This window comes from Streptomyces sp. NPDC002144 (assembly GCF_053593695.1).
In genome coordinates, this window is record NZ_JBSFDB010000030.1 from 56,220 (window position 1) to 113,890 (window position 57,671).

General features: G+C 70.1%; 43 protein-coding genes and 1 pseudogene (1 of these 44 only partly in view). 27 read left to right on the forward strand and 17 right to left on the reverse strand.

Features of this window, described 5'->3' with window-relative positions; translation table 11 throughout:
- Window positions 1-100: 100 nt before the first annotated feature.
- Entirely contained in the window at window positions 101-1,324 is a 1,224-nt protein-coding gene (locus ACWCQ1_RS35680) for an arginine deiminase (RefSeq protein ID WP_133046081.1), read from the forward strand.
- An 80-nt stretch (window positions 1,325-1,404) separates the two neighbouring features.
- Entirely contained in the window at window positions 1,405-2,412 is a 1,008-nt protein-coding gene (gene argF / locus ACWCQ1_RS35685) for an ornithine carbamoyltransferase (protein ID WP_358598750.1), read from the forward strand.
- A gap of 6 nt (window positions 2,413-2,418) precedes the next feature.
- Here argF and ACWCQ1_RS35690 read toward each other — a convergent pair whose 3' ends face one another.
- Window positions 2,419-2,874: an ATP-binding protein gene (locus ACWCQ1_RS35690; protein ID WP_133046079.1), complete on the reverse strand. Its 456-nt coding sequence runs from the start codon at window positions 2,872-2,874 to the stop codon at window positions 2,419-2,421.
- Between the two features lie 266 nt (window positions 2,875-3,140).
- On the opposite strand from ACWCQ1_RS35690, the gene ACWCQ1_RS35695 reads away from it, so the two are divergent.
- Both ACWCQ1_RS35695 and ACWCQ1_RS35700 read left to right on the forward strand, forming a co-directional pair.
- Window positions 3,141-3,968 carry an enoyl-CoA hydratase family protein gene (locus ACWCQ1_RS35695; protein ID WP_358598747.1) on the forward strand — a complete coding sequence of 276 codons (828 nt, stop codon included), beginning with the start codon at window positions 3,141-3,143 and terminating at the stop codon, window positions 3,966-3,968.
- A 7-nt stretch (window positions 3,969-3,975) separates the two neighbouring features.
- Window positions 3,976-6,243: a bifunctional salicylyl-CoA 5-hydroxylase/oxidoreductase gene (locus ACWCQ1_RS35700; protein WP_451028229.1), complete on the forward strand. Its 2,268-nt coding sequence runs from the start codon at window positions 3,976-3,978 to the stop codon at window positions 6,241-6,243.
- A gap of 10 nt (window positions 6,244-6,253) precedes the next feature.
- Here ACWCQ1_RS35700 and ACWCQ1_RS35705 read toward each other — a convergent pair whose 3' ends face one another.
- Together ACWCQ1_RS35705 and ACWCQ1_RS35710 are read right to left on the reverse strand one after the other, a co-directional pair.
- Window positions 6,254-7,075 (reverse strand): PaaX family transcriptional regulator, encoded by an 822-nt coding sequence (locus ACWCQ1_RS35705; RefSeq protein WP_358598741.1) that lies wholly within the window; start codon window positions 7,073-7,075, stop codon window positions 6,254-6,256.
- 15 nt (window positions 7,076-7,090) lie between these two features.
- Window positions 7,091-8,770, reverse strand: coding sequence for an AMP-binding protein (locus tag ACWCQ1_RS35710; protein WP_451028248.1), 1,680 nt, complete (start codon window positions 8,768-8,770; stop codon window positions 7,091-7,093).
- A gap of 51 nt (window positions 8,771-8,821) precedes the next feature.
- On the opposite strand from ACWCQ1_RS35710, the gene ACWCQ1_RS35715 reads away from it, so the two are divergent.
- Both ACWCQ1_RS35715 and ACWCQ1_RS35720 read left to right on the forward strand, forming a co-directional pair.
- Window positions 8,822-9,973, forward strand: coding sequence for an acyl-CoA dehydrogenase family protein (locus ACWCQ1_RS35715; RefSeq protein ID WP_358598737.1), 1,152 nt, complete (start codon window positions 8,822-8,824; stop codon window positions 9,971-9,973).
- Window positions 9,970-10,368 carry a RidA family protein gene (locus ACWCQ1_RS35720; RefSeq protein WP_358598733.1) on the forward strand — a complete coding sequence of 133 codons (399 nt, stop codon included), beginning with the start codon at window positions 9,970-9,972 and terminating at the stop codon, window positions 10,366-10,368. Before ACWCQ1_RS35715 ends, ACWCQ1_RS35720 begins: the two co-directional genes overlap by 4 nt.
- Before the next feature lie 10 nt (window positions 10,369-10,378).
- Here ACWCQ1_RS35720 and ACWCQ1_RS35725 read toward each other — a convergent pair whose 3' ends face one another.
- Window positions 10,379-10,573 carry a DUF5999 family protein gene (locus tag ACWCQ1_RS35725; RefSeq protein WP_133046072.1) on the reverse strand — a complete coding sequence of 65 codons (195 nt, stop codon included), beginning with the start codon at window positions 10,571-10,573 and terminating at the stop codon, window positions 10,379-10,381.
- 229 nt (window positions 10,574-10,802) lie between these two features.
- Here ACWCQ1_RS35725 and ACWCQ1_RS35730 point away from each other — a divergent pair, with 229 nt between their 5' ends.
- From ACWCQ1_RS35730 to ACWCQ1_RS35740, 3 genes are all read left to right on the forward strand, one after another.
- The gene (locus tag ACWCQ1_RS35730) at window positions 10,803-11,243 is read left to right on the forward strand and encodes a DUF6299 family protein (protein ID WP_358598730.1); all 441 of its coding nucleotides are present in this window, start codon (window positions 10,803-10,805) and stop codon (window positions 11,241-11,243) included.
- Window positions 11,244-11,374: 131 nt separating this feature from the next.
- Window positions 11,375-12,220 carry a PaaX family transcriptional regulator gene (locus tag ACWCQ1_RS35735; protein WP_451028230.1) on the forward strand — a complete coding sequence of 282 codons (846 nt, stop codon included), beginning with the start codon at window positions 11,375-11,377 and terminating at the stop codon, window positions 12,218-12,220.
- Window positions 12,221-12,427: 207 nt separating this feature from the next.
- Window positions 12,428-12,958, forward strand: coding sequence for an alpha/beta hydrolase family protein (locus tag ACWCQ1_RS35740; protein WP_451028231.1), 531 nt, complete (start codon window positions 12,428-12,430; stop codon window positions 12,956-12,958).
- Here the strand turns inward: ACWCQ1_RS35740 and ACWCQ1_RS35745 are convergent.
- The 6 genes from ACWCQ1_RS35745 to ACWCQ1_RS35770 form a co-directional block, all read right to left on the reverse strand.
- Window positions 12,849-14,372, reverse strand: coding sequence for a benzoate-CoA ligase family protein (locus tag ACWCQ1_RS35745; RefSeq protein ID WP_451028232.1), 1,524 nt, complete (start codon window positions 14,370-14,372; stop codon window positions 12,849-12,851). The genes ACWCQ1_RS35740 and ACWCQ1_RS35745 overlap by 110 nt on opposite strands.
- Window positions 14,373-14,382: 10 nt before the next feature.
- Window positions 14,383-15,804 carry a benzoyl-CoA 2,3-epoxidase subunit BoxB gene (gene boxB / locus ACWCQ1_RS35750; RefSeq protein ID WP_451028233.1) on the reverse strand — a complete coding sequence of 474 codons (1,422 nt, stop codon included), beginning with the start codon at window positions 15,802-15,804 and terminating at the stop codon, window positions 14,383-14,385.
- Window positions 15,805-15,808: 4 nt separating this feature from the next.
- A complete protein-coding gene (boxC, locus tag ACWCQ1_RS35755) occupies window positions 15,809-17,443 on the reverse strand; it encodes a 2,3-epoxybenzoyl-CoA dihydrolase (RefSeq protein WP_358598714.1) in 1,635 nt (544 codons plus the stop codon).
- A 209-nt stretch (window positions 17,444-17,652) separates the two neighbouring features.
- Window positions 17,653-18,273 (reverse strand): lamin tail domain-containing protein, encoded by a 621-nt coding sequence (locus ACWCQ1_RS35760; protein ID WP_358598711.1) that lies wholly within the window; start codon window positions 18,271-18,273, stop codon window positions 17,653-17,655.
- 371 nt (window positions 18,274-18,644) lie between these two features.
- Window positions 18,645-20,174, reverse strand: a complete 1,530-nt coding sequence (locus ACWCQ1_RS35765) for a helix-turn-helix domain-containing protein (protein WP_133046063.1) — start codon at window positions 20,172-20,174, stop codon at window positions 18,645-18,647.
- A gap of 64 nt (window positions 20,175-20,238) precedes the next feature.
- Entirely contained in the window at window positions 20,239-20,436 is a 198-nt protein-coding gene (locus ACWCQ1_RS35770) for a DUF4236 domain-containing protein (RefSeq protein ID WP_133046062.1), read from the reverse strand.
- Window positions 20,437-20,639: 203 nt separating this feature from the next.
- Between ACWCQ1_RS35770 and ACWCQ1_RS35775 the strand changes: the two genes are divergently transcribed.
- Window positions 20,640-22,991, forward strand: a complete 2,352-nt coding sequence (locus ACWCQ1_RS35775; protein ID WP_358598707.1) for an excinuclease ABC subunit UvrA — start codon at window positions 20,640-20,642, stop codon at window positions 22,989-22,991.
- Between the two features lie 125 nt (window positions 22,992-23,116).
- Here ACWCQ1_RS35775 and ACWCQ1_RS35780 read toward each other — a convergent pair whose 3' ends face one another.
- Window positions 23,117-24,019, reverse strand: coding sequence for a class I SAM-dependent methyltransferase (locus tag ACWCQ1_RS35780; RefSeq protein WP_358598704.1), 903 nt, complete (start codon window positions 24,017-24,019; stop codon window positions 23,117-23,119).
- Between the two features lie 206 nt (window positions 24,020-24,225).
- Between ACWCQ1_RS35780 and acnA the strand changes: the two genes are divergently transcribed.
- From acnA to ACWCQ1_RS35810, 6 genes are all read left to right on the forward strand, one after another.
- Entirely contained in the window at window positions 24,226-26,943 is a 2,718-nt protein-coding gene (gene acnA / locus ACWCQ1_RS35785; RefSeq protein ID WP_358598701.1) for an aconitate hydratase AcnA, read from the forward strand.
- A 145-nt stretch (window positions 26,944-27,088) separates the two neighbouring features.
- Window positions 27,089-27,247: a hypothetical protein gene (locus ACWCQ1_RS35790; protein WP_451028234.1), complete on the forward strand. Its 159-nt coding sequence runs from the start codon at window positions 27,089-27,091 to the stop codon at window positions 27,245-27,247.
- On the forward strand, window positions 27,244-28,797 hold the full coding sequence (locus tag ACWCQ1_RS35795) for a sensor histidine kinase (protein WP_451028235.1): 1,554 nt from the start codon (window positions 27,244-27,246) through the stop codon (window positions 28,795-28,797). Before ACWCQ1_RS35790 ends, ACWCQ1_RS35795 begins: the two co-directional genes overlap by 4 nt.
- Window positions 28,794-29,396 carry an HD domain-containing protein gene (locus ACWCQ1_RS35800; RefSeq protein WP_451028236.1) on the forward strand — a complete coding sequence of 201 codons (603 nt, stop codon included), beginning with the start codon at window positions 28,794-28,796 and terminating at the stop codon, window positions 29,394-29,396. Before ACWCQ1_RS35795 ends, ACWCQ1_RS35800 begins: the two co-directional genes overlap by 4 nt.
- A gap of 263 nt (window positions 29,397-29,659) precedes the next feature.
- Window positions 29,660-30,751, forward strand: coding sequence for a lytic polysaccharide monooxygenase (locus tag ACWCQ1_RS35805; protein ID WP_451028237.1), 1,092 nt, complete (start codon window positions 29,660-29,662; stop codon window positions 30,749-30,751).
- 364 nt (window positions 30,752-31,115) lie between these two features.
- Window positions 31,116-34,388 carry a GH92 family glycosyl hydrolase gene (locus ACWCQ1_RS35810; RefSeq protein WP_451028238.1) on the forward strand — a complete coding sequence of 1,091 codons (3,273 nt, stop codon included), beginning with the start codon at window positions 31,116-31,118 and terminating at the stop codon, window positions 34,386-34,388.
- A gap of 81 nt (window positions 34,389-34,469) precedes the next feature.
- Here the strand turns inward: ACWCQ1_RS35810 and ACWCQ1_RS35815 are convergent, their stop codons facing one another.
- Window positions 34,470-38,270: a GH92 family glycosyl hydrolase gene (locus ACWCQ1_RS35815; RefSeq protein WP_451028239.1), complete on the reverse strand. Its 3,801-nt coding sequence runs from the start codon at window positions 38,268-38,270 to the stop codon at window positions 34,470-34,472.
- Between the two features lie 370 nt (window positions 38,271-38,640).
- Between ACWCQ1_RS35815 and ngcE the strand changes: the two genes are divergently transcribed.
- The 9 genes from ngcE to ACWCQ1_RS35860 all read left to right on the forward strand — a co-directional run bounded on the left by ngcE (window position 38,641) and on the right by ACWCQ1_RS35860 (window position 50,693).
- Window positions 38,641-40,086, forward strand: coding sequence for an N-acetylglucosamine/diacetylchitobiose ABC transporter substrate-binding protein (gene ngcE, locus ACWCQ1_RS35820; protein ID WP_133046054.1), 1,446 nt, complete (start codon window positions 38,641-38,643; stop codon window positions 40,084-40,086).
- 96 nt (window positions 40,087-40,182) lie between these two features.
- Complete coding sequence (locus ACWCQ1_RS35825; protein ID WP_133046053.1) at window positions 40,183-41,118, forward strand: carbohydrate ABC transporter permease; 936 nt, start codon at window positions 40,183-40,185, stop codon at window positions 41,116-41,118.
- 15 nt (window positions 41,119-41,133) lie between these two features.
- The gene (locus ACWCQ1_RS35830; protein ID WP_133046052.1) at window positions 41,134-42,057 is read left to right on the forward strand and encodes a carbohydrate ABC transporter permease; all 924 of its coding nucleotides are present in this window, start codon (window positions 41,134-41,136) and stop codon (window positions 42,055-42,057) included.
- Between the two features lie 198 nt (window positions 42,058-42,255).
- Window positions 42,256-43,455, forward strand: coding sequence for an ROK family transcriptional regulator (locus ACWCQ1_RS35835; protein ID WP_208780941.1), 1,200 nt, complete (start codon window positions 42,256-42,258; stop codon window positions 43,453-43,455).
- A 133-nt stretch (window positions 43,456-43,588) separates the two neighbouring features.
- Window positions 43,589-44,692, forward strand: coding sequence for a sugar ABC transporter substrate-binding protein (locus ACWCQ1_RS35840; protein WP_165954970.1), 1,104 nt, complete (start codon window positions 43,589-43,591; stop codon window positions 44,690-44,692).
- Window positions 44,693-44,875: 183 nt separating this feature from the next.
- Window positions 44,876-45,667 carry an ATP-binding cassette domain-containing protein gene (locus ACWCQ1_RS35845; protein WP_165954963.1) on the forward strand — a complete coding sequence of 264 codons (792 nt, stop codon included), beginning with the start codon at window positions 44,876-44,878 and terminating at the stop codon, window positions 45,665-45,667.
- Window positions 45,664-46,956, forward strand: coding sequence for a sugar ABC transporter permease (locus tag ACWCQ1_RS35850; protein WP_133046048.1), 1,293 nt, complete (start codon window positions 45,664-45,666; stop codon window positions 46,954-46,956). The genes ACWCQ1_RS35845 and ACWCQ1_RS35850 overlap by 4 nt, the downstream gene beginning before the upstream one ends.
- 177 nt (window positions 46,957-47,133) lie before the next feature.
- Window positions 47,134-49,053, forward strand: coding sequence for a 1-deoxy-D-xylulose-5-phosphate synthase (gene dxs / locus ACWCQ1_RS35855; RefSeq protein WP_133046047.1), 1,920 nt, complete (start codon window positions 47,134-47,136; stop codon window positions 49,051-49,053).
- 146 nt (window positions 49,054-49,199) lie between these two features.
- Window positions 49,200-50,693, forward strand: a complete 1,494-nt coding sequence (locus ACWCQ1_RS35860; RefSeq protein ID WP_358598676.1) for an amino acid permease — start codon at window positions 49,200-49,202, stop codon at window positions 50,691-50,693.
- Between the two features lie 41 nt (window positions 50,694-50,734).
- Here the strand turns inward: ACWCQ1_RS35860 and ACWCQ1_RS35865 are convergent, their stop codons facing one another.
- Both ACWCQ1_RS35865 and ACWCQ1_RS35870 read right to left on the reverse strand, forming a co-directional pair.
- Entirely contained in the window at window positions 50,735-51,109 is a 375-nt protein-coding gene (locus ACWCQ1_RS35865) for a PIN domain-containing protein (protein WP_133046045.1), read from the reverse strand.
- A gap of 49 nt (window positions 51,110-51,158) precedes the next feature.
- Window positions 51,159-52,106, reverse strand: a complete 948-nt coding sequence (locus ACWCQ1_RS35870; RefSeq protein ID WP_358598840.1) for an NAD(P)-dependent oxidoreductase — start codon at window positions 52,104-52,106, stop codon at window positions 51,159-51,161.
- 92 nt (window positions 52,107-52,198) lie between these two features.
- Between ACWCQ1_RS35870 and ACWCQ1_RS35875 the strand changes: the two genes are divergently transcribed.
- Window positions 52,199-53,218, forward strand: a complete 1,020-nt coding sequence (locus ACWCQ1_RS35875; protein ID WP_358598673.1) for a hypothetical protein — start codon at window positions 52,199-52,201, stop codon at window positions 53,216-53,218.
- Window positions 53,219-53,312: 94 nt separating this feature from the next.
- Here the strand turns inward: ACWCQ1_RS35875 and ACWCQ1_RS35880 are convergent, their stop codons facing one another.
- Entirely contained in the window at window positions 53,313-55,442 is a 2,130-nt protein-coding gene (locus ACWCQ1_RS35880) for a 3-hydroxyacyl-CoA dehydrogenase NAD-binding domain-containing protein (RefSeq protein WP_358598670.1), read from the reverse strand.
- Window positions 55,439-56,656 (reverse strand): acetyl-CoA C-acyltransferase, encoded by a 1,218-nt coding sequence (locus ACWCQ1_RS35885; protein ID WP_133046041.1) that lies wholly within the window; start codon window positions 56,654-56,656, stop codon window positions 55,439-55,441. Before ACWCQ1_RS35885 ends, ACWCQ1_RS35880 begins: the two co-directional genes overlap by 4 nt.
- Before the next feature lie 208 nt (window positions 56,657-56,864).
- Between ACWCQ1_RS35885 and ACWCQ1_RS35890 the strand changes: the two are divergent.
- Window positions 56,865-56,975, forward strand: a pseudogene (locus ACWCQ1_RS35890) (carbohydrate ABC transporter permease); the annotation flags it as partial.
- Between the two features lie 15 nt (window positions 56,976-56,990).
- Here ACWCQ1_RS35890 and ACWCQ1_RS35895 read toward each other — a convergent pair.
- Window positions 56,991-57,671 carry the 3' portion of a ribonuclease D gene (locus tag ACWCQ1_RS35895; RefSeq protein ID WP_358598664.1) on the reverse strand. Its footprint extends 606 nt past the window's final position, so 681 of the gene's 1,287 nt are visible here — the last part of the coding sequence; the start codon falls outside the window, past its right edge — the gene reads right to left on this strand; its stop codon occupies window positions 56,991-56,993.

The following is a 57,671-nucleotide window of genomic DNA, read 5'->3' on the forward strand; positions in this document are numbered from 1 at the left end:
TAATCCGGAGAGCCGATTATCGTCAAGAGGACGAGAACAAGTAACCGAAGAAACCGCCGAGCCACGGGTCAAGAGGCCGCTCGATGGTCAGGATGGAGGCATGGGATTCCACGTCGACTCCGAGGCCGGGCGGCTGCGCCGCGTCATCCTGCACCGGCCGGATCTGGAGCTCAAAAGGCTCACCCCCAGCAACAAGGACGCCCTCCTCTTCGACGACGTGCTGTGGGTGCGCCGGGCGCGCGCCGAACACGACGGCTTCGCCGACGTGCTGCGCGACCGCGGGGTCACCGTCCATCTCTTCGGCGACCTGCTCACCGAGGCCCTTGAGGTCCCGGCGGCCCGCACCCTCGTCCTGGACCGGGTCTTCGACGAGAAGGAGTACGGCGTCCTCGCCACCGACCACCTCAGGGCCGCCTTCGAGACCCTCCCCGCGCCCGAGCTGGCCGAGGCGCTGGTCGGCGGTATGACCAAGCGCGAGTTCCTGGACGCGCACCCGGAGCCGACCTCGGTCCGTTTCCACGTCATGGACCTCGACGAGTTCCTGCTGGCGCCGCTGCCCAACCACCTCTTCACCCGCGACACCTCCGCGTGGATCTACGACGGCGTCGCCGTCAACGCCATGCGCTGGCCCGCCCGGCAGCGGGAGACCGTCCACTTCGAGGCGATCTACCGCCACCACCCCCTGTTCTGCGACGAGACGTTCCGCGTCTGGTCCGAGGGGCAGGCCGACTACCCGTCCACCATCGAGGGCGGGGACGTCCTGGTGATCGGCAACGGCGCCGTCCTGATCGGCATGAGCGAGCGGACCACCCCGCAGGCCGTGGAGATGCTCGCGCACAAGCTGTTCGCGGCCGGCTCCGCGCAGACGATCGTGGCCCTCGACATGCCGAAGCGGCGCGCCTTCATGCATCTCGACACCGTGATGACGATGGTCGACGGCGACACCTTCACCCAGTACGCGGGCCTCGGCATGCTCCGCTCGTACACCATCGAGCCGGGCGTCGGCGAGAAGGAGCTCAAGGTCACCGACCATCCGCCGGAGCACATGCACCGCGCGATCGCCGCCGCCCTGGGCCTCAGCGAGATCCGCGTGCTGACCGCCACCCAGGACGTGCACGCCGCCGAGCGCGAGCAGTGGGACGACGGCTGCAACGTCCTCGCCGTCGAGCCCGGTGTCGTCGTCGCCTACGAGCGCAACGCCACCACCAACACCCATCTGCGCAAGCAGGGCATCGAGGTCATCGAGATCCCCGGCAGCGAACTCGGCCGGGGCCGGGGCGGGCCGCGCTGTATGAGCTGTCCGGTCGAACGGGCGGCCGTATGAGCACACACCCGTGTGCATAGAAATGCTAAAGCTCGTATAGACTTCCAGGGTCCGTTGTTCCCGTATCTCTGGAGCGCCCCATGGCGACCGTCCCGACCGCCCTCGCCGGGCGCCACTTCCTCAAGGAGCTCGACTTCACGAGGGAGGAGTTCCTCGGCCTGATCGAGCTGGCCGCCGAGCTGAAGGCCGCGAAGAAGGCCGGGACCGAGCAGCGGTATCTGAGCGGCAGGAACATCGCGCTGATCTTCGAGAAGACCTCGACGCGCACCCGCTGCGCGTTCGAGGTCGCCGCCGCCGATCAGGGCGCCTCGACCACCTACCTCGACCCTTCCGGCTCGCAGATCGGGCACAAGGAGTCGGTCAAGGACACCGCGCGCGTGCTCGGCCGGATGTACGACGGGATCGAGTACCGCGGCGACAGCCAGCAGAAGGTCGAGGAACTCGCCGCCCACGCCGGTGTCCCCGTCTTCAACGGCCTCACCGACGACTGGCACCCCACCCAGATGCTGGCCGACGTGCTGACCATGACCGAGCACACCGCCAAACCGGTCGAGCGGATCTCCTTCGCCTACCTCGGCGACGCCCGCTTCAACATGGGCAATTCATACCTGGTCACCGGCGCCCTGCTCGGCATGGACGTCCGGATCGTGGCCCCGAAGGCGTACTGGCCGGCCCCGGAGATCGTCGACCGCGCGCACGAGCTGGCCGGGGTGAGCGGGGCACGGATCACCCTCACCGAGTCCGTGAGCGAGGGCGTGCTGGGCGCCGACTTCGTCGCCACCGACGTCTGGGTATCCATGGGCGAGCCCAAGGAGGTCTGGGACGAGCGGATCACCACCCTCGGCCCCTACGCGGTGACCATGGACGTCCTGCGCGCCACCGGCAATCCGGACGTCCGCTTCCTGCACTGCCTCCCGGCCTTCCACGACCTGGGCACCAAGGTCGGCCGGGAGATACACGAGACCCACGGCCTCGATTCGCTGGAGGTCACGGACGAGGTGTTCGAGTCCCCCTACTCGGTCGTCTTCGACGAGGCGGAGAACCGTCTGCACACCATCAAGGCGATCCTGGTGGCCACGCTGGCCTGAGGACGGTCAGACCGGGCGCCGCTGCGGCGGCACCGCCGGCAGCCGGAACCACACGGCCTTCCCGGAGTCCGTCGCGCGGTGTCCGCAGGACGAGCTGAGCGCGCGGATCAGCAGCAGCCCGCGCCCGTGTTCCTGCCAGGGGTCGGGCTCGTCCCCGTTCGGCCTGGTCAGATCGCCCGGCGGCGCCGGGTCCGGGTCGTGCACCTCGACCTGGCAGCCGCCCGGCAGCAGCTCCACCACGAGCTCTATGGGGGAGTCCCCGGCGGTGTGCTCCACCGCGTTCGCGACCAGCTCCGCCGTCAGCAGCTCCGCGGTGTCGCTGTCGGCCCCGTGCTCCAGCTCGGCCAGCGCCGTGCGCACCAGGGCGCGGGCCACGGGCACGGCCGCGGCGGAGTGCGGCAGCGCGATGCGCCAGGAGGCGGCGGAGGCCGAGGGGGGTTCGTACAAGGCGGATCCGTTCATGAGCAGGCTGTCCTGCTTTCAACCGTATGAATGGTACGGCGCCGCCGTCAGAGACGTCCGGCGGGCACCGCGGGGGACCTTCGGCCCCGTTGACGGGCGGCTTACCCCTGGAAACGGCTTGCCTCGCGCGGGTGCTCCCGCTGTTACCGCTCTATTGACGAGCGGTGACGAGCGGTGACAGGGCTATATTGCGTCCGTGACGACAGTCACGAATGAGTGATAACTTCGAGATGTGTCCGCGCCACCGTCCGAGGAGGCCGCACCGCATGAGTCCCTTCACCGGCTCCGCCGCCCGCACCGCCGACTGGCGGCACCTGTGCGTCGAGCTCACCGACGGGGTCGCGACCGTCACCCTGGCCCGCCCCGAGAAACTCAACGCGCTCACCTTCGGTGCCTACGCCGACCTGCGCGATCTGCTCGCCGAGCTGTCCCGTGAGCGCTCCGTCCGCGCCCTGGTCCTGGCCGGGGAGGGCCGCGGCTTCTGCTCCGGCGGCGACGTCGACGACATCATCGGCGCCACGCTGTCCATGGACACGGCCCAGCTGCTGGACTTCAACCGCATGACGGGCCAGGTCGTGAGGGCCGTACGGGAGTGCCCCTTCCCCGTGGTCGCGGCGCTGCACGGAGTGGCGGCGGGCGCCGGCGCGGTGCTGGCCCTGGCGGCGGACTTCCGGGTGGCCGACCCCACCACCCGGTTCGCGTTCCTCTTCACCCGGGTCGGGCTGTCCGGCGGCGACATGGGGGCGGCCTATCTGCTGCCCAGGGTCGTCGGGCTCGGCCACGCGACCCGCCTGCTGATGCTGGGCGACCAGGTACGGGCCCCGGAGGCCGAGCGCATCGGCCTGATCAGCGAACTGGTGGAAGAGGGCGCGGCGGACGAGGCGGCACAGTCCCTTGCCCGCCGACTGGCCGACGGCCCGGCCCTGGCGCACGCCCAGACGAAGGCGCTCCTGACGGCCGAACTGGACATGCCCCTGGCGGCCTCGGTCGAGCTGGACGCCTCCACCCAGGCCCTGCTGATGAACGGCGAGGACTACGCGGAGTTCCACGCGGCCTTCACGGAGAAGAGGCCGCCGAAGTGGCAGGGGAGGTGAGGTCGCGATGCGTGTCGCGATCATCGGGGGCGGACCCGGTGGACTCTACGCCGCCGCCCTGCTGAAGCGGCTCGATCCCGCGCGTGAGGTGACCGTCTGGGAGCGCAACGCCCCCGACGACACCTTCGGCTTCGGAGTCGTCCTCTCCGACGAGACCCTCGGCGGCATCGAACACGCCGACCGGGCCGTGTACGAGGCGATGCAGAAGGAGTTCGTCCGCTGGGACGACATCGACATCGTGCGCCGGGGCGAACGGCACACCTCCTCGGGCCACGGCTTCGCCGCCCTCGGCCGGAAACGCCTGCTGGAGATCCTGCACACCCGCTGCCGGAACCTCGGCGTGGACCTCCGCTTCCGCTCCGAGGCCCCCTACCCCGACTGGCTGTCCGGCACCTACGACCTCGTCGTCGCCGCCGACGGAGTCAACAGCACCACCCGCGAGGCCTACACCCATGTGTTCCGCCCCCAGGTGACCGGCCACCACTGCCGCTACATCTGGCTGGCCACCGACTTCCCCTTCGACGCCTTCCGCTTCGAGATCGCCGAGACCGAACACGGCGTGATGCAACTGCACGGCTACCCCTACTCCGGCGACGCCTCCACCGTGATCGTCGAGATGCACGAGAACGTCTGGCGCGCGGCCGGCTTCGAGGAACTCGACACCGCGGAGTCCATCGACCGCTGCGCCAAGATCTTCGCGGAGGCGCTCCGCGGTCGCCCCCTGCGCTCCAACAAGTCGGCCTGGACGACCTTCCGCACGGTCACCAACGAGCGCTGGTCCCACGGCAACGTCGTCCTGCTCGGCGACGCCGCCCACACCGCCCACTTCTCCATCGGCTCCGGCACCAAACTCGCCGTCGAGGACGCCCTCGCCCTCGCCGCCTGCCTGGAGGAACAGCCGTCCCTCGACAAGGCGCTCACGGCCTACGAGGAGGAGCGCAAACCCGTCGTCGCCTCCACCCAGCGCGCCGCCCGCGCCAGCCTGGAGTGGTTCGAGAACCTCGGCCTCTACCTCGACCAGCCCCCCCGCCAGTTCGCCTTCAACCTCCTCACCCGCAGCCGCCGCGTCACCCATGACAACCTCTGGCTGCGCGACGCCCGGTTCACCGGCTCCGTGGAGGACGAGTTCGGCTGCCCGCCCGGTACCCCGCCGATGTTCACCCCGTTCCGGCTGCGCGGGCTGACCCTGCGCAACCGGGTCGTCGTGTCGCCCATGGACATGTACTCCGCGGTCGACGGCGTCCCCGGCGACTTCCACCTCGTCCACCTCGGCGCCCGCGCCCTCGGCGGTGCCGGGCTGGTGATGACCGAGATGGTCTGCGTCAGCGCGGAGGGCAGGATCACCCCCGGCTGCACCGGCCTCTACACCGGCAAGCAGGCCGACTCCTGGCGGCGGATCACCGACTTCGTGCACACCCGGTCCCCCGGCACCGCGATCGGCGTGCAACTCGGCCACTCCGGCCGCAAGGGCTCGACCAGGCTGATGTGGGAGGGCATGGACGAACCGCTGCCCGAGGGCAACTGGCCCGTCGTGGCCCCCTCCCCGCTGCCGTACAAGCCGGACAGCCAGACACCGCGCGAGCTGACCCGCGCCCAACTCACCGATATCCGCGAGCAGTTCACCTCCGCCGCCTGGCGGGCCGCACGCGCCGGCTTCGACCTCCTCGAACTGCACTGCGCCCACGGCTACTTGCTCTCCGGCTTCCTCTCCCCGCTCACCAACCGCCGCACCGACGGCTACGGCGGCTCGCTGGAGAAACGACTCCGCTTCCCGCTGGAGGTCTTCGACGCCATCCGGGGCGTGTGGCCGGAGGAGAAGCCCATGACGGTCCGCATCTCCGCCACCGACTGGGCCGACGGCGGGACGACCGCCGAGGACGCCGTCGAGATCGCCCGCGCCTTCGCCGCGCACGGCGCCGACGCGATCGACGTGTCGACCGGCCAGGTCGTCGCCGAGGAGCGGCCGGAGTTCGGGCGGTCGTACCAGACGCCGTACGCGGACCGGATCCGGCGCACCACCGGTGTCCCGGTGATCGCGGTCGGCGCGATCTCCTCCTGGGACGACGTCAACTCCCTGATCCTGGCCGGGCGTGCGGACCTGTGCGCCCTCGCCCGGCCGCACCTCTACGACCCGCACTGGACCCTGCACGCGGCCGCCGAACAGGGCTACGACGGTCCGGGCGTCGTCTGGCCGGCCCCGTACCGAGCGGGCAGCCGCCGCCCCCAGACCGGCCGCACGGACGCTCCCAAACCCCGCCTCACGCTGGGGAGTTGACCCTGACAGTTCAGGGCTGCCCTCCGCCCGCGAACACCGCCCCCGCGTCCCTGAGCCGCTCGTGCAGCTCCCGGAAGACCGCGGCCGAGCGGACGCCCGGCCAGTCCTCGGGAAGCAGACGGGCGGGCAGGCCGGGGTCGGTGTAGGGGAGGTGGCGCCAGGAGTCGAGGGCGAGGAGGTAGTCGCGGTACGCCTCCTCGGGCGGAGTGTCCCCGCGCTCCCGCCAGGTGTGCAGCACGGGCGCGTGCCGGTCGAGGAACGCCTCGTGCTCCTTGGCGATCGCGGTCAGGTCCCACCAGCGGGCGACGGCCTCCACGGTCGCGGCGAAGCCCAGGTGCTCGCCGCGGAAGAGGTCCACGTACGGGTCCAGGTGCAGCCGGCGCAACGTGTGCCGTGTCTCCTCGTACAGCCGGGCCGGGGCGATCCACACGCCCGGCGCCGCCGTGCCGAAGCCGAGCCCGGCCAGCCGTGAGCGCAGCACATGCCGTTTCTGCCGCTCCGACTCCGGCACCGAGAACACCGCGAGCACCCAGCCGTCGTCCTCGGGCGGCGCGGTGGCGTAGATGCGCCGGTCGCCGTCCTCGAGCAACTGCCGTGCGTCCGGCGAGAGTTCGTACCCCGCGGCGCCCTCGGCCGTGCGGGCAGGCAGCAGCAGTCCGCGGCGTTTGAGACGGGACACCGAGGAACGGACGGAGGGGGCGTCCACGCCGACCGCGGCCAGCAGCCGGATCAGCTCCGCGACGGGCACCGGGCCCGGCGCGAAGCGGCCGTAGGCGCCGTAGAGCGTGACGATGAGAGACCGTGGTGCATGCTGGTCGGACACGTTGATCATCTTAGGTCTTCGTGATCACTGCTGGTCACCATCGGTGCGCAAACGGAACCTCTGGAGCTTCCCGGTCGCCGTGCGCGGCAGCGCGTCCGAGAAGACGATCTCGCGCGGGCACTTGTACGGCGCGAGTTCCGCCTTGACGAAGGCGCGCAGGGCATCCGCGTCCCGTACGGCGCCCTCCTTGAGGACCACATGGGCCACGACCACCTGTCCGCGGGCCTCGTCGGGCCGCCCCACCACCGCCGCCTCCACCACGTCCGGGTGACGCAGCAACGCGTCCTCGACCTCCGGCCCCGCGATGTTGTACCCGGCCGAGATGATCATGTCGTCGGCCCGGGCCACGTAACGGAAGTAGCCGTCCGGCTCCCGGACGTAGGTGTCGCCGGTGACGTTCCAGCCGTCGCGCACGTAGTCGCGCTGGCGCGGATCGGCGAGGTAGCGGCAGCCGACCGGCCCGCGCACGGCCAGCAGCCCCGGCTCCCCGTCGGGAACGGGCCGCCCGTCCGCGTCCTGCACGCGCGCCTCCCAGCCCGGCACGGGCACCCCGGTCGTCCCGGGCCGGACGTCGTCGTCGGCCGCGGAGATGAAGATGTGCAGCAGCTCGGTCGCGCCGATGCCGTTGATGATCCGCAGCCCGGTCCGCTCGTACCAGGCCCGCCAGGTGGCCGCGGGGAGGTTCTCGCCGGCGGAGACGCAGCGGCGCAGCGACGAGACGTCGTGGGCGTCGAGGTCGTCCAGCATCGCGCGGTAGGCGGTCGGGGCGGTGAACAGTACCGAGACGCGGTGGTCGGCGACGGCGGGCAGCAGTTGCTTGGGGTGCGCCTGTTCAAGCAGCAGCGCGCTCGCGCCGGCCCGCATCGGGAAGACGACCAGTCCGCCGAGGCCGAAGGTGAAGCCGAGCGGCGGGCTGCCCGTGAACACATCGTCCGCATGGGGCTTGAGCACATGCTTCGAGAAGGTGTCCGCTATGGCGAGCACATCCCGGTGGAAGTGCATGCACCCTTTCGGGCGACCCGTGGTGCCCGAGGTGAACGCGATCAGCGCGACGTCGTCGGCCGCGGTGTCCACGGCCGGGTAGGGCGCGCCGGGCGCCGGGCGGCGCAGCAGGTCGTCGGGGGCGTCGCCGCCGTAGGTGGTGATGCGCAGGCCGGGTATCTCGGCCTTGGCGAGGTCGTCGACGGAGCGGATGTCGCAGAGGGCGTGCCGGACCAGTGCCATGTCACATATCACTGCCAGCTCGTGCGGCCGCTGCTGCGCCAGCACGGTCACCGCCACCGCCCCCGCCTTCAGCACCGCCAGCCAGCACGCGGCGAGCCACGGCGTGGTCGGCCCGCGCAGCAGCACGCGATGGCCGGGTACGACCCCGAGCTCGGCGGTGAGGACGTGCGCCAGCCGGTCGACACGGGCGCGCAGCTCGCCGTACGTCCAGGTGGGGCCGTCCGGCGTGTGGAACACCGGGCGCTCGTCGGGCGGGCCGGCGAGGAGCTCGGCGGCGCAGTTCAGCCGATCGGGGTACCGCAGCCCGGGCAGCTCGAAACGGAGGTCGGGCCACTGGTCGGGGGGCGGGAGGTGGTCGCGCGCGAAGGTGTCGACGTGGGCCGAGACGATCATGGCGGTTCGCCCCCTTGCCTTGTGGGCCGCCGTTGGTGGGCGTCGTGGTGGGCCGCGGCAACGAGCGTATCGCGTTGGTGACGGCAGTCAACAGAGCGCGATAACGTCGAGGGAGACGCGGCGGAGAGGAGACCGGCGATGCCCGCATTCTCACTCGAACCGGAACAGATCGCCTGGTGTGCGCGGCTGCGTACGCTGGCGGCGGAGCGGCTGCGCCCGCTCGCCGAGAAGGGCGAGCCCGGCCACGTCAACCGCCCGCTGGTCGAGGAACTGGGCCGACTCGGCCTGCTGGGCCGCCTGTTCACCTCCGGCGCGCTCGACCTGTGCCTGATGCGGGAGTCCCTCGCCCACTCCTGCACGGAGGCGGAGACGGCCCTCGCCCTGCAGGGCCTGGGCGCCCATCCCGTGCACGTCCACGGCAGCCCCGCCCAGCGGGAGAACTGGCTGCCGAGGGTGAGCGACGGGACCGCGGTGGCCGCGTTCGCGCTGAGCGAGCCGAACGCGGGCTCGGACGCGGCGGCGCTGGCGCTGCGGGCGGAGCCCGACGGAGCGGCCCGCTGGCGCCTGACCGGGGAGAAGTGCTGGATCTCCAACGCCCCCGAGGCCGACTTCTACACCGTCTTCGCGCGCACCACCCCCGGCGCCGGGGCCCGTGGGGTGACCGCCTTCCTGGTCCCCGCCGACCGCCCGGGACTCACCGGGACCGCCCTCGACATGCTCTCGCCGCACCCCATCGGCGCCCTCGACTTCGACGCCGTGCCCGTGACCGCGGACGACGTCCTCGGCGAGGTCGACCGCGGCTTCCGCGTGGCGATGGGCACCCTCAACCTCTTCCGGCCCAGCGTCGGGGCCTTCGCCGTCGGCATGGCACAGGCCGCGCTGGACGCGACCCTCGCGCACACCGCCCGACGGGACGCCTTCGGCGGCAAGTTGCGGGATCTGCAGACCGTCGCACACCAGGTCGCCGACATGGCGCTGCGCACCGACGCGGCCCGCCTCGTGGTGTACGCGGCGGCGACGGCGTACGACGAGGGTGCCCCGGACGTCCCCAAGCGGGCGGCGATGGCGAAGCTGCTGGCCACCGAGACCGCGCAGCAAGTCGTCGACACGGCCGTCCAGTTGCACGGGGCCCGGGCGCTGCGCCGCGGGCATCTGCTGGAGCACCTGTACCGCGAGGTGCGCGCACCGCGTGTCTACGAGGGCGCCAGCGAGGTCCAACGCGGCATCATCGCGAAGGAGTTGTACAAGGAACTGGACGCGGAGACGGAAACCCCGGAGGCAGGCCAGTGAGCACCGAACGCGTCAACCCGCCCGACCTCTCCCCGCCCACCGGCTTCTCGCACGCGGTCGTCGCCACCGGCACCCGCGTGGTCTTCCTGGCCGGCCAGACCGCCCTGGACACCGAGGGCAAGGTCACCGGCGACACGCTCCCCGCCCAGTTCGAGAAGGCGCTCACCAATCTGCTGACCGCGCTCACCGCGGCCGGCGGCACCCCCGCGGACCTGGCCCGCGTCACCGTCTACGCCACGGACGTCGCCGCCTACCGGGTCCACGCCCCCGAACTCGGGCGGATCTGGCGGCGGTTGGCGGGACGGGACTACCCGGCGATGGCGGTCGTTGAGGTCGTACGCCTCTGGGACGACCAGGCACAGGTGGAGCTCGACGGCTTCGCCGTGCTGCCCTGAGCGGAATCGGTCAGGCGGCGACGGCCAGTCGCTCGGCGGGCAGCCGGTGCGGCGCGACGACGCGGCCGTCGGCGGTCAGCTCACCGCTGTCGTCGAACACAATCCCGCCGTCGCACAGCAGCGCCCAGCCCTGCTCGGGGTGGGCGGCGACGATGTGCGGGGCGTGGCCGTCGGAGGCAGGGCACGAGGGCCGACGTGTACACATGGCGTACCTCCAGGTCGGTCGGGACCCCTCGGTCCGGGTCCCTGTGAACAAGACCATGCTCCCGTCGCGAACTCATCGGAACGGCTGGACGAGAAGCGTGACAACACGCGGACAACACCCGGACGGTTCCACGACCGTCGATGCGGACTCGCCACCGAAGGGGTGACGGTCACGGCAACACGCGCGCGCGCCCGGTACCAGTGGAAGCCCCACCTTCAGGAGGTTCCCGATGCCCGCGCTCTCCCTGCGCCCCGCCCTCGCCCTCGCCGGCGCCGCGGCCGCGCTGCTCCCGCTCGCCGCCACCGCCGCACCGGCGAGCGCGGACCCGTACGAGACCGTGACCGTCGACCCCACCGGCACCATCGCCGCGGACGGCACCGTCACGCTCTCCGGCACCTACAGCTGTCTCGGCAACACCGGCCCGGTCTTCGTCAGCTCGTCCCTGAGCCAGGGCACCTCGACCGTCCGTCACGGCATCGGCGGCACCCGTGCCGTCTGCGACGGCGTGACGCACGCCTGGGCGAACACCGGCAAGGTCTCCTCGGAACCGGTCCAGCCGGGAGCGGCCACCGTCGAGGCCACCGTCATGGAACTGCGCCCCGTCGGCGGCCTGCCCCTGCCCCGCTTCCACGCCCTGCAGCGCCAGGACGTCACCCTGACCCGGAGCTGACCGCCGCCCGCCGTGCCCGCGGGACCACGGACCGCGGGCACGACGGCCCCACCACACTCCACAGATAGGTTGCGTGCCGACAGGATAGTGTGCAAAGAGCTTGCAACCGGCTGGGAGGGGAGTGGCGGCACATGGCGAAGGAGGCGTCCGCGCGGCCGGTGGTCAGCCGGCGCCGGGAGGTCGGTGACACCAGCGCGCGCTCGCTGCTGATGACCGTGCTCGGCGAGTTCGTCCTGCCGCGCGGCCGCCCCGTATGGACGTCGGCGCTGGTCGAGACGCTGGCGCTGTTCGGCGTCGAGGAGAAGTCGGCCCGCCAGGCGCTGGCCCGCACGGCGGCCGAGGGCTGGCTGGCCTCGGAGCGGGTGGGCCGCCGGGTGCGCTGGGCGCTGACCCCGCCCGGACGGCGGCTGCTGACCGAGGGCGCGCAGCGCATCTACGACTTCGGCAGCGGCGAGCGGGCCTGGGACGGCACCTGGCTCGTCGTCCTCGTCTCGGTCCCCGAGACCAAGCGGGACCTGCGCCACCGCCTGCGCACCCGCCTCAGCTGGGCCGGCTTCGGCTCCCCGGAGCCGGGCGTGTGGATCACCCCCCACACCCACCGCGAGCCCGAGGCCCTCGCCGTCCTCAAGGAACTCCAGCTCGCCGACGGCGCCCTGTCCTTCACCGCCACCTACGGCGCCCTCGGCAGCGAGGCGGCCATGGTCGCCCGCGCCTGGGACCTGAGCGAGGTGGAGGAGCGGTACGAGGGGTTCATCGACGGGTTCACCGGCCTGCACCCGGCACCCGGCGACCCCACGCTGCACGCCCTGACCCTGCTCGTCCACGAGTGGCGCCGCTTCCCCTTCCTCGACCCGCGCCTCCCGCCCGAACTCCTCCCGCCCGGCTGGAGCGGCGCCAGGGCCACCGCCCTCTTCCGCGGCCGGCACGCCGACTGGACGACGGAGGCGCAACGGCGGTGGGAGGAACTGCAGGACTAGGGCCCGGAAAGCGGCCCCGAAAAAAAGCAGTTGCCGGCCTGCGGGCCCCTGCTGCTAGCTTGCGGTCGGCCGTGCGACCGATCGAGGAGGTGAGACCCATGAACGCTGTATCGACGTGGGTGCTCCCTCCTTCTCCACGGTCCGGCGACTGACGCGGGTGTCGCCGGGAGCGCCTCCACCACCAGGCACTCCCGAAAGGCCACACCTATGTCCTCTGTGCACTTCACCACCGAGTCGTCCGCCCACGGCATGCGCGAACGCGACTTCACCCTGGGCGACATCCCCGGCATCCTCTGGTCGCCGCTGTCCGGCGCCGACCGCGCACCCCTCGTCCTGATGGGCCACGGGGGCGGCACCCACAAGAAGTGGCCCGCCATGTCGGGCCGCGCACGCCTCCTCGTCGCCCGCGGCTTCCATGTCGCCGTCATCGACGCGCCCGGCCACGGCGAGAGGCCGCGCACGGCGTACGCCGAGCAGGAGATCGCCGAGCTGTACCGGGCGAGGGAGGCGGGCGAGCCGGAAGGCCCGATCGTGGTCCGCTACAACGCCCACCTCGCCGAGCGCGCCGTCCCCGAGTGGCGGGCGACCCTGGACGCCCTGTGCGCGTCCACCACGGTGTCACCGTCGATCACGGCACCTCCTCGGGGCGGATCATCTCCCTCAGCACGTTACGCCGGATCTTCCCGGTCGGCGTGCGCGGCAGTTCCGGCAGCGCGACGACCGCGCGCGGCCGCTTGAACGCCGCCAGCCCCTCCCGGCACCAGGCGACCAGAGCCTGAGCGTCCACCTCGCACCCCGCCCGCGGCACCACGCACGCCACCGGCAGATCCAGCCCGTCCGCATCCCGCGCCCCGACCACGGCGACCTCGGCCACGTCCGGATGTGCCAGCAGCCGCTCCTCCACCTCCGCGGGCGAGACCCAGATGCCGCCCGCCTTCAGCAGGTCGTTGGTGCGGCCCAGGCAGGTGTAGGTGCCGTCGGTGTTGCGGACGTAGGTGTCGCCGGTGCGCACCCAGTCGCCGAGGAAGACCTGCCGGCTGGTCTTCGCCCGGCACCAGTAGCCGACGGCGGCCGACTCCCCGCGCACATACAGCTCACCGGGCACACCCGTGCCGTCCACCACCTGCCCCGCGTCGTCCCTCAGCTCGACGGCGTACCCCGGAAGAGGTTCGCCGGAGGAGCCGGGACGGACCCGCCCCGGCCGGTTGGAGATGAAGATGTGCAGCATCTCGGTCGAGCCGATCCCGTCGAGCACCTCCACGCCGAACTGCTCCCGCACTCCCTGGTAGATCCGCGCCGGAAGCGCCTCACCGGCGGAGACGCCCACGCGTACGGTCGCGAAGGCGTCGTCGGGGATGTCCGGGCTCGCGAGCAGCGCGCCGAGGAACCCGGGCACACCGAACAGCACGGTCGCCCGGTCGGCCGCCGCCCGCTTGGCGAACAGCCCGGGCGAGGGCCGGGCCGGCTCCAGTACGGCCGTGGCGCCGGCCGACAGCGGGAAGAACATCGAGTTGCCGAGCCCGTAGGCGAAGAACAGCTTCGCGACCGACAGACAGCGGTCCTCGGGGCCGATGCCCAGCACCCGCTGCCCGTAGTTCTCCGCGACCAGCCGGATGTCGTCGTGCCGGTGCATCGCCGCCTTGGGCGTGCCCGTGGTGCCGGACGTGTAGAGCCACAGGGCGGGGGAGTCGTGCCAGGTGGGATACGGCCCTTCGTCCCCGCCCGCCCGCCAGAGCCGCCCCAAGTCGCCGCCCAGCAGGGTGTGTTCGACCTCCGGCGCGTCCTGGACAGCCGTGTGGACGACCGGCGCGAACTCCTCGGAGGCCAGCACCACCCGGCTGCGGCAGTCCGCCACCAGCCTGCCCAGTTCCGGCCCGGTCAGCATGGTCGACGCGGGCACGGCCACCGCGCCGATGCGGAACGCGGCGAGGATGCCGGCGAACAACTCGACATCGTCGGCCATGCAGAACAGGACACGCTCCTCGGGCCGTACGCCGAGGGCACGCAGCCCGGCCGCCGACCGCCGTACCTCGTCGGCCAGTTCCCGGTACGTCAGGCTCCGCGTCGGCGTGACGACGGCGGTACGGCCGCCGTTGCCCTCGTCGACCTGCCGGTCGACCAGCCAGTCCGCCGCGTTGAACAGCTCGGGCATGGGGGCCGCCTCACACCAGTCGGACGTACTCGTAGTCGAACGGCTTGCCGTTGATCCCGTTGACCGGCGGCGCCACCCAGCTCGCGATCCGCCCGCGCTCGTACACCGGCCGCATCAGCGACCGTACGAACGCCAGGTCCTCGGCGGTGGGCAGCCAGTGGCGCCGGTTCGCCTCCCAGGCCCGCTCGTCGACGATCCTGCCGTCGGGGGTGACGTGGTGGCCGGAGGCGAGGCCGACCTGGCGGTTGAAGCCCGGGTGGGGGAGGTGGAAGCGGACGTCGATGCCGTGGTCCTCGAGGATCCGGTTCCAGCGTTTGACGCCGGTTTGGCAGTCGGCGATGTACTCGTCGCGCAGGTCGAGGTTGAGGGCGAGCAGCGCGGGGACCTCGTCGGCCCCCCAGGTGCCGTCCTCGGCGGGCCTGTCCAACCGCACGCCGTCCTCGGTGAGCCGGTGGTCGTCGCCCCGGCGCTCCTCCTGCCAGCGGCCCTTGAGCCCCGCCGTGTAGTAGTTGGCCGCGTTGGTGGAGGTCTCGCTGCCGAACAGGTCGAGGGAGACGGTGTAGTGGAAGTTGATGTACTTCTGGATGATGTCGAGCGGTATCCCGCCGCACCCGGCGATGTCCAACGTGTCGTTCTCCACGACGAGTTGTGCACTGCGGGCGACGACCCGGTCGACCCCGGTCGTCCCCACCATCATGTGGTGGGCCTCCTCCTTCAGCATGAAGGTGCAGGTCCGCGACAGCGGATCGAAGGCGCTCTCCTTCAACGAGCCCAACTGGTACTTGCCGTCCCGGTCGGTGAAGTACGTGAACATGTAGAAGGCCAGCCAGTCGGCGGTCTCCTCGTTGAACGCGCCCAGGATGCGCGGGGAATCTGGGCTGCCGGAGTTGCGGTACAGCAGCGCCTCGGCCTCCTCCCGCCCCTCACGGCCGAAGTAGGCGTGCAACAGGTACACCATCGCCCAAAGATGCCGCCCCTCCTCGACGTTGACCTGGAAGAGGTTGCGCAAGTCGTACAGGCTCGGCGCGCTCAGCCCCAGCAGTCGCTGCTGCTCGACCGACGCGGGCTCGGTGTCGCCCTGGACGACGATGAGCCGTTGCAGGTCGGCGCGGTACTCGCCGGGCACCTGCTGCCACACCGGCTCGCCCTTGTGCTCGCCGAAGGCGATACGGCGGTCCGGGGTGGGCTCGGCCAGGAAGATGCCCCAGCGGTAGTCGGGCACCTGGACATGGTCGAAGTGCGCCCACCCGTCCCGGCCCACCGACACGGCCGTGCGCAGATAGACGCCGTGGTTCTCCAGGGCGGGGCCCATCTCGCCCCACCAGCCGAGGAACTTGGGCTGCCAGCCCTCCAGGGCCCGCTGCAGCCGGCGGTCGTCGGCGAGGCCGACGTTGTTGGGGATCTTGGCGTCGTAGTCGATGGCCGTGGGCATCGGATCACACTCGCTTCCGGTCGTGGACGGCCCGCTGCCCGGTGCCGTAACGGCGCAACGCGCCCTCCGGACCGGACGCGCCCGGCCGTACGAAGATCCAGTTCTGCCAGGCGCTGAGCCGGCCGAAGATCTTGGTCTCCATCGTCTCCGGGCCGACGAAGCGGTGGTTGGCCTCCATCCCGGTCAGCGCGTCGGGACTCAGCGCCGCCCGGTTCTCCAGCACCAGGCGGACCTCGTCCTCCCAGTCGATGTCGTCGGGCGCGTCGGTGACGAGCCCGAGCTCGCGGGCCTGGGCGGGGGTCAGGGGATGCCCGGTCGCCTCGCGGCGCAGCCAGTCGAGGTGGTCGTCGTCCCCGTAGAAGCGGGACGCGAGCCGGGACAGCCCGTTGCCCATCGGGAAGGTTCCGAAGTTGGCCACGGACAGCCGGAGTTGTGCCCGCTCAGCACTGTCCGGGTCCTCGACGGGTGGCCCGTCCAGCATGTACTGCACATCGCAGGCGAGGGCCAACTCCAGCAGCAGCCCGGCGAAGCAGCTCCCGGGCTCGATCAGCGCGACGAGACTGCGGCTGGTGACGTCGAGACGCTTCAGGGTGCGCTTGTAGTAGTGCAGGATCTCGTCGGCGAGCCAGTCACCGTCCGCCCGGGCGTCCAACAGCCGCTGTTCCTGGGCGATTACGAGGTCCGGGTCGCCCTCGGTGCGCAGCACCCAGGTGCCCAGCTCGGGCTCGTTGGCCCGCAGCCTCAGGATCAGGTCGTCGAGTTCACGGGTGAGGCGGAGCAGCCACCCCTCGGTGCCGTCCTGCGGCCCGCCCACGGTGATCCGGACGAGCCCGAGCGCCCGGTCGAACTCGGCGCGCACATGCCGGTAGAAGATCCCGGCGTCGCTGATCTCGCGTTCCAGCGGCGCGAGTCGGACACCCCGCACGTCCGCGGGCCGGGGATGGCGCGCCGCCGCCTCCCGGGCCCGCTGCTCGACGACCGCCCGGAAGTCCCGGCGCGGCACGATTTCGTCCACCAGCCGCCAGTCCACGGCCGTCTTGCCGCGCACCCCGTCGCTCCGGGTGGCGAAGACGTCGGCCAGGTCCTTGCGCACCCGCCGCTTGTCCGTGAGCCGGGTCAGACCGCCGGTACCGGGCAGCACGCCCAGGAGAGGCACCTCGGGCAGCGCGACGGCCGAGGAGTTGTCGTCGATCAGCAGGATCAGGTCGCAGGCCAGTGCCAGCTCGTAACCGCCGCCCGCGCAGGAGCCGTTGACGGCGGCGATGAAGGTGATCCCGGAGTGCTCGGAGGCGTCCTCCATGCCATTGCGCGTCTCGTTGGTGAACTTGCAGAAGTTCACCTTCCACTCGTGCGGGGAGGCGGCGAGCATACGGATGTTGGCGCCCGCGCAGAACACCTTCTCCTTGGCGCTGGTCAGCACCACGGCCCGTACTTCCGGGTGCTCGAAGCGCAGCCGCTGCACGGCGTCGTACAGCTCGATGTCGACACCGAGGTCGTAGGAGTTCAGCTTCAGCTCGTACCCCGGCACCAGCCCGCCGCCCTCGTCGACGTCCAGCTCCAGCCAGGCGACCGGCCCGTCCGTACGCAGCCTCCAGTGCCGGTACGTCTCCGGGCTCCGGTCGAAGGACACCTCCACCATGCCGAGCGCCTCCTCGCGCCGGTGCGGGTACCGACATCCCGATGGTCTACAGAAGCTCAGCAGTGCGTCAAGGTTTTGTAGAACAAAAAGGAGGCGTCGTTCCGTGCGCGGGAAGGGGGCGGAAGCGGCAACGCGCCGGTGGCGCGCCGCCCTCAGGGGCAGCGCGCCACCAGTCGGTCAGCCGGGATCAGGCCGGCGTGCCGGGTCGGTCAGTGGCGCTGGTCGCCACCGTGCCCGTTGCGCCCGCCGTCGCGGTCGTGCCAGCCGTCCCGGTCGTGGCGGCCACCGTCGCGGTCGTGACGGCGGCCCCCGTCGCGCCAGCCGTCGCGGTCGTGGCGGCGGTCCCCGTCGCGCCAGCCGTCGCGGTCGTGGCGGCCCCAGGAGGTCTCGTCGACCAGGCGGCCCAGCTCGTCACGCAGGGTCGCGGTGTCGGAGTCCCGGTCCCACACGTACCCGCGACGGGCCTGGTAGACGTCGCTCCCGGTGTCCCGGCCCAGACCCGTATGGACGCGGACGGTCGCACGGCCCTGGAGCAGGACGTGATGGAAGGTGTAGGTGTGGCCCTCCCGGTCGGACAGCGTCCAGTGGTCCAGGTTCACCGTCCGGCGGGATTCGTTGGTGATGTCCGCCCACTCCGCGTTCAGCGACCGGTTGCCCCGGCCGTCCCGCCACGGGGAGGCGTGGTGCACGGCGCTGATGAACACCGAGCCGTGGTGCCAGCGGCCGGGCTGATGGTCGGCGGCCGCCGCGGGGAGTGCGGCGGCACCTACGACGGCGGCGGCGACCGCGGCGGCGGCGGTCAGGCGACGGACGGAAGCAGTAACGGACACGAGTGTCCCCCTTCGCAAGGGCGGAACACCCCGGCCACGGCGATGAAACCGCAGGTCGGCGGGGTGTGTTGTGCGGGTGGCGACCGGTCGGCCGCACATCCACACCCTGCACGGAATCCCCACGTCCGGTGAGGGAAATGCGTGCGTCATTACAGATCCAACAGATATCTATGACTCTCGGCTGTATCGACCATTTATCGGCCGAATGCACAGGGTTGACGCGGTATAAGATTGTGTGCCCTTGGAAACACTGGAATGTGGCATCTGTCCGCCAGTCCCCGCCACCCCACCTGCGAGAACGCCGTCACCCGAAAGTGAGTAACGGCCCAACGCAAAAGGGCGCCCCCCTGGCGGGGGCGCCCCGTCACCTGTCAGATGTCCCGGAAGATCTCGATCTGCGCCCCGATCGAGTTCAGGCGCTCGGCCAGGTCCTCGTAACCGCGGTTGATGACGTACACGTTGCGCAGGACGGACGTGCCCTCCGCGGCCATCATCGCCAGGAGGACGACGACGGCGGGGCGCAGGGCGGGCGGGCACATCATCTCGGCCGCCCGCCAGCGGGTCGGGCCCTCGACCAGGACGCGGTGCGGGTCGAGGAGTTGGAGACGGCCGCCGAGACGGTTGAGGTCGGTGAGATAGATCGCCCGGTTGTCGTAGACCCAGTCGTGGATGAGGGTCTTGCCCTGGGCCACGGCCGCGATCGCCGCGAAGAACGGGACGTTGTCGATGTTCAGGCCCGGGAAGGGCATGGGGTGGATCTTGTCGATCGGCGCCTCGAGCTTGGAGGGCCGGACGGTCAGGTCCACAAGGCGGGTGCGGCCGTTGTCGGCGACGTACTCCGGGGTGCGGTCGTTCTCGAGGCCCATCTCCTCCAGGACCGCGAGCTCGATCTCCAGGAACTCGATGGGCACCCGGCGCACGGTCAGCTCCGACTCGGTGACGACGGCCGCGGCCAGCAGGCTCATCGCCTCGACCGGGTCCTCGGAGGGGGAGTAGTCGACATCGGTGTCGATGTCCGGCACGCCGTGCACGGTGAGCGTCGTGCTGCCGATGCCCTCGACCTTGACGCCGAGCGCCTCCAGGAAGAAGCACAGGTCCTGGACCATGTAGTTGGAGGAGGCGTTGCGGATGACGGTGACGCCGTCGTGCCGGGCGGCGGCCAGCAGCGCGTTCTCGGTCACGGTGTCCCCGCGCTCGGTCAGCACGATCGGACGGTCGGGCCGGACCGCACGGTCCACTTGGGCGTGGTACTGGCCCTCGGTGGCGGCGATGTCCAGCCCGAACCGCCTCAGCGCGATCATGTGCGGCTCGATGGTGCGGGTGCCCAGGTCGCAGCCGCCGGCATAGGGCAGCTTGAAGTGGTCCATACGGTGCAGCAGCGGGCCGAAGAACATGATGATGGACCGGGTGCGCACCGCCGCGTCGGCGTCGATCGCCGCCATGTCGAGCTCGGCCGGCGGCACGATCTCCAGGTCCACCCCGTCGTTGATCCAACGGGTGCGCACGCCGATGGAGTTGAGCACCTCCAGGAGGCGGTAGACCTCCTCGATCCGGGCGACCCGGCGCAGCACGGTGCGCCCCTTGTTGAGCAGGGACGCACACAGCAGCGCGACACACGCGTTCTTGCTCGTCTTGACGTCGATGGCCCCCGAGAGCCGACGGCCGCCGACCACCCGCAGATGCATCGGTCCCGCGTAGCCCAGTGAGACGATTTCGCTCTCAAGTGCCTCACCGATTCGAGCGATCATCTCAAGGCTGATGTTCTGGTTGCCCCGCTCGATGCGGTTGACAGCACTCTGACTGGTGCCCAGCGCCTCCGCCAGTTGTGCCTGTGTCCAGCCACGGTGTTGCCGGGCGTCACGGATGAGCTTGCCGATGCGTACGAGGTAGTCGTCTGCCATGGGGTTGAGGCTATCTCAGATATGAGATGGGGCATCTCGGGGGGTCCATTCGGGTGATGCCCCGTCAGTGTCGCTTGGCGGTGTGGGTCTTCCGCCACCCGAAAGGTCCGGGCAAATCCATCGATGTCGTACGACGTCCGGTGCTGCTGTGGGTGTGCCGCGGACCGTTCTTGCCGCCGGTGGTGATGGACCAGGAGTGCCGGTTGATGTTCAGGCGCACGCCGGGCAGTATCCGGAAACTCTTGCGGAACGTGAGGGGCATCGTGCCTCCTTCCGAGCGGGCTGTTTCCTGTCCGGTTACCCCGACTTGGCCGCCTGATGGCAGATCCCCCTGATCGCCCCCGTGATCGCCCCCGTGATCGCCCCCGTGATCGTCCGGGAAGCGGTCAGGATTCGAGAAGCGCCGACCGGCGGCCCCCGCATAGCGTTGGATCGAGCCAGGCCGCCCGAGACGTTGGAGAGACGATGAGCCACGCCGCCGACAGCCATGACCTGATCCGCGTGCACGGCGCGCGTGAGAACAACCTCAAGGACGTCAGCATCGAGATCCCGAAGCGCCGTCTCACGGTCTTCACCGGTGTCTCCGGATCGGGCAAGAGCTCGCTCGTCTTCGACACCATCGCCGCCGAGTCGCAGCGGCTCATCAACGAGACCTACAGCGCCTTCGTGCAGGGCTTCATGCCGACCCTGGCCCGGCCCGAGGTGGACGTCCTGGACGGTCTGACCACCGCGATCATCGTCGACCAGCAGCGTCTGGGGGGCGACCCCCGCTCCACCGTCGGCACCGCCACCGACGCCAACGCGATGCTGCGGATCCTCTTCAGCCGGCTCGGCACACCGCACATCGGCCCGCCGAGCGCGTACGCGTTCAACGTCCCCTCGGTCCGCGCGTCCGGTGCCATCACCGTCCAGAAGGGCGCGAGGAAAGCGGTGAAGGCGACCTTCGAGCGGACCGGCGGCATGTGCCCCCGCTGCGAGGGCCGCGGCAACGTCACCGACCTCGACCTCGCCCAGCTCTACGACGACTCCCTGTCGCTGAACGAGGGCGCCATCACCGTCCCCGGCTACAAGGGCGGCGGCTGGAACTCGCGTCTCTACATCGAGTCCGGTTTCTTCGACCCGGACAAGCCGATCAGCAAGTACACCAAGCGCGAACTGCACGACTTCCTGCACCGCGAGCCGACCCGGATGAAGATCGCGGGCATCAACATGACGTACGAGGGTCTGATCCCGCGGATCCAGAAGTCGATGCTCTCCAAGGACAAGGAGGCGATGCAGCCGCACATCCGGGAGTTCGTGGAGCGGGCCGTCACCTTCACCACCTGCCCCGAGTGCGACGGCACCCGGCTCGCCGAGGGCGCCCGCGCCTCGAAGATCAAGGGGATCAGCATCGCCGACGCCTGCGCGATGCAGATCACGGACCTCGCCGAGTGGGTCCGCGGGCTGGACGAGCCGTCCGTCGCCCCGCTGTTGACCGCGTTGCAGCAGTCCCTCGACTCCTTCTCCGAGATCGGCCTCGGCTATCTCGCGCTGGACCGGCCCTCGGGCACGCTGTCGGGCGGTGAGGCGCAGCGCGTCAAGATGATCCGCCATCTCGGCTCCTCGCTCACGGACGTGACGTACGTCTTCGACGAGCCGACCACCGGCCTGCACCCGCACGACATCCAGCGGATGAACGAACTGCTGCTGCGTCTGCGGGACAAGGGGAACACGGTGCTCGTCGTCGAGCACAAGCCGCAGACCATCGCCATCGCCGACCACGTCGTCGACCTCGGTCCCGGCGCCGGTACGGCGGGCGGCACCGTCTGCTTCGAGGGCACCGTCGAGGGCCTGCGCTCCGGCGACACCGTCACCGGCCGTCATCTCGCCGACCGGGCGGCCCTGAAGGAGAGTGTGCGCAAGCCGGCCGGACAGCTGGAGATCCGGGGTGCGAGCGCCCACAACCTGCAGAGCGTCGACGTCGACGTCCCCCTCGGGGTGCTCTGTGTGGTCACCGGTGTGGCGGGCTCCGGCAAGAGCTCCCTCGTCCACGGCTCGATCCCGCCCGGCGCGAACGTCGTCTCGGTCGACCAGGGCGCCATCAAGGGCTCGAGGCGCAGCAACCCGGCGACGTACACCGGACTGCTCGACCCGATCCGCAAGGCGTTCGCCTCGGCCAACGGGGTGAAGCCGGCCCTGTTCAGCGCCAACTCCGAGGGCGCCTGCCCGACCTGCAACGGCGTCGGTGTCGTCTACACCGACCTCGCGATGATGGCGGGCGTCGCCAGCACCTGCGAGGACTGCGAGGGCAAGCGGTACCAGGCCTCGGTGCTGGAGTACCGGCTCGGCGGGCGGGACATCAGCGAGGTGCTGGCGATGCCGGTGACGGAGGCGGTGGAGTTCTTCGGCGGCGGAGAGGCGGCGACCCCGGCCGCGCACCGCGTGCTCATGCGCCTCGCCGACGTCGGCCTCGGCTACCTCACGCTCGGCCAGCCGCTCACCACCCTCTCCGGCGGTGAGCGCCAGCGCCTGAAGCTGGCCACGCACATGGCCGAGAAGGGCGGGATCTACGTCCTCGACGAGCCGACCGCGGGCCTCCACCTCGCGGACGTCGAGCAACTCCTCGGCCTCCTCGACCGCCTGGTCGACTCCGGCAAGTCCGTCATCGTGGTCGAGCACCACCTGGCGGTCATGGCGCATGCCGACTGGATCATCGACCTCGGCCCCGGCGCGGGCCACGACGGCGGCCGCATCGTCTTCGAGGGCACCCCGTCCGACCTGGCCGCATCCCGCTCCACCCTCACCGGCGAGCACTTGGCGAAGTACGTGGCCGGCTAGGGGCATGCGCCCGGGAAAGCACGCGTGCGTGGAGCGTGTGACGGCGGGGGGACCGGAGCTCGGACCAGCCCGGATGATTCCCGTCGGCCCGGCGACGCCGTGCAGAGACCTTCGGTGACGGTGGGTTATCGCTCCCCGAGGTCCTCCAGCTCGAAGTGCCACACGACCACCAGCGGGGAGTCGCCCAGTGCGGTGGCGGCGGCCTCCGGGATCCAGTGGAGGACGTCCCAGGACATGTCGGTGGGGAGGGGGTCGGGCGGTGGGGGGAGGGGAGCGCGCGGGCGGTGGGGCTCCTCGCAGTGGCGGACCCGGAAGCCGAGGGGGAGGGCCGCCGCGAGGTACGCGCTGAGCGGGCGATGGTGTTCCGTCAGCAATGAGGGGCGGCCGTCGGGGCCGGGGCGGCGGGGAAGCGTGGGCCAGAGGTAGGACCCCGTCAGATGCGCGTCCGAGATCACCAGGTGTCCGCCGGGACGCAGTACCCGGGCGAACTCGGCCAGCACGGGCGCCAGTTCGGGGACGTGGGTGAGCGCTAGCGTGCAGACGACCGTGTCGACCGCGTCGTCGGGCAGCGGAAGCCGGTGCAGATCGGCCTGGAGGAACCCGACGTCCGGCAGCCGCTCGCGGGCCCGGGCGAGCATCTCCGGGGAGGCGTCCACGCCGATCACCCGATGGCCGAGCCCGTGCAGGTGAGCGGTGTGCCGACCGGTCCCGCAGGCCGCGTCGAGCGCCGTACCGACGGGCAGGCCGTCCAGCAGCCGTCGTACGACCGGCTGCTCGACGTCGATCATCTGGTTGCCGGGCGCGTCGTAGTGCGGAGCCCAGGACCGGTACACCTCGGCCGCGCCGATCGTGCCGTACGTCGCCGTGGCGGCCTCGGTCCGGGTGAGGGAGGGGGTCGCCAGCAGTCGTCGTATCTCGGTGAGCCGGGCCTCGACGAAGGCGCGGTCGGCGCTTCCTTCCCGGAAGCCGCGCAGCAAGGCGGCTCCCTCGACCCCCAGGAGATAGGCGAGCGGACTCAGGTAGGTCACTCCGCGACGCTATCGGCGCGAGGTCGGGCATGACCATCCAGCGCCCATGTACTAGAGTTATCTCGACATCGAGATATCTGCCGAGGCGCACCGTGGCCGCCGCTCTAGTAAGGCAAACCTAACTTAGCCTGACCTAACCGGACCGGCCAAGTCGGCGTGGCGGCACGATGGACGGTGGTACGCGCACATCAATGAAGGAGACTGTCGTGTCGGCGAACAGCTTCGACGCCCGCAGCACGCTGCAGGTGGGCGACGAGTCGTACGAGATCTTCCGGCTGGACAAGGTGGAGGGCTCGGCCCGACTGCCGTACAGCCTCAAGGTCCTGCTGGAGAACCTGCTCCGCACCGAGGACGGCGCGAACATCACCGCCGACCACATCCGCGCCCTGGGCGGCTGGGACTCCCAGGCCCAGCCCAGCCAGGAGATCCAGTTCACGCCCGCCCGCGTGATCATGCAGGACTTCACCGGCGTTCCCTGTGTCGTGGACCTCGCCACCATGCGTGAGGCCGTCAAGGAGCTGGGCGGCGACCCGGCGAAGATCAACCCGCTGGCGCCGGCCGAGCTGGTCATCGACCACTCCGTCATCGCGGACAAGTTCGGCACGAACGACGCCTTCAAGCAGAACGTCGAGCTGGAGTACGGCCGCAACAAGGAGCGCTACCAGTTCCTGCGCTGGGGCCAGACCGCCTTCGACGAGTTCAAGGTCGTCCCGCCCGGCACCGGCATCGTCCACCAGGTGAACATCGAGCACCTGGCCCGCACGGTCATGGTCCGCGGTGGCCAGGCGTACCCCGACACCCTCGTCGGCACCGACTCGCACACCACCATGGTCAACGGCCTCGGCGTCCTCGGCTGGGGCGTCGGCGGCATCGAGGCCGAGGCCGCGATGCTCGGCCAGCCGGTCTCCATGCTCATCCCGCGCGTCGTCGGCTTCAAGCTCACCGGTGAGCTGCAGCCCGGCACCACCGCCACCGACCTGGTGCTCACCATCACCGAGATGCTCCGCAAGCACGGTGTGGTCGGCAAGTTCGTCGAGTTCTACGGCGAGGGTGTGGCGGCGACGAGCCTCGCCAACCGCGCCACCATCGGCAACATGTCCCCGGAGTTCGGCTCCACCGCCGCGATCTTCCCGATCGACGACGAGACCCTGAACTACCTGCGCCTGACCGGCCGCAGCGACCAGCAGGTCGCGCTCGTCGAGGCGTACGCCAAGGAGCAGGGCCTCTGGCTGGACCCGAAGGCCGAGCCGGACTTCTCCGAGAAGCTGGAACTCGACCTCTCCACCGTCGTGCCCTCCATCGCCGGCCCGAAGCGCCCGCAGGACCGTATCGTCCTCGCCAACGCGGCCCAGCAGTTCAAGTCGGACGTCCTCAACTACGTCGACTCCGTGGACGAGTCCGGCAAGGAGTCCTTCCCGGCCTCCGACGCCCCGGCCGTCGCGCCGAACGGCGTGCCGTCCAACCCGGTCACCGTCACCGCCCCCGACGGCTCGACGTACGAGATCGACCACGGCGCCGTCACGGTCGCCGCGATCACCTCCTGCACCAACACCTCCAACCCGTACGTCATGGTCGCCGCCGCGCTCGTCGCGAAGAAGGCCGTGGAGAAGGGCCTGACCCGCAAGCCGTGGGTCAAGACCACCCTCGCCCCGGGTTCCAAGGTCGTCACCGACTACTTCGACAAGGCGGGCCTGACCCCGTACCTCGACAAGGTCGGCTTCAACCTGGTCGGTTACGGCTGCACCACCTGCATCGGCAACTCCGGTCCGCTGCCGGAGGAGGTCTCCAAGGCCGTCAACGACCACGACCTCGCGGTCACCTCGGTCCTCTCCGGCAACCGCAACTTCGAGGGCCGGATCAACCCCGACGTCAAGATGAACTACCTGGCCTCCCCGCCGCTGGTCGTCGGGTACGCCATCGCGGGCTCCATGAAGGTGGACATCACCAAGGACGCCCTGGGCATCGACCAGGACGGCAACCCGGTCTTCCTCAAGGACATCTGGCCCTCCGAGGCCGAGGTCAACGACGTCGTGGCGAACGCCATCGGCGAGGACATGTTCAACAAGTCCTACCAGGACGTCTTCGCGGGCGACGCCCAGTGGCAGGCGCTGCCCATCCCGACCGGCAACACCTTCGAGTGGGACCCGGAGTCCACCTACGTCCGCAAGCCCCCCTATTTCGAGGGCATGCAGCACGAGCCGGCCCCGGTCACCGACATCTCCGGCGCCCGGGTCCTGGCCAAGCTGGGCGACTCGGTGACGACGGACCACATCTCGCCCGCCGGCGCCATCAAGGCCGACACCCCGGCCGGCAAGTACCTCACGGAGCACGGCGTCGAGCGCCGCGACTTCAACAGCTACGGCTCCCGCCGCGGCAACCACGAGGTCATGATCCGCGGTACGTTCGCCAACATCCGCCTGCGCAACCAGATCGCGCCGGGCACCGAGGGCGGCTACACCCGCGACTTCACGCAGGACGGCGGCCCGGTCTCCTTCATCTACGACGCCTCCCGCAACTACATCGAGCAGGGCATCCCGCTCGTCGTCCTCGCGGGCAAGGAGTACGGCTCCGGCTCGTCCCGCGACTGGGCCGCGAAGGGCACCGCGCTGCTCGGCGTCAAGGCCGTCATCGCCGAGTCGTACGAGCGCATCCACCGCTCGAACCTCATCGGCATGGGCGTCCTGCCGCTGCAGTTCCCGGAGGGCGGCTCGGCCCAGGCCCTCGGTCTGACCGGCGAGGAGACCTTCTCCATCACCGGCGTCGAGGAGCTCAACAACGGCACCACCCCGCGCACGGTGAAGGTCACCACCGACACCGGTGTCGAGTTCGACGCGGTCGTCCGCATCGACACCCCCGGTGAGGCCGACTACTACCGCAACGGCGGCATCATGCAGTACGTGCTGCGCAGCCTGATCCGCAAGTAAGCGGTACGGCACGGCAGTCGGACACCGGAAGGGCCGTATCCCCGTATGTCGGGGGTGCGGCCCTTCCGCCGTTTCCACCCGATGTCATCACCGACCCTCAGGCTGAACACAGCGTTCCGACAGCGGACCGGGACAGTATCGAGACATGTCAGGCATCCTGGGGTCCCCTTCCGCCCGCGTCCGTGCGATCGCCGTCGGCCACGCGTTCTCCCCCCGGCACCCGGTCGACCGGCCCCGGACACCCGCGGTCCGCGCCGCGTACGGCAGGGGCCGCACGGGCGGGCCGACGGAGGACGGCGGATGACCCGCCGCCCGCGCGCCCGCTCCCTGCGCGCCCGCCTGCTGCTGTTCGTCACCGCCACGCTCGTCGTGGTGTGCGCCGCGATGGCGCTCACCACCGCCCTGGTCCAGCGCGGCTATCTGATGGGCAACCTGGACGACCGCGTCACCGAGGCCGTCGAACGCAACCTGGGCGGCGCCCGGTCACGCCCCGACGACCCGACGAGCCTGGCGTTCCTCACCGAGAACGGACACCCCGCCGGGATGCTCGCCGCCCGGCTCGACGCCGAGGGCACCGTCCTCGCGGCGGCGCGCGTCACCCAGGGCGCCCCGCCGCACGACCTCACCGCCGCCCAGCGCGCCGCCCTGCGGGGCATCGCCCCCGACGGCTCCGCGCACACCCGCACCCTCCCCGGCCTCGGCACCTACCGCGTCGCCGCCGCCCAGAGCGGGGGCGTACGCGTCCTGACCGGGCTGCCCATGGACGAGGTACGGCACACGCTCGCCGCGTTGGTGCTCGCTGAGGCCGGGGTCGCCGCGCTGGGGCTGACCGCGGCCGGTGTCGTCTGCGCGGTGGTCATCCGACGCCAGTTGCGGCCGCTCGGCCGGGTCGCCGCCACCGCGGTCGAGGTCTCCCGGGCCCGGCTGGACCGCGGCGAGGTCACCGGCCTCACCCGGGTCCCGGCCCGGGACACCGACCCCGGCAGCGAGGCCGGGCAGATCGGCGCCGCGCTCAACCGGATGATCGACCACATCGAGTCCTCCCTCGCCGAACGCCGGCGTGGCGAGGAACGCGTCCGGCAGGGCGAGGAACGCATGCGGCGCTTCCTGGCCGACGCCGGCCACGAGCTGCGCACCCCGCTGGCCGCGATCGCCGGGTACGCGGAACTGATGAACCGCGGCGCCGACCGTGTCGAACCGGTCCTGGCCTGGCGCCGGGTCTCGGCCGAGTCGGCCCGGATGACCGGCCTGGTGGAGGACCTGCTGCTGCTCGCCCGGCTGGACGAGGGCCGGCCCCTGGAATCGGGCGAGGTCGACCTCGCGGCCGTCGTCGCCGAGGCGCTGTGGGACGCGCGGGCGGCGGGCGACGGCCACGACTGGCGGCTCACGCTGCGCCTGGACGAGGCCCCGGCCGTGGTCACCGGCGACATGAGGCGTCTGCACCAGGTGGTTGCGGCCCTGCTGGCCAACGCCCGGACGCACACACCGGCCGGCACGACCGTGACGGCGGAGGTGGAGACGGCGGGGGAGCGTTGTGTGATCCGGGTACGCGACGACGGGCCGGGGATCCAGGCCGAGCTGCTGCCGACGGTCTTCGAACGCTTCACCCGGGCCGACACCTCCAGGGCCCGCGCGCCGGGTTCGGCGGGCGGCTCGGGGCTGGGGCTGGCCGTCGCGGCGGCGATCGTGGGCGCTCACGGGGGCCAGATCGGCGTGGAGAGCCGCCCGGGCCACACGGAGTTCACGGTGGACCTGCCGGCGAGGAGCGCCGACGGTGTCCCTGAGCACCCCGGGGCCGATCGCCCCGACAGCGCGGTACGACGGGAAGAAAGCGCCCCTACCCTGACCCCGTGACCACAGCCGACCCCCTCCAGCGCGCCCTCGACGACCCCGGTGATCCGCCCCTGCGCCCCCTGCCACCCCAAGTGGCCGAACTGCTCAGGGACTTGGCGGCCCCGCCCCGCCTCGCGGCCCACCTCCGAGCCGTGCACGACGTGGCGCACCAGCTGGTGACATGGGTGGAACGTGAGTACCCGGCCCTCCAACTCGACGCCGAGGCCGTGCTGTTCGGGGCGGCCACGCACGACATCGGCAAGGCGGTGCACCTCGCCGAGCTGTCCGGCCCGGGCTCCGCCCACGAGAGCGCCGGGCGCGAGCTGTTGCTGGCCCGGGGAGTCGAACCGCGGCTGGCCCGCTTCGCCGCCACACACGCCGACTGGAACGGGCCGGACATCCGGCTGGAGGACCTGCTGGTGAGCGTCGCCGACAAGGTCTGGAAGGGCAAGCGGGCGCGGGAACCTGAGGATCTGGTGCTCGCGCGGCTCGCGGCGCACAGTGGCCGCAGGGCCTGGGAGGAGTTCCTGACCTTCGACGACCTCCTCATGTCCATCGCCTCCCGGGCCGACGGACGGCTGGCCTTCCAGGCCGCCCACCCCGTGCACCGGACGACCTGAGCCGCGCCCCGTTGCCCACCTGAGCCGCGCCCCGTTACGACCTGAGCCATGACCCCGGTACGACCAGAGCCGCATCCCCGGTTTACAGTCGCGCCCATTCGCGCTAACTTCCGCAACAGGTGGGGTGGGAGCGCTCCCATTGGGTGACGGACCGGAACCCGCCGCCCCCGGCGCGCCCACCCCACTCGTATCCGCACACCACCGGCACCGGCACCGGCACCCGCACCCGCGTCCGTACGACCGTATCGAAGGAACTGTCTGTCATGATCCTGACAAGAAGCTCCCGATCGGCGCCCGGCTCCCCGCGCCGATTAACGACCCCCACCCGAGCCCTCTTCCTCATCCTCGTCTCCCTCCTGGCCGCCGTCCCCGCCTTCGCCCTCGTCGTCACCGCGGGCGGCACGGCGCAGGCCCACGGCACCCCCATGAAACCCGGCAGCCGTACCTTCCTGTGCTGGCAGGACGGGCTGACCGACACCGGCGAGATCAAACCCGTGAACCCCGCCTGCAAGGCCGCCCAACAGGTCAGCGGCACCACCCCGTTCTACAACTGGTTCTCCGTCCTGCGTTCCGACGGCGCCGGCCGCACCCGCGGCTTCGTCCCGGACGGGGAGCTGTGCAGCGGCGGCAACCCCAACTTCACGGGCTTCAACCTCGCGCGGGGCGACTGGCCGCTCACCCACCTCACCTCGGGCGCGACCGTCGACTTCTCCTACAACGCCTGGGCCGCGCACCCGGGTTGGTTCTACGTCTACGTCACCAAGGACGGCTACGACCCGACCAAGCCCCTCACCTGGGACGACATCGAGGACAAGCCCTTCCTCTCGGTCGACCACCCACCGCTCAACGGCACCCCGGGCACGGTCGAGGCCAACTACTCCTGGACCGGCAAGCTCCCGGCGAACAAGTCGGGGCGGCACGTCATCTACATGGTGTGGCAGCGCTCGGACAGCGCGGAGACCTTCTACTCCTGCTCCGACGTCGTCTTCGACGGCGGCAACGGCGAGGTGACGGGCATTCACGACCCGGGCAACCCGACCGACCCCGTCCCGGGCACCTGCTCGGCCACCCGTAGGACGACCAACAGCTGGAACGGCGGCTACCAGTCCGAGGTGACCGTCACCAACACCGGTGACGTCCCGATGCTCGGCTGGATGGTCGACTGGACGCTGCCGGGCGGCCAGCGGGTCGCGAGCCTGTGGAACGGCAACGCGACCTACACCGGGCAGGACGTGATGGTCCACAACGCCGACTGGAACGGCTCGCTCAGTCCGGGACAGAGCGCCACCTTCGGGTACGTGGTCCAGGGCGACGGCGGGGACAGTGCCACGACCCTGCCCTGTCGCGTCGGTTGAGGCACCGCTCAGGGCGGACCCGGTGGCGGTGTGTCGCCCCACCGGGTCCGCGAGCCGGTCCAGGCCGGGGGAGTGCCTGTCCGGGTGCGGCTGGCTTGTGCGGTGTGCTGGCTGGTGCGTGGTGCCGGCTTGTATGACGACGCTGTGGTGCGACAACGTTGTCGATTGGTCTGCGCATGACTCTACCGCGCCAACGGACAACGATGTCAACCCACTTGGCCTGCTGCTACCCGAACGAGTGGCGCGTTCCGTGCGCCGGTCCGACAGCAGGCGGTCTTCCGTGGTGCCCGTGGCGCACGCTACGGTCGCTGCGGCTTGTGCGACCTGTGGTGCGCGACCCGTCCGAAGGAGGAGGGGCCGCGTCATGCGCTTCCGTCCGACGTCCCTGCTGCTGGCCGCCGTTCTCGCGGTCACCGGCGCCACACCCGCCCTGGCGGCCACGTCAGCACCGCCTGACCTGGTCAAGGACCCGACCTCGTACGTCGATCCGCTGATCGGCACCAAGAACGGCGGCGATGTCTTCCCGGGTGCCGTCACCCCGTTCGGCATGCTCTCCTGGAGCCCGGAGAACACCAGGGGCGACGCGACCAGAACGGCCGCGCCCGGTGGCTACCAGTACGACGCCACCCGCATCCGGGGCTTCAGCCTGACCCACATGTCCGGCACCGGCTGCGCGGGCGGCAGTGGCGACATCCCGTTCTTCCCGTACGCCGGCGAGGTCACCTCGTCGCCCGCGAGCGACACCAAGGACGCTGTCTACGCCTCGGACTTCAGCCACGCCGACGAGACCGCCGAGCCCGGGCACTACAAGGTGGGCCTCGCGTCCGGTGTGACCGCCGACCTCACGGCGACGGCGCGCACCGGCTCGGCGCGGTTCACCTACCCGGCCGACAAGCCTGCCTCGCTCCTCGTCCGCACCGCCAACTCCGAGGTGGGTTCGACCGATTCGTCGGTGACCATCGACCCGGCGACGCGCACCGTCTCCGGCTCGGTGACCTCCGGAGACTTCTGCGGCTACCTCGATCCGGAGGGTCAACGGGCCTACTACACCCTGTACTTCACCGCCCGCTTCGACCGTGACTTCAAGGCCACCGGCACCTGGCAGGACGACAGGCTGAGCCCGGGTTCCACCTCGGCCTCCGGCGGCACCGGCGGCTTCTCCCACGGCGGACGGCCCGTCGCCGGCAAGGGGGCGGGCGGATATGTGGAGTTCGCGCCGGGCGGCGGACCGGTGAACGCCAAGGTCGGCATCTCCTATGTGAGCCAGGCGGGGGCCGCCGCCAACCTCGCCGCGGAGAACCCGCCGAAGCGCTCCTTCGACGCCGTGCGGGCCGCAGCCCACGACGCCTGGCGGGAGCGTCTCGGCGCCGTCCGGGTCGGCGGCGGCACCGACGACGAACGCACCACCTTCTACACCGCGCTCTACCACGCCCTGCTGCACCCGAACGTCATCAGTGACGTCGACCGCCGATACCGGGGCGGCGACGGCAAGGCGCACACCGTCGGCAAGGGCCACCGGGCGCAGTACGGCACCTTCTCCGGCTGGGACGTCTACCGCGACCAGGTGCAGCTGCTGACCCTGCTCGATCCGCGCACCGGCTCGGACATCGCGCAGTCCCTGTACGAACTCGCCCGGCAGAACGGCGGTGTCTGGGACCGCTGGCTGCACGGCGCGAGCGGCACGCACGTCATGAACGGCGACCCCTCACCGACCGCCCTCGCCGGCATCCGTGCCTTCGGCGGCACGGACTTCGATCTGCGCGGGGCGCTGTCGTCGCTGGTGCGGGCGGCGACCGTGCCCACCGGGCAGGACCTGTCGGCGGCCGGCAAGCCCGTCCTGTCCGTGGGCCAGCGTCCCTCCCTGGACAAGTACCTGAAGCTGCACTACATGCCGTCCGTCTCCAATGCCTGGGGCGGGGCGGCGGAGACCCTGGAGATGTCGACCGCCGACTTCTCCCTCTCCCAACTCGCCGCGGTGGCCGGGGAGAAGGACACGGCGGCGGCCTTCGCCAGGCGCGCCCAGTGGTGGCAGAACAACTTCAACATCGCCGCCGATCCGACGGGCGGCTACATCGCCAACCGCAAGGCCGACGGCAGTTGGGTCACCGGCTTTACCCCGGCCACCGGCAACGGCTTCGTCGAGGGTACGGCCGCGCAGTACACGTGGATGGTCCAGCACAACCCGGCCGGCCTGTTCGCGGCGATGGGCGGCAGGGACAGGGCGCTGGCCCGCCTCGACGCCTTCTTCCACGACAGCGACGGGAGCTGGGCGTTCACCGGCAGCGGCGGCGACAAGTCCGAACTGGACAACGAGCCGTCGATCAACGTGCCCTACCTGTACGACTACGCGGGTACTCCCTACAAGACGCAGGAGACCGTGCGGGCCGCGATGCGGCAGCTCTGGTCGACGCAGCCCGGCGGCATCCCCGGCAACGACGACCTCGGCGCGATGTCCTCCTGGTACGTCTTCTCCGCGCTCGGGATGTACCCCCAGGTGCCCTCTCGGGCCGAACTCACCCTGGCGTCACCGCTGTTCCCACGCATCGAGATCGACCGCCCCCGGGGCAACGACATCTCCATCCGCGCGAACGGCGCCGCCGCCGACGCCCCGTACATCACCTCGCTGAAGGTCAACGGCCGTACCAACCGGCGGCCTTGGCTGCCCGCGTCCCTGGTGCGGGACGGCGGCCGGCTCGACTACACGCTCTCCGGTACGCCCGACAAGACCTGGGGCAGCGATCCCGCCGACGCCCCGCCGTCCTTCCGGCAGGGCGAGCAGCCGTACCAGATCGGCGTCGGACCGACGACGGCGACCCTCGCGCCCGGCGAGAGCACCGAGGTCGGCATCCGTGCGCTGTCGATGAGCGGGGGAGCGGGGCCCGAGGTGCGGTTCCAGGTCGAGACACCCGAGGGGGTCACCGCGACTCCCGCTTCCGGCACGGTCGTCGACGGCTCGCAGAAGATCACGCTCGGCTCGGCGAGGGACATGAGGCAGGGCTTCTACGACGTCAAGGTCACCGTGACCTCCGACGGCACCTCCTACGAGCAGCCCGTCGCCCTCACCGTGGCCGCCCCCGGCACCCTGCTCGCCGCCTACGACAACACCGGTGTCTCGGACGACGCCGGTGAGCACGACGAGGCCGACTACGACGGCGGCGGCTGGAGCTACTCCCGCCAGGCCCTCGCCGCGGCCGGTCTGACACCGGGCGCGCGGGGGACGGTCGACGGGCTCACCTTCACCTGGCCCGACTCGCCCGCAGGCCGCCCGGACAACGTCTCGTCCGACGGGCAGACCGTCCGCCTCGACAGTCCGGCAGCCGCGTTGTCCTTCGTCGGCAGCGCGGTCAACGGCAACCAGCAGACCAGGGCCACCGTCACCTACACCGACGGCGGCACCGAGGCGATCGACCTCTCCTTCACCGACTGGACCGTCGGCGGAGGCGGCGGCACCGTCCAGTACGGCAACGAGGTCCTCGCCAGGACCGCGTACCGGAACGTCGCCGGCGCGGACAAGGACCCGGTCGCGACCTACGTCTTCGCCACCAAGCCGTTCGCGGCCCCGCAGGGAAGGACCATCGCGAGCGTGACACTGCCGCGGAACACGGACCTGCACGTGTTCACGCTGGCGACGGGCTGACCGTTGTACGGATGGGCGCGGATCTCCTTGCGGGGATCCGCGCCGCTCGTTTCCGCGTAGCGCTCGAAGGCACTTGGCTGCTCAGGCGAGCAGTTCGACCTCCGACACGGTCGCCTGGCCGTCGAAGACCAGGCGGTACTTCCCGTACGTGCCCGGGGAGCCCACGCTGAACGCCCGGGTCTGCCGGTCCCAGGTGAAGGACTCGCCGGACCGTTTGTCGAGCGTCTTCCACGTGGTGCCGTCGTCGGAGCCCTGGAGCGTCCAGCCGGTCGGCGCCTTGGTGTGGTCCCCCGACGAGGTCAGCGTGTACTGGAGGCCCTTGACCGCACCGGAGACCGGCAGGTCCACGGAGGTCACCGTGGCGTCCGACGCCGAGGTGTTGTCGAACAGCGGCCCGTCACCCTTCAGCACGTCCGCTCGGGGCGTCGCCACCTTGTCGCCCTGGGTGATGGACACCGGCCCCGCGTTCTTGCCGGAGCCCCACCCCGAGGGCTTGGCCCCCATGTCGAACTCGAGGACCCCGCCCTTCGACAGCAGCGAGTGCGGCAGCGAAGTCGAGTTCCACGCACGGCCGTTGAAGCGCACGCCCTGGACGTAGACGTTCTTCTGGCTGTTCCTCGGCGCCTTGATCACCAGGTCCTGCCCGTTCTCCAGGTGCACCGTGGCCTTCTTGAACAGCGGGGAGCCGATGGTGTACTCGCCGCTGCCCATGACCAGCGGGTAGAAGCCGAGCGCGGAGAAGAGGTACCAGCCCGACTGCTCGCCGTTGTCCTCGTCGCCGTGGTAGCCCTGGCCGATCTCGCTGCCCACGTAGAGCCGGGACAGTATCTCGCGGACCTTCGCCTGCGTCTTCCACGGCTGGCCGGCCGCGTCGTACAGGTACGGGATGTGGTGCGCGGGCTGGTTGGACTGCCCGAGCATGCCCATCCGGGTGTCGCGGGCCTCGGTCATCTCGTGGATGACGCCGCCGTACGAGCCGGAGAACCGTGGGTCGGCCGTCTCCGGCGTGGAGAAGAACGTGTCGAGCTTCTTCGCCAGCGCGTCCCGGCCGCCGTACAGGTTGGCCAGGCCCCGGGTGTCCTGCGGAACCGTGAAGGCGTAGCCCCAGCCGTTGCTCTCGGTGTAGTCGTAGCCCCACACGCGCGGGTCGTACGTCGAGGCGTCCAGCCGCCAGTCGCCCTGGTCGTCCCGCCCCTGGAAGAAGTCGACCTGCTTGTCGTAGAGGTTGACGTAGTCCTGGGCGCGGTTGAGGAAGTACTCCGACTCCTCCTGGTAGCGCTTGTCACCCGTCTTCGCGTAGAGGGCCTGGCCCATCCGCGCGATGCCGTAGTCGTTGTTGTAGCCGTCCATCGCCCACGAGAAGCCCTCGCCCGTGGAGGTGGTGGTGTAGCCGAGGAACGGGGAGGTGGTCATGCCCTTGCGGCCCACGCCCGACGTCGGCGGAACGACCGTCGCGTTCTTCACGGCCGCTTCATAGGCCGCCTTCGCGTCGAACCGCACGCCCTTGACGTAGGCGTCCGCGAAGGCCACGTCCGAGGATGTGCCGGTCATCAGGTCCGCGTAGCCGGGGGAGGACCAACGGGCCGTCCAGCCGCCGTCCTTGTACTGCTGGACGAACCCGTCGACCATCTCGCCCGCCTGACTCGGCGTCAGCAGGGAGTACGCGGGCCAGGTCGTCCGATACGTGTCCCAGAAGCCGTTGTTGACGTACACCTTGCCGTCGACGATCTTCGACCCGGTGTGGGTCGGGGTGTCCGCCCCGGGCATGGGGGAGAACGGCGAGGCGTACTGCTCCTTCGAACCGACCTTCTCGAAACCGGAGTTGGGGTACAGGTACAGCCGGTACATGCTGGAGTACAGCGTGGTCAGCTGGTCGCTCGTGGCGCCCTCGACCTCCACCTTGCCCAGCAGCCTGTCCCAGGCCCGCTGGGCGCCCTTCCTGACCGTGTCGAAGGACGTGCCGTCCGGGATCTCCTGACGCAGGTTGTCCTTGGCCTGGTCGACGCTGATCAGCGAGGTGGCCAGACGCAGGTTCACGGTGTGGTCGGAGCCCGCGTCGAAGCGCAGGTAGCCCTTGACCCCGCTGGCGGAGCCGTCCGTCACCGGCTTGTCGAAGACGCCGTACACGAACAGCCGGGTGGCGCCGGTCGACAGCCCGGACTTGACGTCCGAGTAGCCGGTGACGACCCCGTTGTCCTTGTCGAGGGTGAGCCCCGCCTGCTCGGTGACGTTGTCGAAGATCACGCTCGCGTCGTCGCCCGGGTAGGTGAAGCGCAGGGCCGCCGCGTGGTCGGTCGGGGTCATCTCGGCCTTGAGACCGTTCTCGAAGCGGACCCCGTAGTAGTACGGCCGCGCGGTCTCGTTCTCGTGCCGGAACGCCAGCTCACGCGCCTCGCGGCCGGTGTCCGGGGTGCCGGCGGCCGCCGACGGCATCAGCTGGAAGGTCTGCCGGTCACCCATCCACGGGCTCGGCTCATGGCTCGCGCTGAACGCCTGGATCGTCGGCAGGTTGTCGTCGTTGTTGGCCCGCGCGTAGTCGTACAGCCAGCTCAGCGAGGACGCGTTGGTCACCGGGGTCCAGAAGTTGAACCCGTGGGGCAGCGCGGTCGCGGGGAAGTTGTTGCCGCGCGAGAAGCTGCCGCTGGAGTTGGTGCCCCGGGTGGTCAGCACGTAGTCCGACAGGTGCGCCTTGGGCTGCTCCTGCGCCACCGGCTTGATCGCCAGGTCGTCCAGCCAGCCCCGGAACTTCGCCGGGCCCGTGGGGGAGTCGTACCCGATCAGGATCCGGTCGACGGTCTTCCCGGCCGCGACCGACCCGATCCGCGAGACCACGTTGTTCCACTGGTTGACGTACAGCACCTTCGACGCGCCCTGCCCCTGGGGGCTGAGCGGGAAGCCGTGCTGGTCGGTGGCGCCCAGATCGCTCAGGCGGGTGCCGTCGGTGAAGACCAGGTCGACGGAGACGTTCGTGGCGTCGTAGTCGCGGTCGCCGTCGGCCATCTGCGGATACAGGCGGTACGACAGCCGGGTGTCCCGGTCGACCTTCACGTTCACGTCGAAGATCTTGTTGTACGAGTACGCCTGCCCGTCGGCCGTGTGCCGACCGGCGTAACGCAGCGCACGCTTTCCGGTGAACCCGGCGGCCGCCTTCGCGGTCGGCGATCCGGCGGGCCCGCGGTCGACCAGCGACAGCATGTCCTCGGGCACCGAGCCGCCGCTGCCGCCCGTGGAGAGCTGCAGGTCCGCCAGCTGCAGGATGTCGGCGCCGTTGTTCTTGGTGATGTCGAGCCGGAAGTGCTCGTACTCCGCCGACGCCGCGAGGTCGTACTGCTTGGTCTGGAACCGCTCCGAGAAGGACTCCCCGGAGCGGGTGTCGACGGTCTTCCAGTCCTTGCCGTCCGTCGAGCCCTGCAGGGTCCAGTCCTGCGGATCGCGCCCGGCCTCGTCGTTGGCGGAGGTCAGCGCGTACGTGGTGATCGCGTAGGGCTTGTCGAGGTCGAACTCCACCCAGCCGGTGGGCGCGAAGGTGAGCCACTTGGTGCCGGACTCGCCGTCGACCAGGTTCTCCTTGACCTCGCCGCCGCCCGAGTTCTCGCTGCTGGCCCGGACGTCCGTGACATGGTCGTTCACGTTCCCGGCGACACCGCTGCTGTAGCCGCCGTCGACACCGGAGGCCCGCTTGCTCCCGTCCGGCGCGGTGTCCACCGTGTTCAGCCAGGTCGGCGCCGGGTCACCCGCCTCGAACGAGGACGTGAACTCCCGGTCCGCCTTGGCCGGAGCCTCCGGCAGGGCGATCGCCGCCCCTTGCGACCCCACGGCCATGACAAAGGCGGCCGTGAGGACGACCGCCGTACCCCGTCTGTGCCGAGCTCTGTGTCTCATGGACCAGCACCCCTCCCGCGCCCCATCCGGACAACGTTGTCAAATTTGCTGCGCAGAGACCAGTAGTGGGTCAAGTGGTCAGTGCTGTCAAGGGTGTTGGGTGTGGCATTCGGGCCTTATGTCGCGGATTTTTCCGGCAAGCGGTACACAGGGCGCTCATATTTCCGCGAGGTCTCAACTCGGAAAAGACCGATGACCAACCTTGCATTCGATCTTGCTCCGTCCGCGGGAAGTGGACTATACCTGTCGGCACTTCACACGATCGATACGGCATGATCCGTACGTCCTGCACGACCCTGCTTGACCTGACCGCGGTGCCCGGAGGATCCGGTTCACCGCCTGAGTCCTGGAGAAGGCGAGGACTTTGAGCATGGGATCCACTTCCGCCGAGAACAACGGCACCGCGGGTGTCGGCCGCCGCGATCTGATCAAGCGGTCGGCCGCGCTCGGCCTGATCTCCGTCCCCACGATGAGTTTTCTGGCGGCCTGCGCCAGCGGCGGTGGGGACAACAATTCCAGTGGCAACGACGAGGGCAAGACGTCCAAGTCGAACCCCTTCGGTGCGAAGAAGGGCACCAAGCTCGACGTCGTCATCTTCAAGGGCGGCTACGGCGACGACTACGCCAAGGCGTGGGAGGCGGACTACGAGAAGAAGCTCGGCATCACCTCCACCCACACCGGCACCCAGGAGATCACCGGAAAGCTCCAGCCGCGCTTCAACGCGGGCAACCCGCCGGACATCGTCGACGACTCCGGCGCCCAGCAGATCAAGGTCGACGTGCTCTACAAGAACGGCCAGCTGCTGGACCTCGCTCCGGTCCTCGACGCGCCGTCGGTCGACGACCCGAGCAAGAAGGTCCGGGACATGCTGATCCCCGGCACCCTCGACCCGGGCGTCCAGGAGGGCAAGGTCGTCGCCCTGAACTACATCTACACGGTGTGGGGCCTGTGGTACTCCGGCAAGCTCTTCAAGGAGAAGGGCTGGGAGCCGCCCAAGACCTGGGACGACTTCATCAAGATCTGCCAGGAGGCCAAGAAGGCGGGCATCGGCGGTCTCGCCCACCAGGGCAAATACCCGTACTACATCAATGTCGCCATCATGGACATGATCGCCAAGAAGGGCGGCATCGACGCCGTCAAGGCGATCGACAACCTCAAGCCGAACGCCTTCGTCGGCTCGCCCGCGGCGCAGGCGGGCGTCGAGGCGATCTACGAGGTCGTGGAGAAGGGCCTGTTGATGCCCGGCACCAACGGCCTGACCCACACCGAGTCCCAGACCCGCTGGAACCAGTACAAGGCCGCCTTCATCACCTGCGGTTCCTGGCTGGAGAACGAGCAGCTCAAGCAGACGCCCTCGGACTTCGACATGAAGTTCCTGCCGATGCCGCTGCTGCCCGACAGCAAGATGCCCTTCGAGGCGATCCGGGCCGGCTCCGGCGAGCCCTTCATCATCCCCGCGAAGGCCAAGAACCTGCCCGGCGCCAAGGAGTTCATGCGGCACATGCTCTCCAAGGAGTGGTCGACGCTCTTCGCCAAGCAGGCCAACTCGCTCACCATCCTCAAGGACGGCGTCGACGCCAGCGTCAAGCTGCGCCCGGGCACGCAGTCCACGGTCGAGGCCTCGAAGGCGGCCGGCGACAACACCTTCCGCTACCTCTACCCGGACTGGTACAGCGAGATGGACACGGCCATCCAGAACGCGTCCAATGAGCTCATGGCCAAGCGCATCCAGCCCAAGGAGTGGCTGAAGCGCTGTCAGGCCGCCGTCGACAAGCAGGCCGCGGACCCCGCGTCCAAGAAGAACGTGCACGAATAGGCCACGGGGGCGCCGTGGGGACCGCCTTTGGTGCCGGGCGGTTCCCCGCGCCGCCCCTTTGGGGGCGCTGCACAGACCGGAATATCAGGGGCAGGTATGCGAAAAGGGCAGTACCGGTTCGTCGCGGGGTTCTTGTTCGCTCCCGTGTTGCTCTACGTGGTCTTTGTCATCTGGCCTTACATCCAGACGTTCGGATATTCCCTCACGGACTGGAAGGGGCAGTCGCAGACCTTCAAGTTCGTGGGGTTCGCCAATTACCGGGCGTTGTTCCACGACGACGTCTTCATGCAGGCCATCTGGCACAACATCCAGTTCCTGGTCTTCATTCCGGTGATCACGATCCTGCTCGCCCTGTTCTTCGCCTTCATGCTGAACGCGGGCGGACGCAGCAAAGCCGGCGGTGTACAGGGCGTCGCCGGATCGAAGGTCTACAAAATCGTCTACTTCTTCCCGCAGGTGTTGTCGCTGGCGATTCTCGCGGTGTTGTTCAACGCGGTCTACCGCAGTGACGGCGGCGGTCTGCTCAACGGCGTCCTGATCAAGATCCACCTGGTCGACCCGGACAACCCCGTCGAATGGCTCAACGAGCCGCACATGGTGCTGTGGGCGCTGATGGTCGCCGTGATCTGGCAGGGCGTCGGCTTCTATCTGGTGCTGTTCTCGGCGGCCATGCAGTCCATCCCGAAGGACATCTACGAGGCCGCGCTCATCGACGGCGCCAACCGCAACCAGTCGTTCTTCCGGATCACCCTGCCGCTGCTGTGGGACACCGTGCAGACGGCGTGGGTGTACCTCGGCATCATCGCGATGGACATGTTCGTGCTGGTCTCCTCGATGACCCAGAACATGGGTGCCTACGGCGGCGGACCCGACCACCACAGCGACGTCATGGCGACCGTGATGATGCGCAACTTCCTGTACTTCGGCAAGAGCGGCTACGCCTGCGCCATGGGCGTCGTCATGCTGCTGCTCACCCTGATCCTGTCCGTCTTCACGCTGCGCGTCACCCGCCGCGAGCGCATCGAGTTCTGAGCGGGAGACAAGACGATGAGCGCCCCCATCAAGGAGACCCCGGCCGCGCCCGCGGAGCGGCCCGTCGCCAAGAGCCCCGCCCGCCCCGACGACAAGCGCGGCGAGGGCGTCGTACTGAACGTCTTCTCGCACGGCTTCCTCGCCCTGTGGGCCCTGCTGATCGTGCTGCCGCTGCTGTGGCTGGTGATCAGCTCCTTCAAGACCGACGCCCAGATCGGCGGCTCGGCCTTCGGCTGGCCGCACAACTGGTCCTTCGGCGTCTTCCACCGGGCCTGGAACAAGGGCATCGGCGACTACTTCCTGAACACCGTGATCGTCCTGGTCTTCTCGGTGCCGCTGACCATGCTCTTCGGCTCCATGGCGGCCTACGTGCTGGCCCGCTACCAGTTCTGGGGCAACCGGCTGCTGTACTACTTCTTCGTCGCCGGCGCGATGTTCCCGGTGTTCCTCGCCCTCGTCCCGCTGTTCTTCATGGTCAAGCGGCTGGACATGCTGAACACCTACCAGGGGCTGATCCTGGTCTACATCGCCTACTCGATGCCGTTCACGGTGTTCTTCATGCACGCCTTCTTCCGGACCCTGCCGACGGCGGTCTTCGAGGCGGCGATCCTGGACGGCGCCTCGCACACCCGGACCTTCTTCCAGGTCATGCTGCCGATGGCGAAGCCCGGACTGATCAGCGTGGGCATCTTCAACACGCTCGGCCAGTGGAACCAGTTCATCCTGCCGACGGTCCTCATGCAGCCGCAGAGCGGCGGCGACCCCGAGCGGTACGTCCTCACCCAGGGCCTCATCCAGCTGCAGCAGCAGCAGGGCTACGCCTCCGACCTGCCGGTCCTGTTCGCCGGCGTGACCATCGCCATGATCCCGATGCTCGTGGTGTACCTGTCCTTCCAGCGTCAGGTGCAGGCGGGACTGACCTCGGCGACCCTCAAGTAGGCGGGAGTCCCCGCCCTCGCACGGCGCCCACGAGCGCGCCGTCCCCGGACCCGGGGGCGGCGCGCTCATATGTGCGTCCATCCACCCGGATACGGTTCAACCTCTTGACGGGAGGCAACCCGAACGGCTCAGCTTAGAGTTCACTAGTTGGACATAGACGGGGCCTCATCGAGGCGGTCCCGTGCGCAGGAGGTCGTCGTGGAGACTCCGGGGTCGCAGTCGTCACTGCACCGAGCCAACCTGGAACGGGTCGTACGGGCCGTCCGGCTGGCCGGGTCCCTCACGCAGGCGGAGATCGCGAGGACCACGGGCCTGTCCGCGGCGACGGTCTCCAACATCGTCCGCGAGCTCAAGGACGGCGGAACGGTCGAGGTCACGCCCACCTCGGCGGGTGGCCGCAGGGCCCGCAGCGTCTCGCTGAGCGGGGACGCCGGCATCGTCATAGGGGTCGACTTCGGGCATACGCATCTGCGGGTCGCCGTCGGCAACCTCGCGCATCAGGTGCTCGCCGAGGAGTCCGAGCCCCTGGACGTGGACGCCTCCTCGACCCAGGGCTTCGACCGGGCGGAGGAGCTGGTCAATCGCCTGATCAGCGCAACGGGCGTGGACCGGTCGAAGATCGCCGGAGTGGGCCTCGGTGTGCCCGGACCGATCGACGTCGAGTCGGGGACGCTGGGCTCCACCGCCATCCTGCCGGGCTGGACCGGCACCAGGCCCGCCGAGGAGCTGCGGGGGCGGCTCGGCGTGCCGGTGCACGTGGACAACGACGCCAACCTCGGCGCCCTCGGCGAGCTGGTCTGGGGCAGCGGCAGAGGCGTTCGTGACCTCGCGTACATCAAGGTCGCGAGCGGTGTGGGCGCCGGTCTGGTGATCAACGGGAAGATCTACCGCGGACCAGGTGGTACTGCGGGAGAAATCGGACATATTACTCTTGATGAATCCGGCCCCGTCTGCCGCTGCGGAAACCGGGGCTGCCTGGAGACCTTCGCGGCCGCGCGCTATGTGCTGCCGCTCCTCCAGTCCAGCCACGGTACGGATCTGACGATGGAAGGCGTCGTGCGGCTGGCCAGGGACGGAGACCCGGGCTGCCGTCGCGTGATCGCCGACGTCGGCCGCCACATCGGCTCTGGAGTCGCCAATCTCTGCAATCTGCTGAACCCGAGCCGGGTGGTGCTCGGCGGTGATCTCGCCGAGGCCGGTGAGCTGGTGCTCGGGCCGATCAGGGAGTCCGTCGGCCGCTACGCAATCCCCAGCGCGGCGCGCCAACTGTCCGTTCTCCCCGGGGCGCTTGGGGGCCGTGCGGAGGTGCTCGGAGCACTCGCTCTCGCGCTCAGCGAGATGGGTGATTCGACCCTTTTGGACGGCACGCTCGCTACGGCGACCCCTGCCTTCACTTAGAGAACGGATGGCACCGTTGCCATCTCGTTAAGGATTTACTTCTTGACGTCGCACGTGTGGCCGAGTTGACTTCCAGCCACCTCGGCCGCAACGTCGCGGCCTCGTCAGGGAGGTTTCTGAAGTGAACACGCGTATGCGTCGTGCCGCGTTTGCCGTTGCTGCCGGTGCGATGGCCGTTTCGCTGGCCGCCTGTGGCTCCGCCAAGGAGTCCGGCAACAAGAGCAGCTCTTCGAGCTCGTCGTCCAAGAAGGGCGACAACATCAAGGTCGGTCTCCTGCTTCCGGAGAACCAGACCGCGCGTTACGAGAAGTTCGACAAGCCCCTGATCGAGAAGAAGGTCAAGGAGCTGACCAACGGCAAGGGCACGGTCGTCTACGCCAACGCCAAGCAGGACGCCAGCCTCCAGGCCCAGCAGGTCGACACCATGGTCACCCAGAAGGTCGACGTGCTGATCGTGGACGCGGTGGACTCCGCGGCCATCAAGAACTCGGTCCAGAAGGCCAAGGACGCCGGCATCCCGGTCGTCGCCTACGACCGCCTCGCGCAGGGCCCGATCTCCGGCTACACGTCCTTCGACAACGAGACCGTCGGCAAGACCCAGGGCGAGGCCCTGCTGAAGGCCCTCGGCTCGAAGGCCAAGTCCGGCAAGATCGTCATGATGAACGGGGCCTCGACCGACCCGAACGCCGCCCAGTTCAAGAAGGGCGCCCTCTCCGTCCTCCAGGGCAAGGTCAACATCGGCGAGTCCTACGACACCAAGGACTGGAAGCCGGAGAACGCCAACGCCAACATGGAGGCGGCGATCTCGGCGATCGGCAAGAAGAACCTCATCGGTGTCTACTCGGCCAACGACGGCATGGCCGGCGGTATCATCACCGCCCTCAAGGCCGCCGGTATCTCCAACATCCCGGTCACCGGCCAGGACGCGGAGCTCGCGGGTGTGCAGCGCATCGTCACCGGCACGCAGTACATGAGCGTCTACAAGCCCTACCCGACCGAGGCCAACACCGTCGCGGAGATGGCCGTCGACATCGCCCAGGGCAAGGACCTCAGCTCCGTCGCTCCCGACAAGGTCGACAGCCCGAGCGACAAGGGCATCCCGGCGAAGATCATCTCGGTCGTCGCGCTGACCAAGGACAACATCAACGACACCGTCATCAAGGACGGCATCTACACGGTCGCCGACATCTGCACCCCGCAGTACAAGGCCGCCTGCGACAAGATCGGTCTGAAGTAGACAGCGGCAGGTCCCTTCCCAGGTAAGGGAATTCGCTCTTGAATTCCCTTACGGGACGCCCGCTCCAAGACTCCTCCGGCGCCCCGCGCATCACACAGCCCCGCAAGCTAGCTGCGGGGCGCCGGACGGATCAGCCCCCCAAAACTTCTGCACAACCTCCCGCCGGGTCAGGCGGCGAAGGAGATGGTTCACGTGTCCGCTACGCCCGTGCTGGCGTTGCGCGGGGTCTCCAAGCGGTTCGGTGCCGTCCAGGCGCTCACCGACGTAGAGCTTGAGGTCCACGCCGGTGAGGTGGTCGCCCTGGTGGGCGACAACGGCGCCGGAAAGTCCACGCTGGTCAAGACGATCGCCGGCGTGCACCCCATCGATGAGGGCGTCATCGAGTGGGACGGCAAGTCCGTCTCGATCAACAGGCCGCACGACGCCCAGCACCTGGGCATCGCGACGGTGTACCAGGACCTCGCGCTGTGCGACAACATCGACGTCGTGGGCAACCTGTACCTGGGCCGTGAGGTCCGCAAGTACGGCGTGCTCGACGAGGTCGAGATGGAGCGCCGCTCGCGTGAGCTGCTGGACCAGCTGTCCATCCGCATCCCCAGCGTCCGTATCCCGATCGCCTCGCTCTCCGGCGGTCAGCGCCAGACCGTGGCCATCGCCCGCTCCATGCTGGGCGAGCCGAAGCTGGTCATCCTCGACGAGCCCACCGCCGCTCTCGGTGTCGAGCAGACCGCGCAGGTCCTCGACCTCGTGGAGCGGCTGCGGGAGCGCGGTCACGCCGTGATCCTCATCAGCCACAACATGGCCGACGTGAAGGCCGTCGCCGACAAGGTGGCGGTGCTGCGTCTGGGTCGTAACAACGGCGTCTTCGAGGTCAAGTCGACCTCGCAGGAAGAGATCATCTCCGCCATCACCGGCGCCACGGACAACGCCGTGACCCGTCGTGCGGCGCGCAGCACTGGGGAGATCAAGAAGTGAGCATCGACAAGACCTCCACGCCTCCCGAGGACCACGTGGTGGAGAACCCCGAGGCCGCGGCCGGTGCCGCGACCGTGGTCGACCCCCGGCTGCTGGTCCGCGAACAGGGCTTCGCGGGCTACATCACCGAGTTCAAGCGCAAGATCAAGGCGGGTGACCTGGGCTCCATCCCGGTCGTCATCGGTCTGGTGATCATCTGGATCATCTTCCAGAGCCTGAACTCCAACTTCCTGAGCGCGAACAACCTCTCCGACATCTCCGTCACGATGGTCGGCACCGGCATGATCGCCGTCGGTATCGTCTTCGTGCTGCTGCTCGGCGAGATCGACCTGTCGGTCGGCTCGGTCTCCGGTGTCGCGGGCGCGAGCTTCGCCGTACTGAACGTCAACCACGGCATGAGCGAGTGGCTGGCGTTCATCCTGGCGATCCTCACCGGCACCGTCGCCGGCGCGATCCACGGTTTCGTCTTCGCGAAGATCGGTGTGCCGGCGTTCGCCGTCACCCTGGCCGGCCTGCTGTTCTGGAACGGCTTCATGCTCCAGATCCTGGGCTCCAACGGCACGATCAACCTCAACAGCGACGGCATGGTCGCCAAGCTGACGACGTACTACTTCAGCGACGTCGCCGCCTCCTACGGCCTGGCCATCGCGGTGACCGCGCTGTTCTTCCTCAGCTCCTACTTCGGCAACAAGCGCCGCGAGGCGGCCGGCGTGCCGTCCCGGCCGGTGAGCGAGACCATTCTCCGCACGGTGCTGCTGGCGATCGTCGCCTTCGCCGTGGCCATCGTCTACAACCAGTACAAGGGCCTGCCGCTGGCCGTCGTGATCTTCGTCGGTGTGCTGCTGGTCACGGACTTCATCCTGCGCCGCACGCCGTACGGCCGGAAGATCTTCGCGCTCGGCGGCAGTGTCGAGGCCTCCCGGCGTGCCGGTATCAACGTGGAGATGGTCCGGATCTCGGTCTTCGCGATCTCCGGCACCTTCGCCGCGATCGGCGGTCTGTTCATCGCCTCGAAGATCGCCTCCGCCAACCAGGGCGCCGGTGGCGGTGACCTGCTGATGAACGCCATCGCGGCGGCCGTCATCGGTGGCACGTCCCTCTTCGGCGGCCGCGGCCGCACCTGGAACGCGCTCCTCGGTGTGCTGGTGATCGTCTCCATCCAGTACGGCCTCGCCCTGCAGGGCATCGCCTCGCCGGTGCAGTACATGATCACCGGTGGTGTTCTGCTGGCGACCGTCGTCATCGACGCGATCACCCGCAAGACGCAGAAGACGGCCGGACGCGCGTAACCGACCGCACCCGATGCCCGGCACCCCACAGGTGCCGGGCATCGTCGTGTCGTAGGACCGGGGAATCGTGGGTACAGCCGATCGCGTGACCTATGACGCACCGCCCGGGCGTCACCCGCACAGGCGGAACATTAGACTCGACAAGCCCGGGAACAGCTCTACTGCAAGGAGGCACGGGTGCCGCTGCTGACCCGTATCAGGGGACCGCGCGATCTGGACCGGCTCAGCCCCGAGGAGCTGGTGCAGCTGGCAGAGGAGATCCGTACCTTCCTCGTCGACGCCGTCTCCAAGACCGGCGGCCACCTCGGCCCCAACCTCGGTGTGGTGGAGCTGACCATCGCCCTGCACCGGGTCTTCGACTCGCCCCGGGACAAGGTGCTGTGGGACACCGGCCACCAGTCCTACGTGCACAAGCTGCTCACCGGCCGCCAGGACTTCTCGCGGCTGAAGATGAAGGGCGGTCTGTCCGGCTACCCCTCGCAGGCCGAGTCCGAGCACGACGTCATCGAGAACAGCCACGCCTCCACGGTCCTCGGCTGGGCCGACGGGCTCGCCAAGGCCAACCAGATCCTCGAGCGCGACGACCACGTGGTCGCCGTGATCGGTGACGGCGCGCTGACCGGCGGCATGGCCTGGGAGGCCCTCAACAACATCGCCGACGCCAAGGACCGCCCCCTCGTCATCGTCGTCAACGACAACGAGCGGTCGTACGCGCCGACCATCGGCGGCCTCGCGAACCACCTCGCCACCCTGCGCACCACCGACGGCTACGAGCGCTTCCTGGCCCGCGGCAAGGACCTCCTCGGGCGCACCCCGGTCGTCGGCAAGCCCCTCTACGAGACGCTGCACGGCGCCAAGAAGGGCCTGAAGGACTTCATCGCGCCGCAGGGCATGTTCGAGGACCTGGGCCTGAAGTACGTCGGCCCCATCGACGGCCACGACATCGAGGCGCTGGAGTCCGCGCTGGCCCGCGCCAAGCGGTTCGGCGGCCCGGTGATCGTCCACTGCCTCACCGAGAAGGGCCGCGGCTACCAGCCCGCCCTCCAGGACGAGGCCGACCGCTTCCACGGCATCGGCCCCATCCACCCCGACACCGGCCTGCCGATCAAGGCCTCCGGCGCCGACTGGACCTCCGTCTTCGGCGACGAGATGGTCGAACTCGGCAAGGAGCGGAAGGACATCGTCGCCATCACGGCCGCGATGCTCCAGCCGGTCGGCCTGAAGAAGTTCGCCGACACCTTCCCCGAGCGGATCTACGACGTCGGCATCGCCGAGCAGCACGGCGCCGTCTCCGCGGCCGGCCTCGCGCACGGCGGACTGCACCCCGTCTTCGCCGTGTACGCCACCTTCCTCAACCGCGCCTTCGACCAGGTCCTGATGGACGTGGCGCTGCACAGGTGCGGCGTGACCTTCGTCCTGGACCGGGCCGGCGTCACCGGCACCGACGGCGCCTCCCACAACGGCATGTGGGACATGTCGATCCTCCAGGTCGTCCCGGGCCTCAGGCTCGCCGCCCCGCGCGACGCCGACCAGGTGCGCGCACAGCTCCGCGAGGCCGTCCAGGTCAACGACGCGCCGACCGTGGTGCGCTTCTCCAAGGGCGCCGTCGGCCCCGCCGTACCCGCCGTGGGACGGGTGGGCGGCATGGACGTCCTGCGCGAGCCGGGCACGGACACGCCGGACGTGCTGCTGGTCTCCGTGGGCGCCCTGGCGCCCATGTGCCTGGAGATCGCCGAGCTGCTGAAGAAGCAGGGCATCTCCACCACGGTCGTCGACCCGCGCTGGGTCAAGCCGGTGGACGAGGCCATGGCCCCGCTCGCCGAGCGGCACCGGGTGGTCGTCACCGTCGAGGACAACTCCCGGGTCGGCGGCGTCGGTTCGGCGATCGCCCAGGCGCTGCGGGACGCGGGCGTCGACGTACCCCTGCGCGACTTCGGCATCCCGCCGCGCTTCCTCGACCACGCCTCGCGCGCCGAGGTGATGGCGGAGATCGGCCTCACCGCCCCCGACATCGCCCGCCAGGTCACCGGCCTCGTCTCCAGGCTCGACGGCCGTTACGACCGTGCGGCGGCCGAGGTGGAGCCCGCCCGGGACTGACGCGACACCCGCCTCCCATGGGCCGCTTCCGCCACCGCCAGGGGTGGTGAAAGCGGCCCATTCGCGTGAATCCGCTCGCGCCGGGGCATACGCACTACGCCCCCTCTCGATCATGTCGGGGACGACACAGCGTGGGAGGTACGCCCGTGAGCAGCACCCTCTTCAGGACGAAGAACATCGAGCAGTCCATCCAGGACACCGAGGAGCCCGAGCACGCGCTCCGAAAATCCCTGTCCGCGCTGGATCTGACGGTCTTCGGCGTCGGTGTCATCATCGGCACCGGGATCTTCGTCCTCACCGGCACGGCCGCCAAGAACACCGCGGGCCCCGCCGTGTCCCTGTCCTTCGTCGTCGCCGGCGTGGTCTGCGCGCTCGCCGCGCTGTGCTACGCCGAGTTCGCCTCCACGGTGCCGGTCGCGGGCTCCGCGTACACCTTCTCCTACGCCTCGCTGGGGGAGTTCCCGGCCTGGATCATCGGCTGGGACCTGGTCCTCGAGCTGGCGCTGGGCACGGCGGTGGTGGCCGTCGGCTGGTCCGGCTACATCCACTCGCTGCTGGACAACGCGGGCTGGCATCTGCCCGCCTCGCTCAGCGGGCGGGACGGCGCCTCCGGGTTCGGCTTCGACATCCTCGCCGCCGCGCTCGTGCTGCTGCTCACCGCCATCCTCGTCATCGGCATGAAGCTTTCCGCACGCGTCACCTCGGTCGTCGTCGCCATCAAGGTCGCCGTCGTCCTCGTCGTCATCATCGCGGGCGCGTTCTTCATCAAGGGCGACAACTACGACCCGTTCATCCCCAAGGCGCAGACCGTGGAGGCGGGGGGCAACCTCAAGGCGCCGCTGATCCAGCTGATGTTCGGCTGGGCACCCTCCAACTTCGGCGTCATGGGCATCTTCACCGCCGCGTCCGTGGTGTTCTTCGCCTTCATCGGCTTCGACGTCGTCGCCACGGCCGCGGAGGAGACGCGGAACCCGCAGCGGGACGTGCCGCGCGGGATCATCGGGTCCCTGATCATCTGCACGGCGCTCTACGTGGCCGTGTCGATCGTGGTGACCGGCATGCAGAAGTACACGAAGCTGTCGGTGGACGCACCGCTGGCCGACGCGTTCAAGGCGACGGGGCACCCCTGGTTCGCGGGTCTGATCAGCTTCGGCGCGGCGGTCGGCCTGACCACGGTCTGCATGATCCTGCTCCTCGGCCAGTCCCGCGTCTTCTTCGCGATGAGCCGCGACGGGCTGCTGCCCCGCTTCTTCTCCCACACCCACCCGCGCTTCCGCACGCCGTACCGCCCGACCATCCTGCTCGGCGTGGTCATCGCGATCATCGCGGGCTTCACCAGCCTCAGCGAACTGGCCGAACTGGTGAACATCGGCACGCTCTTCGCGTTCATCGTCGTCGCGATCAGCGTCATCATCCTGCGCAACACCCGCCCCGACCTGGACCGCTCCTTCCGCACCCCGTGGGTCCCCTTCGTGCCGATCCTGTCGGTGCTCGCGTCGCTGTGGCTGATGCTCAACCTCCCCGCCGAGACCTGGCTCCGCTTCGCCATCTGGATGGTCATCGGCTTCGGCGTGTACTTCCTCTACGGCCGCACCCACAGCCGCCTGGCGCGCCGCGAGGAGCAGCCGGCGACGAGGTGACGCCGGGTATGGACGAACGCCGGCTGCCCGGTGGGTGGGCGTCAGGTCGGTCTGACCGTTCGGGGGCCCGTCACCTCCGCGCCCAGCTCCGTCACCCGGCGCCTCAGCTCCCGGTCCGCGGTCACCACCAGGACCGGGCGGTCGGCCGCTGCCGCCACCAGCGCGACCATGTGGTCGTCCCCGCTGCCCGGCGCCGACTCGATCCGCACGCCCGGCACCGGCGTCACACCGCGCGCCGCGCCCTCGACCACGAGCACGATCTCCACGGGCCCGGCGTGCCCCGGCACACCGTCCGCCGCGAGCCGGTCCCGCAGCCGCTCCGCGGCCCCCCGCCGGTCCCGCCACCACCCGTCGGGCACCGACCCGACGACATTGGCGCCGTCGACGATCACCAGCAGCGGGTCGCTCTCACTCATGGGGCAAGGTTCGCACAGCCGTCGGCCGGAGCCGTCCGCCCGTCCTGGATCAGTCCGTCGGCTTCTCCTCGAAGCTCGCGTAGTACGCCGCGGCCATGTCCTCGTCGCCGTGGCCCTGGCCCGCCGCCCGTTCCATGCGTTCGGCGGTGGCCGCGGCCACGTCCAGGCGTACGCCGTTGTCGCGGCCGGCCTCGACGATGAGGCGGGCGTCCTTGCCGGCCGTGGTCACCGCGAACTGGGCGGGGGAGAGCCGCCCTTCGAGGATCATCCCGGCCTTGGCCCTGAGGTAGCCCATGTCGAGCGGCCCGCCCGCGATGAGGTCGAAGAAGCCGGCCGGGTCGACGTCCAGCGCCTTCGACAGGGCCAGCACCTCCCCGGTCGCCGCCGTGGCCGCGAGGACCCAGCTGTTGGCGACGAGCTTCAGCCGTGTCGCGCTGCCCGCCCCGCCGTCGTCCCCGGTCCACACCGTCCGCGCGCCCACCGCGTCGAACACCGGCTCCACCACCCTCCGCCCCTCGACCGGCCCGGCGGCCAGCACGGTCAGCTGCCCCGCCTCCGCGGGCTGGCGCGTACCGAGCACCGGGGCGTCGTAGAAGACGAGTCCCCGCTCGGCGGCGAAGGCGGCCAGGTCGGCGACCGCGTCGATCCCGGCGGTGGTCGACTGCACCCACGCGGCGCCCGACCGCAGTCCGGAGGCGGCCTCGCGCATGACGTCCAGGGTCGCGGGACCGTCGTACAGCATGGTCAGGACCACGTCGGCGCCCCGTACCGCCTCCGCGGGCGTGTCGGCGATGTGCGCCCCGTCGGCGGCGAGTGGCTCGGCCTTGGCGCGGGTGCGGTTCCAGGCGCGGACGGTGTGTCCGGCACGGACGAGGTTGCGGGCCATGGCGGCGCCCATGATGCCCGTACCGAGGACGCTCACGGTGAGCTTGTCGGTCATGAGATCGGCTTCCTTCTCACGTCGTTGCCGAGTGTGTGCGGTGCTGCTCGGGAACAGCCTGCCGGTTCAGTACCCCCTCGTGCGCGTCGGGCACGCGCCCCGGAGGGGCCGGACCGCGTTGCGTCGGGGCGGCCGCTTAAAGTGAACTGGTGAACGGCGACTGGCTTCTGCGCGGCCGTGACGGCCGGCTCAGTGTGTACCTCCCGACGGACGATGCCGTGCTGTGCCGGGCGGAACGCGCCCCCGGCGGCCCCTGGACGGACCCGCGCAGGGTCGGCGGCGAGCAGAAGCTGCATCCGTCCTCGTGTGCCGTCGGACAGGGCCGCGACCTCTACGCCCATCTGGTGTGCTGGCGCCCCACGACGGCCGGTGAGGCGGGCCTGGTGCACTCCACCCACTTCCGGCCCCGGCTCGCGGCCCTCGACTGGGCGTCCATCGGGCACCCCGACAAGAAGGGCGCCCTCACCGGTCCGCCCGCCGTCGCGGTCGACGCGCAGGGCCGCGCCCATGTCTTCGTCCGCAACAAGGCCGGCGGGGTGAGCCTGGCCGCGCAGAAGGAGAAGGGCGGCTGGGAGCCCTGGGCGGACCTCAAGGGACGTGACGTCCAAGGGGAGTTGGCGGCGGTGACGGGGGAGTCGGGACGCGTGGAGCTGTACGCGGCCGTGCCCGGCGGCATCCTGCACTGGCGGCAGGAGGAACCGGGCGCCGCGCTCACGCTGGAGGAGGCGATGGAGGCGCCGGTCCGCCCGGACACCCTGCGCGCCCTCGCCACGTCCCCCGACAGCACGACGCTCTTCTACACAGACGACTCGGGCGACCTGTGCGCCTGGCGACCGGGTGCCAAGCCCGTCACCCTGCTGCCCTCCGCCGGGCCCGGTCCGGTCTCCGCCGTCCGCTGCGAACTCGACGGCCACGACTGCACCTTGCTCGCCCAGCGCTCGGCGGCCGGCCGGATCGCCTTCGCCGCGTACCCCACCGAGCAGGAGTCGGCGGGCGCCTGGTGGACCGACTCCGGACCGGCGCTGCCCTCGGACGCCACGGTCTCCCTGACGGTGGACCAGGACGACCGCGTGGTGGCGGCGACGCTGTCCCCCTCGACCGGCCAACTCCTCCTCACCCGCCGCAAGTCCGAACCGGGCCTGGCCCTGGAGGCCTGGCGCGACGTGTGACCGCCCTCTTCGCAACGTTCGCAACGAACCCCGGCACGGAACGACAGAGGGCCTCCGCCCGCCGGCGGAGGCCCTCTTCACGCGCTGTCAGGTGTTACGCCGGAACCGACGCCACACCCGGAGCCAGGAACTTCTTGCCGTTCACGCGCTCGGAGACACCCTCGCGGTCCAGGTACGGCGTGATGCCGCCCAGGTGGAAGGGCCAGCCGGCACCCGTGATCAGGCACAGGTCGATGTCCTGGGCCTCCGCGACGACGCCCTCGTCGAGCATGAGCCCGATCTCCTGCGCCACCGCGTCCAGGACGCGCTCGCGGACCTGCTCCTCCGTCAGGACGCTGTCGCCCTGCTTCAGCAGCGCCGCGACCTCCGGGTCCAGCTCCGGCTTCCCGCTGTCGTAGACGTAGAAGCCGCGCTTGCCCGCCTCGACGACCGCCTTGAGGTTGGGGGAGACCGTGAAGCGGTCCGGGAAGGCCCGGTTGAGAGTCTCCGAGACGTGCAGACCGATCGCGGGACCGACCAGCTCCAGGAGGACGAGAGGAGACATCGGCAGGCCCAGGGGCTCCACCGCCTTCTCCGCCACCTCGACCGGGGTGCCCTCGTCGATGACGTTCTGGATCTCGCCCATGAAGCGGGTGAGGATGCGGTTCACGACGAACGCCGGGGCGTCCTTGACCAGAACCGCGGTCTTCTTCAGCTTCTTGGCCACGGCGAACGCGGTCGCGAGCGACGCGTCGTCGGTCTGCTCGCCGCGGACGATCTCCAGGAGCGGCAGGATCGCGACCGGGTTGAAGAAGTGGAAGCCGACGACCCGCTCGGGGTTCTTCAGCTTCGACGCCATCTCCGTCACCGACAGCGAGGAGGTGTTGGTGGCGAGGATCGCGTGCGCCGGGGCGACCGCCTCGACCTCCGCGAACACCTGCTGCTTGACGCCGATCTCCTCGAAAACGGCCTCGATGATGAAGTCGGCGTCCGCGAAGCCCTCGGCCTTGTCCAGCACACCGGTGACCAGGGCCTTGAGACGGTTGGCCTTGTCCTGGTTGATACGGCCCTTGCCGAGCAGCTTGTCGATCTCGGCGTGGACGTAGCCCACACCCTTGTCGACGCGCTCCTGGTCGATGTCGGTCAGCACGACCGGCACCTCCAGGCGGCGCAGGAAGAGCAGGGCGAGCTGGGAGGCCATCAGACCGGCGCCGACGACACCGACCTTGGTGACCGGACGGGCGAGCGACTTGTCGGGTGCGCCCGCGGGACGCTTGCCGCGCTTCTGCACCAGGTTGAACGCGTAGATGCCGGCGCGCAGTTCACCGCCCATGATGAGGTCGGCGAGGGCCTTGTCCTCGGCGTCGTAGCCCTGCTGCAGGTCGCCGTTCTTGGCGCCGGCGATGATGTCGAGGGCGCGGTAGGCGGCCGGGGCGGCGCCGTGCACCTTGGAGTCCGCGATGAAGCGGCCCTTGGCGACGGCCTGGTCCCAGGCCTCACCGCGGTCGATGACCGGGCGCTCGACGACGATCTCGCCCTTGAGGACGGCCGCCGTCCACAGCAGCGACTGCTCCAGGAAGTCGGCGCCCTCGAAGATGGCGTCGGCGATCCCCAGCTCGTAGACCTGGGCGCCCTTGAGCTGCTTGTTCTGGTTGAGGCTGTTCTCGATGATCACCGAGACGGCCTTGTCGGCGCCGATCAGGTTCGGCAGCAGGGTGCAGCCGCCCCAGCCGGGGACCAGGCCGAGGAAGACCTCGGGCAGGGAGAACGCGGGCAGGGCCGCGGACACCGTGCGGTACTGGCAGTGCAGGCCGACCTCGACGCCGCCGCCCATCGCGGCACCGTTGTAGTAGGCGAAGGTGGGCACCGCGAGGCCGCCGAGGCGCTTGAAGACCTCGTGGCCGCCCTTGCCGATGGCCAGCGCGTCCTGGTGATCCTTCAGCAGCTCGACGCCCTTGAGGTCGGCGCCGACGGCGAAGATGAACGGCTTGCCGGTGATGCCGACACCGACGATCTCGCCGGCCGCGGCCTCCTTCTCGACCTGGTCGATGGCGGTGTTGAGGTTCGCCAGCGAGGCCGGGCCGAAGGTGGTCGGCTTGGTGTGGTCGAAGCCGTTGTCCAGCGTGATGAGCGCGAAGCGCCCCGCGCCGAACGGCAGGTCGAGGTGGCGTACGTGCGCGGACGTGACGACCTCGTCGGGGAACAGCTCGGCCGCACCCTTCAAAAGCTCAGCGGTGGTGCTCACTTGTCCCCCTCGAAGTGCGGGTTCTCCCAGATGACCGTGGCGCCCATGCCGAAGCCGACGCACATGGTGGTGAGGCCGTAGCGGACCTGCGGCTGCTCCTCGAACTGGCGGGCCAGCTGCGTCATCAGACGGACGCCGGAGGAGGCCAGCGGGTGGCCGAAGGCGATCGCGCCGCCGTACTGGTTGACGCGCTCGTCGTCGTCGGCGATGCCGTAGTGGTCGAGGAAGGCCAGGACCTGGACGGCGAAGGCCTCGTTGATCTCGAAGAGGTTGATGTCCTCGATCGACAGACCGGCCTTGGCGAGGGCCTTCTCGGTCGCCGGGATCGGGCCGTAGCCCATGACCTCGGGCTCGACACCCGCGAAGGCGTAGGAGACCAGGCGCATCTTGACCGGGAGGTCGTTCTCGCGGGCGAAGTCCTCGGAGGCGATGATCGAGGCGGTGGCGCCGTCGTTCAGACCTGCCGCGTTGCCCGCGGTGACCCGGCCGTGGACGCGGAACGGCGTCTTGAGGCCCTGCAGGTTCTCCAGGGTGGTGCCCGGGCGCATCGGCTCGTCGGCGGTCACCAGGCCCCAGCCGGTCTCGCCGGCCTCGGGGTTGGTGCGGCGCACGGAGATCGGGACCAGGTCGGCCTGGATCTTGCCGTTGGCGTAGGCCTTGGCGGCCTTCTCCTGGGAGCGCACGGCGTACTCGTCGGCGCGCAGCTTGGTGATGTGCGGGTAGCGGTCGTGCAGGTTCTCGGCGGTCATGCCCATGAACAGCGCCGACTCGTCGACCAGCTTCTCGCTGACGAAGCGCGGGTTGGGGTCGACGCCCTCGCCCATCGGGTGCCGGCCCATGTGCTCGACACCACCGGCGATGACGGCGTCGTAGGCGCCGAAGGCGATGGAGCCGGCGGTGGTGGTGACGGCGGTCAGCGCACCGGCGCACATACGGTCGATCGAGTAACCCGGGACCGACTGCGGCAGCCCGGCGAGGATGCCGGCCGTGCGGCCGAGGGTGAGGCCCTGGTCACCGATCTGCGTGGTCGCCGCGATGGCGACCTCGTCGATCTTCTTCGGGTCGAGACCGGGGTTGCGGCGCAGCAGCTCCCGGATCGCCTTCACGACGAGGTCGTCGGCGCGGGTCTCGTGGTAGATGCCCTTCGGGCCCGCCTTGCCGAACGGGGTACGGACGCCGTCGACGAAGACGACGTCCCTGACGGTACGAGGCACGATGGCTCTCCTCCAGATGCGGGATCTGCACTGCTGCGGCCGCGCTGAGCGCGCGCTCAGTCCCATGCTACTTATGAGTAACGTAGCTGCCCAGTCCTGCGGGCGGGAGCGGCGAAGGTCACACCCGGGATCCTCGCCGGTGATCGCCCCGAACGGCCGCCTACGCCGTCGACGGCTTCACCTTCCGCACTGTGGTGATCGTGAAGGGGACTTCTGCATCCCCTTCCTCGACATGCCGTCGCAGGATCTTGGCGCGATCTCGACGTCCCTGTTCCGCTTCAAGGGCCCGTTCGGAGCCAACTGGGAGACCCGCGGCGCGAGCCGATGACCGGCCTCAGGTCCCGGCGGACAGCGCCGCCACCAGGACCGGCGTCACCTGCTCGACCTGCCAGGGCCGCGCCCCGTACCCGGCCAGCGCGCCCGCGATCGACTCGGCGTCCACGACCGCCGGCGGCTCCCAGCAGACCCGCCGCACGGTGTCCGGCGCGATCAGGTTCTCCTGCGGCATGTTCAAGGTCTCGGCCAGCGCCGAGACCGCGGCCCGCGCGGCGGACAGCCGTGCCGCGGCCGCGGGGTCCTTGTCGGCCCATGCCCGCGGGGGCGGCGGCCCGGTCACGGGCTGCCCGGGGGCCGGCAGCTGAGCCTCGGTCAGGGCCTTCGCCCGGTCCACGGCGGCCTGCCACTGCTCCAGCTGGCGCCGCCCCGTCCGGTGCCCGAAGCCGTTCAACGCGGCCAGCGCGTGCACGTTCGCCGGCAGGGCGAGCGCCGCCTCCACGATGGCCGCGTCGCTGAGCACCTTGCCCGGCGACACGTCCCGCCGCTGTGCGATCCGGTCCCGCGTCTGCCACAGCTCTCGTACCACGGCCAGCTGGCGGCGCCGGCGGACCTTGTGCATCCCGGACGTCCGGCGCCAGGGGTCCTTGCGCGGCTCGGCCGGCGGCGCGGCGGCGATCGCGTCGAACTCCTGCCGCGCCCACTCCAGCTTGCCCTGCCGGTCCAGCTCCTTCTCCAGCGC

Coding starts and splice junctions, on each gene's coding strand:
- ACWCQ1_RS35735 (WP_451028230.1), top strand. CDS start 11,375: ATGGCGAAGGAGGCGTCCGCGCGGCCGGTGGTCAGCCGGCGCCGGGAG.
- ACWCQ1_RS35805 (WP_451028237.1), top strand. CDS start 29,660: ATGATCCTGACAAGAAGCTCCCGATCGGCGCCCGGCTCCCCGCGCCGA.
- ACWCQ1_RS35840 (WP_165954970.1), top strand. CDS start 43,589: ATGCGTCGTGCCGCGTTTGCCGTTGCTGCCGGTGCGATGGCCGTTTCG.
- boxB (WP_451028233.1), bottom strand. CDS start 15,804: ATGCCCACGGCCATCGACTACGACGCCAAGATCCCCAACAACGTCGGC.
- ACWCQ1_RS35730 (WP_358598730.1), top strand. CDS start 10,803: ATGCCCGCGCTCTCCCTGCGCCCCGCCCTCGCCCTCGCCGGCGCCGCG.
- ACWCQ1_RS35715 (WP_358598737.1), top strand. CDS start 8,822: ATGCCCGCATTCTCACTCGAACCGGAACAGATCGCCTGGTGTGCGCGG.
- ACWCQ1_RS35765 (WP_133046063.1), bottom strand. CDS start 20,174: ATGGCAGACGACTACCTCGTACGCATCGGCAAGCTCATCCGTGACGCC.
- ACWCQ1_RS35865 (WP_133046045.1), bottom strand. CDS start 51,109: ATGAGTGAGAGCGACCCGCTGCTGGTGATCGTCGACGGCGCCAATGTC.
- ACWCQ1_RS35705 (WP_358598741.1), bottom strand. CDS start 7,075: ATGATCAACGTGTCCGACCAGCATGCACCACGGTCTCTCATCGTCACG.
- ACWCQ1_RS35700 (WP_451028229.1), top strand. CDS start 3,976: ATGCGTGTCGCGATCATCGGGGGCGGACCCGGTGGACTCTACGCCGCC.
- argF (WP_358598750.1), top strand. CDS start 1,405: ATGGCGACCGTCCCGACCGCCCTCGCCGGGCGCCACTTCCTCAAGGAG.
- boxC (WP_358598714.1), bottom strand. CDS start 17,443: ATGGTGGAGGTGTCCTTCGACCGGAGCCCGGAGACGTACCGGCACTGG.
- ACWCQ1_RS35690 (WP_133046079.1), bottom strand. CDS start 2,874: ATGAACGGATCCGCCTTGTACGAACCCCCCTCGGCCTCCGCCGCCTCC.
- ACWCQ1_RS35795 (WP_451028235.1), top strand. CDS start 27,244: ATGACCCGCCGCCCGCGCGCCCGCTCCCTGCGCGCCCGCCTGCTGCTG.
- ACWCQ1_RS35790 (WP_451028234.1), top strand. CDS start 27,089: ATGTCAGGCATCCTGGGGTCCCCTTCCGCCCGCGTCCGTGCGATCGCC.
- ACWCQ1_RS35680 (WP_133046081.1), top strand. CDS start 101: ATGGGATTCCACGTCGACTCCGAGGCCGGGCGGCTGCGCCGCGTCATC.
- ACWCQ1_RS35775 (WP_358598707.1), top strand. CDS start 20,640: ATGAGCCACGCCGCCGACAGCCATGACCTGATCCGCGTGCACGGCGCG.
- ACWCQ1_RS35810 (WP_451028238.1), top strand. CDS start 31,116: ATGCGCTTCCGTCCGACGTCCCTGCTGCTGGCCGCCGTTCTCGCGGTC.
- ACWCQ1_RS35725 (WP_133046072.1), bottom strand. CDS start 10,573: ATGTGTACACGTCGGCCCTCGTGCCCTGCCTCCGACGGCCACGCCCCG.
- ACWCQ1_RS35845 (WP_165954963.1), top strand. CDS start 44,876: ATGGTTCACGTGTCCGCTACGCCCGTGCTGGCGTTGCGCGGGGTCTCC.
- ngcE (WP_133046054.1), top strand. CDS start 38,641: ATGGGATCCACTTCCGCCGAGAACAACGGCACCGCGGGTGTCGGCCGC.
- ACWCQ1_RS35695 (WP_358598747.1), top strand. CDS start 3,141: ATGAGTCCCTTCACCGGCTCCGCCGCCCGCACCGCCGACTGGCGGCAC.
- ACWCQ1_RS35830 (WP_133046052.1), top strand. CDS start 41,134: ATGAGCGCCCCCATCAAGGAGACCCCGGCCGCGCCCGCGGAGCGGCCC.
- ACWCQ1_RS35740 (WP_451028231.1), top strand. CDS start 12,428: ATGTCCTCTGTGCACTTCACCACCGAGTCGTCCGCCCACGGCATGCGC.
- ACWCQ1_RS35825 (WP_133046053.1), top strand. CDS start 40,183: ATGCGAAAAGGGCAGTACCGGTTCGTCGCGGGGTTCTTGTTCGCTCCC.
- ACWCQ1_RS35815 (WP_451028239.1), bottom strand. CDS start 38,270: ATGAGACACAGAGCTCGGCACAGACGGGGTACGGCGGTCGTCCTCACG.
- ACWCQ1_RS35770 (WP_133046062.1), bottom strand. CDS start 20,436: ATGCCCCTCACGTTCCGCAAGAGTTTCCGGATACTGCCCGGCGTGCGC.
- ACWCQ1_RS35745 (WP_451028232.1), bottom strand. CDS start 14,372: ATGCCCGAGCTGTTCAACGCGGCGGACTGGCTGGTCGACCGGCAGGTC.